This is a genomic window from Nonomuraea sp. CX421 (genome assembly GCF_059358955.1).
Genome location: NZ_JCADBK010000009.1, coordinates 112,602 through 168,658 on the forward strand (window position 1 = coordinate 112,602; position 56,057 = coordinate 168,658).

The 56,057-nt window shown below is 70.7% G+C and carries 52 protein-coding genes (2 of these 52 cut by a window edge); 27 read left to right on the forward strand and 25 right to left on the reverse strand.

Annotated features, from left to right (window positions below; all coding sequences use genetic code 11):
• The 5 genes from AC5L3X_RS18655 to AC5L3X_RS18675 all read left to right on the forward strand — a co-directional run.
• On the forward strand, positions 1 to 51 hold the end of the coding sequence (locus tag AC5L3X_RS18655; RefSeq protein WP_189126264.1) for a CPBP family intramembrane glutamic endopeptidase. 633 nt of this gene lie to the left of the window's left edge; 51 of the gene's 684 nt are visible here — the last part of the coding sequence; the start codon falls outside the window, past its left edge; its stop codon occupies positions 49 to 51.
• A 155-nt stretch (positions 52 to 206) separates the two neighbouring features.
• A complete protein-coding gene (gene tnpA, locus AC5L3X_RS18660) occupies positions 207 to 578 on the forward strand; it encodes an IS200/IS605 family transposase (RefSeq protein ID WP_494858352.1) in 372 nt (123 codons plus the stop codon).
• Positions 571 to 1,797, forward strand: coding sequence for an RNA-guided endonuclease InsQ/TnpB family protein (locus AC5L3X_RS18665; RefSeq protein ID WP_494858354.1), 1,227 nt, complete (start codon positions 571 to 573; stop codon positions 1,795 to 1,797). The genes tnpA and AC5L3X_RS18665 overlap by 8 nt, the downstream gene beginning before the upstream one ends.
• Positions 1,710 to 2,033 carry a type II toxin-antitoxin system VapB family antitoxin gene (locus AC5L3X_RS18670; protein WP_494858355.1) on the forward strand — a complete coding sequence of 108 codons (324 nt, stop codon included), beginning with the start codon at positions 1,710 to 1,712 and terminating at the stop codon, positions 2,031 to 2,033. The genes AC5L3X_RS18665 and AC5L3X_RS18670 overlap by 88 nt, the downstream gene beginning before the upstream one ends.
• A gap of 64 nt (positions 2,034 to 2,097) precedes the next feature.
• Positions 2,098 to 2,451 (forward strand): PIN domain-containing protein, encoded by a 354-nt coding sequence (locus tag AC5L3X_RS18675; RefSeq protein ID WP_494858357.1) that lies wholly within the window; start codon positions 2,098 to 2,100, stop codon positions 2,449 to 2,451.
• 62 nt (positions 2,452 to 2,513) lie between these two features.
• Here the strand turns inward: AC5L3X_RS18675 and AC5L3X_RS18680 are convergent, their stop codons facing one another.
• Entirely contained in the window at positions 2,514 to 3,233 is a 720-nt protein-coding gene (locus tag AC5L3X_RS18680; protein WP_494858359.1) for a PIG-L deacetylase family protein, read from the reverse strand.
• A 94-nt stretch (positions 3,234 to 3,327) separates the two neighbouring features.
• Between AC5L3X_RS18680 and pcrA the strand changes: the two genes are divergently transcribed.
• A complete protein-coding gene (pcrA, locus tag AC5L3X_RS18685; protein ID WP_494858361.1) occupies positions 3,328 to 5,577 on the forward strand; it encodes a DNA helicase PcrA in 2,250 nt (749 codons plus the stop codon).
• 96 nt (positions 5,578 to 5,673) lie between these two features.
• Here pcrA and AC5L3X_RS18690 read toward each other — a convergent pair whose 3' ends face one another.
• Positions 5,674 to 6,678 carry a L,D-transpeptidase gene (locus AC5L3X_RS18690; protein WP_494858363.1) on the reverse strand — a complete coding sequence of 335 codons (1,005 nt, stop codon included), beginning with the start codon at positions 6,676 to 6,678 and terminating at the stop codon, positions 5,674 to 5,676.
• A gap of 217 nt (positions 6,679 to 6,895) precedes the next feature.
• Between AC5L3X_RS18690 and AC5L3X_RS18695 the strand changes: the two genes are divergently transcribed.
• Entirely contained in the window at positions 6,896 to 7,060 is a 165-nt protein-coding gene (locus AC5L3X_RS18695) for a hypothetical protein (protein ID WP_494858364.1), read from the forward strand.
• A 169-nt stretch (positions 7,061 to 7,229) separates the two neighbouring features.
• On the opposite strand, the gene AC5L3X_RS18700 is transcribed toward AC5L3X_RS18695, so the two are convergent.
• From AC5L3X_RS18700 to AC5L3X_RS18710, 3 genes are all read right to left on the reverse strand, one after another.
• Positions 7,230 to 7,751 carry a pyridoxamine 5'-phosphate oxidase family protein gene (locus AC5L3X_RS18700; RefSeq protein WP_494858365.1) on the reverse strand — a complete coding sequence of 174 codons (522 nt, stop codon included), beginning with the start codon at positions 7,749 to 7,751 and terminating at the stop codon, positions 7,230 to 7,232.
• 12 nt (positions 7,752 to 7,763) lie between these two features.
• Positions 7,764 to 8,876, reverse strand: a complete 1,113-nt coding sequence (locus AC5L3X_RS18705) for a sigma-70 family RNA polymerase sigma factor (RefSeq protein ID WP_494858367.1) — start codon at positions 8,874 to 8,876, stop codon at positions 7,764 to 7,766.
• 206 nt (positions 8,877 to 9,082) lie between these two features.
• Positions 9,083 to 9,655, reverse strand: coding sequence for a dihydrofolate reductase family protein (locus AC5L3X_RS18710; RefSeq protein WP_494858369.1), 573 nt, complete (start codon positions 9,653 to 9,655; stop codon positions 9,083 to 9,085).
• Between the two features lie 108 nt (positions 9,656 to 9,763).
• On the opposite strand from AC5L3X_RS18710, the gene AC5L3X_RS18715 reads away from it, so the two are divergent.
• Positions 9,764 to 10,459: a TetR/AcrR family transcriptional regulator gene (locus tag AC5L3X_RS18715; RefSeq protein WP_494858371.1), complete on the forward strand. Its 696-nt coding sequence runs from the start codon at positions 9,764 to 9,766 to the stop codon at positions 10,457 to 10,459.
• A gap of 52 nt (positions 10,460 to 10,511) precedes the next feature.
• Here AC5L3X_RS18715 and AC5L3X_RS18720 read toward each other — a convergent pair whose 3' ends face one another.
• Complete coding sequence (locus AC5L3X_RS18720; protein WP_494858373.1) at positions 10,512 to 11,375, reverse strand: hypothetical protein; 864 nt, start codon at positions 11,373 to 11,375, stop codon at positions 10,512 to 10,514.
• A gap of 171 nt (positions 11,376 to 11,546) precedes the next feature.
• Positions 11,547 to 12,449 carry a hypothetical protein gene (locus tag AC5L3X_RS18725; RefSeq protein WP_494858375.1) on the reverse strand — a complete coding sequence of 301 codons (903 nt, stop codon included), beginning with the start codon at positions 12,447 to 12,449 and terminating at the stop codon, positions 11,547 to 11,549.
• 192 nt (positions 12,450 to 12,641) lie between these two features.
• On the opposite strand from AC5L3X_RS18725, the gene sucC reads away from it, so the two are divergent.
• The 3 genes from sucC (at position 12,642) to AC5L3X_RS18740 (ending at position 16,483) form a co-directional block, all read left to right on the forward strand.
• Complete coding sequence (sucC, locus tag AC5L3X_RS18730) at positions 12,642 to 13,823, forward strand: ADP-forming succinate--CoA ligase subunit beta (RefSeq protein WP_494858376.1); 1,182 nt, start codon at positions 12,642 to 12,644, stop codon at positions 13,821 to 13,823.
• A 3-nt stretch (positions 13,824 to 13,826) separates the two neighbouring features.
• Positions 13,827 to 14,702 (forward strand): succinate--CoA ligase subunit alpha, encoded by an 876-nt coding sequence (gene sucD, locus AC5L3X_RS18735; RefSeq protein WP_494858377.1) that lies wholly within the window; start codon positions 13,827 to 13,829, stop codon positions 14,700 to 14,702.
• 146 nt (positions 14,703 to 14,848) lie between these two features.
• A complete protein-coding gene (locus AC5L3X_RS18740) occupies positions 14,849 to 16,483 on the forward strand; it encodes a cell division protein PerM (RefSeq protein WP_494858378.1) in 1,635 nt (544 codons plus the stop codon).
• A 28-nt stretch (positions 16,484 to 16,511) separates the two neighbouring features.
• Here the strand turns inward: AC5L3X_RS18740 and AC5L3X_RS18745 are convergent, their stop codons facing one another.
• Positions 16,512 to 16,931 carry a hypothetical protein gene (locus tag AC5L3X_RS18745; protein WP_225263630.1) on the reverse strand — a complete coding sequence of 140 codons (420 nt, stop codon included), beginning with the start codon at positions 16,929 to 16,931 and terminating at the stop codon, positions 16,512 to 16,514.
• A 75-nt stretch (positions 16,932 to 17,006) separates the two neighbouring features.
• Here AC5L3X_RS18745 and purN point away from each other — a divergent pair, with 75 nt between their 5' ends.
• The 3 genes from purN to AC5L3X_RS18760 all read left to right on the forward strand — a co-directional run bounded on the left by purN (position 17,007) and on the right by AC5L3X_RS18760 (position 19,486).
• On the forward strand, positions 17,007 to 17,636 hold the full coding sequence (purN, locus tag AC5L3X_RS18750; RefSeq protein WP_494858380.1) for a phosphoribosylglycinamide formyltransferase: 630 nt from the start codon (positions 17,007 to 17,009) through the stop codon (positions 17,634 to 17,636).
• Positions 17,633 to 19,174, forward strand: coding sequence for a bifunctional phosphoribosylaminoimidazolecarboxamide formyltransferase/IMP cyclohydrolase (gene purH, locus AC5L3X_RS18755; protein ID WP_494858381.1), 1,542 nt, complete (start codon positions 17,633 to 17,635; stop codon positions 19,172 to 19,174). Before purN ends, purH begins: the two co-directional genes overlap by 4 nt.
• Before the next feature lie 129 nt (positions 19,175 to 19,303).
• The gene (locus tag AC5L3X_RS18760; protein WP_189126414.1) at positions 19,304 to 19,486 is read left to right on the forward strand and encodes a hypothetical protein; all 183 of its coding nucleotides are present in this window, start codon (positions 19,304 to 19,306) and stop codon (positions 19,484 to 19,486) included.
• Here AC5L3X_RS18760 and AC5L3X_RS18765 read toward each other — a convergent pair.
• The 3 genes from AC5L3X_RS18765 to AC5L3X_RS18775 are packed head-to-tail and all read right to left on the reverse strand — an operon-like array spanning position 19,465 to position 25,642.
• The gene (locus tag AC5L3X_RS18765) at positions 19,465 to 20,379 is read right to left on the reverse strand and encodes an ROK family protein (RefSeq protein ID WP_494858383.1); all 915 of its coding nucleotides are present in this window, start codon (positions 20,377 to 20,379) and stop codon (positions 19,465 to 19,467) included. The genes AC5L3X_RS18760 and AC5L3X_RS18765 overlap by 22 nt on opposite strands.
• Entirely contained in the window at positions 20,379 to 21,317 is a 939-nt protein-coding gene (locus tag AC5L3X_RS18770) for a peptidylprolyl isomerase (protein WP_494858385.1), read from the reverse strand. Before AC5L3X_RS18770 ends, AC5L3X_RS18765 begins: the two co-directional genes overlap by 1 nt.
• Entirely contained in the window at positions 21,314 to 25,642 is a 4,329-nt protein-coding gene (locus tag AC5L3X_RS18775) for a glycoside hydrolase family 38 N-terminal domain-containing protein (RefSeq protein WP_494858386.1), read from the reverse strand. The genes AC5L3X_RS18770 and AC5L3X_RS18775 overlap by 4 nt, the downstream gene beginning before the upstream one ends.
• Before the next feature lie 131 nt (positions 25,643 to 25,773).
• Here AC5L3X_RS18775 and AC5L3X_RS18780 point away from each other — a divergent pair, with 131 nt between their 5' ends.
• Entirely contained in the window at positions 25,774 to 26,619 is an 846-nt protein-coding gene (locus AC5L3X_RS18780; RefSeq protein WP_189126248.1) for a bifunctional methylenetetrahydrofolate dehydrogenase/methenyltetrahydrofolate cyclohydrolase, read from the forward strand.
• A gap of 124 nt (positions 26,620 to 26,743) precedes the next feature.
• On the opposite strand, the gene AC5L3X_RS18785 is transcribed toward AC5L3X_RS18780, so the two are convergent.
• The 6 genes from AC5L3X_RS18785 to AC5L3X_RS18810 all read right to left on the reverse strand — a co-directional run bounded on the left by AC5L3X_RS18785 (position 26,744) and on the right by AC5L3X_RS18810 (position 32,968).
• Positions 26,744 to 27,934, reverse strand: a complete 1,191-nt coding sequence (locus AC5L3X_RS18785) for a CynX/NimT family MFS transporter (protein ID WP_225263632.1) — start codon at positions 27,932 to 27,934, stop codon at positions 26,744 to 26,746.
• A 110-nt stretch (positions 27,935 to 28,044) separates the two neighbouring features.
• Positions 28,045 to 29,685, reverse strand: a complete 1,641-nt coding sequence (locus AC5L3X_RS18790; protein WP_494858388.1) for a thiamine pyrophosphate-dependent enzyme — start codon at positions 29,683 to 29,685, stop codon at positions 28,045 to 28,047.
• Positions 29,682 to 30,452 carry an ABC transporter ATP-binding protein gene (locus tag AC5L3X_RS18795; RefSeq protein ID WP_494858390.1) on the reverse strand — a complete coding sequence of 257 codons (771 nt, stop codon included), beginning with the start codon at positions 30,450 to 30,452 and terminating at the stop codon, positions 29,682 to 29,684. The genes AC5L3X_RS18790 and AC5L3X_RS18795 overlap by 4 nt, the downstream gene beginning before the upstream one ends.
• Positions 30,445 to 31,194 carry an ABC transporter permease gene (locus AC5L3X_RS18800; protein ID WP_494858391.1) on the reverse strand — a complete coding sequence of 250 codons (750 nt, stop codon included), beginning with the start codon at positions 31,192 to 31,194 and terminating at the stop codon, positions 30,445 to 30,447. Before AC5L3X_RS18800 ends, AC5L3X_RS18795 begins: the two co-directional genes overlap by 8 nt.
• Positions 31,191 to 31,958 (reverse strand): ABC transporter permease, encoded by a 768-nt coding sequence (locus AC5L3X_RS18805; RefSeq protein ID WP_494858392.1) that lies wholly within the window; start codon positions 31,956 to 31,958, stop codon positions 31,191 to 31,193. The genes AC5L3X_RS18800 and AC5L3X_RS18805 overlap by 4 nt, the downstream gene beginning before the upstream one ends.
• Before the next feature lie 71 nt (positions 31,959 to 32,029).
• Entirely contained in the window at positions 32,030 to 32,968 is a 939-nt protein-coding gene (locus tag AC5L3X_RS18810; protein WP_494858393.1) for an ABC transporter substrate-binding protein, read from the reverse strand.
• A gap of 101 nt (positions 32,969 to 33,069) precedes the next feature.
• On the opposite strand from AC5L3X_RS18810, the gene AC5L3X_RS18815 reads away from it, so the two are divergent.
• Complete coding sequence (locus AC5L3X_RS18815; RefSeq protein WP_494858394.1) at positions 33,070 to 33,846, forward strand: IclR family transcriptional regulator domain-containing protein; 777 nt, start codon at positions 33,070 to 33,072, stop codon at positions 33,844 to 33,846.
• A gap of 102 nt (positions 33,847 to 33,948) precedes the next feature.
• On the opposite strand, the gene AC5L3X_RS18820 is transcribed toward AC5L3X_RS18815, so the two are convergent.
• A complete protein-coding gene (locus AC5L3X_RS18820) occupies positions 33,949 to 34,818 on the reverse strand; it encodes a MurR/RpiR family transcriptional regulator (protein ID WP_189128904.1) in 870 nt (289 codons plus the stop codon).
• Positions 34,815 to 36,281 carry a glycoside hydrolase family 3 protein gene (locus AC5L3X_RS18825; protein ID WP_494858395.1) on the reverse strand — a complete coding sequence of 489 codons (1,467 nt, stop codon included), beginning with the start codon at positions 36,279 to 36,281 and terminating at the stop codon, positions 34,815 to 34,817. The genes AC5L3X_RS18820 and AC5L3X_RS18825 overlap by 4 nt, the downstream gene beginning before the upstream one ends.
• Before the next feature lie 156 nt (positions 36,282 to 36,437).
• Here AC5L3X_RS18825 and AC5L3X_RS18830 point away from each other — a divergent pair, with 156 nt between their 5' ends.
• Entirely contained in the window at positions 36,438 to 37,967 is a 1,530-nt protein-coding gene (locus AC5L3X_RS18830; RefSeq protein ID WP_494858396.1) for a glycoside hydrolase family 10-like protein, read from the forward strand.
• A gap of 75 nt (positions 37,968 to 38,042) precedes the next feature.
• Here AC5L3X_RS18830 and AC5L3X_RS18835 read toward each other — a convergent pair whose 3' ends face one another.
• Complete coding sequence (locus tag AC5L3X_RS18835; protein ID WP_189128866.1) at positions 38,043 to 38,693, reverse strand: FHA domain-containing protein; 651 nt, start codon at positions 38,691 to 38,693, stop codon at positions 38,043 to 38,045.
• A gap of 234 nt (positions 38,694 to 38,927) precedes the next feature.
• On the opposite strand from AC5L3X_RS18835, the gene AC5L3X_RS18840 reads away from it, so the two are divergent.
• The 4 genes from AC5L3X_RS18840 to AC5L3X_RS18855 all read left to right on the forward strand — a co-directional run bounded on the left by AC5L3X_RS18840 (position 38,928) and on the right by AC5L3X_RS18855 (position 42,808).
• Positions 38,928 to 40,049, forward strand: a complete 1,122-nt coding sequence (locus AC5L3X_RS18840; protein WP_494858397.1) for a citrate/2-methylcitrate synthase — start codon at positions 38,928 to 38,930, stop codon at positions 40,047 to 40,049.
• An 18-nt stretch (positions 40,050 to 40,067) separates the two neighbouring features.
• Entirely contained in the window at positions 40,068 to 40,361 is a 294-nt protein-coding gene (locus tag AC5L3X_RS18845) for a DUF3017 domain-containing protein (RefSeq protein ID WP_189128868.1), read from the forward strand.
• A gap of 53 nt (positions 40,362 to 40,414) precedes the next feature.
• The gene (locus AC5L3X_RS18850) at positions 40,415 to 41,629 is read left to right on the forward strand and encodes an NADP-dependent isocitrate dehydrogenase (protein ID WP_494858399.1); all 1,215 of its coding nucleotides are present in this window, start codon (positions 40,415 to 40,417) and stop codon (positions 41,627 to 41,629) included.
• Between the two features lie 141 nt (positions 41,630 to 41,770).
• Positions 41,771 to 42,808, forward strand: coding sequence for a polysaccharide deacetylase family protein (locus AC5L3X_RS18855; RefSeq protein WP_494858401.1), 1,038 nt, complete (start codon positions 41,771 to 41,773; stop codon positions 42,806 to 42,808).
• On the opposite strand, the gene AC5L3X_RS18860 is transcribed toward AC5L3X_RS18855, so the two are convergent.
• Both AC5L3X_RS18860 and AC5L3X_RS18865 read right to left on the reverse strand, forming a co-directional pair.
• A complete protein-coding gene (locus AC5L3X_RS18860; protein ID WP_494858403.1) occupies positions 42,805 to 43,854 on the reverse strand; it encodes a TolB-like translocation protein in 1,050 nt (349 codons plus the stop codon). The two genes, AC5L3X_RS18855 and AC5L3X_RS18860, sit on opposite strands and share 4 nt — an antisense overlap.
• Positions 43,851 to 45,227 carry a hypothetical protein gene (locus AC5L3X_RS18865; RefSeq protein ID WP_494858404.1) on the reverse strand — a complete coding sequence of 459 codons (1,377 nt, stop codon included), beginning with the start codon at positions 45,225 to 45,227 and terminating at the stop codon, positions 43,851 to 43,853. The genes AC5L3X_RS18860 and AC5L3X_RS18865 overlap by 4 nt, the downstream gene beginning before the upstream one ends.
• A 387-nt stretch (positions 45,228 to 45,614) precedes the next feature.
• Here AC5L3X_RS18865 and AC5L3X_RS18870 point away from each other — a divergent pair, with 387 nt between their 5' ends.
• Positions 45,615 to 46,190: a hypothetical protein gene (locus AC5L3X_RS18870; protein ID WP_494858405.1), complete on the forward strand. Its 576-nt coding sequence runs from the start codon at positions 45,615 to 45,617 to the stop codon at positions 46,188 to 46,190.
• Here the strand turns inward: AC5L3X_RS18870 and AC5L3X_RS18875 are convergent.
• On the reverse strand, positions 46,156 to 47,295 hold the full coding sequence (locus AC5L3X_RS18875) for a saccharopine dehydrogenase family protein (RefSeq protein ID WP_494858406.1): 1,140 nt from the start codon (positions 47,293 to 47,295) through the stop codon (positions 46,156 to 46,158). The two genes, AC5L3X_RS18870 and AC5L3X_RS18875, sit on opposite strands and share 35 nt — an antisense overlap.
• Before the next feature lie 172 nt (positions 47,296 to 47,467).
• On the opposite strand from AC5L3X_RS18875, the gene AC5L3X_RS18880 reads away from it, so the two are divergent.
• Together AC5L3X_RS18880 and AC5L3X_RS18885 are read left to right on the forward strand one after the other, a co-directional pair.
• The gene (locus AC5L3X_RS18880; RefSeq protein ID WP_494858408.1) at positions 47,468 to 49,537 is read left to right on the forward strand and encodes a serine/threonine-protein kinase; all 2,070 of its coding nucleotides are present in this window, start codon (positions 47,468 to 47,470) and stop codon (positions 49,535 to 49,537) included.
• Between the two features lie 53 nt (positions 49,538 to 49,590).
• Positions 49,591 to 50,565 carry a malate dehydrogenase gene (locus AC5L3X_RS18885; protein WP_494858409.1) on the forward strand — a complete coding sequence of 325 codons (975 nt, stop codon included), beginning with the start codon at positions 49,591 to 49,593 and terminating at the stop codon, positions 50,563 to 50,565.
• A gap of 245 nt (positions 50,566 to 50,810) precedes the next feature.
• On the opposite strand, the gene galE is transcribed toward AC5L3X_RS18885, so the two are convergent.
• Positions 50,811 to 51,758, reverse strand: a complete 948-nt coding sequence (galE, locus tag AC5L3X_RS18890) for a UDP-glucose 4-epimerase GalE (protein ID WP_494858411.1) — start codon at positions 51,756 to 51,758, stop codon at positions 50,811 to 50,813.
• An 86-nt stretch (positions 51,759 to 51,844) separates the two neighbouring features.
• Here galE and AC5L3X_RS18895 point away from each other — a divergent pair, with 86 nt between their 5' ends.
• From AC5L3X_RS18895 to AC5L3X_RS18905, 3 genes are read left to right on the forward strand one after another with little or no spacing between them, the layout of a single operon-like run.
• The gene (locus AC5L3X_RS18895) at positions 51,845 to 53,158 is read left to right on the forward strand and encodes a hemolysin family protein (protein WP_494858413.1); all 1,314 of its coding nucleotides are present in this window, start codon (positions 51,845 to 51,847) and stop codon (positions 53,156 to 53,158) included.
• Positions 53,159 to 53,172: 14 nt separating this feature from the next.
• On the forward strand, positions 53,173 to 54,174 hold the full coding sequence (gene trpS / locus AC5L3X_RS18900; RefSeq protein WP_494858415.1) for a tryptophan--tRNA ligase: 1,002 nt from the start codon (positions 53,173 to 53,175) through the stop codon (positions 54,172 to 54,174).
• Between the two features lie 18 nt (positions 54,175 to 54,192).
• Positions 54,193 to 55,182 (forward strand): YihY/virulence factor BrkB family protein, encoded by a 990-nt coding sequence (locus tag AC5L3X_RS18905; RefSeq protein WP_494858416.1) that lies wholly within the window; start codon positions 54,193 to 54,195, stop codon positions 55,180 to 55,182.
• Here AC5L3X_RS18905 and AC5L3X_RS18910 read toward each other — a convergent pair.
• A protein-coding gene (locus AC5L3X_RS18910; protein ID WP_494858418.1) for a D-alanyl-D-alanine carboxypeptidase family protein crosses the window boundary here: on the reverse strand, positions 55,171 to 56,057 show its 3' portion. The gene runs 211 nt beyond the window's last position; 887 of the gene's 1,098 nt are visible here — the last part of the coding sequence; its start codon lies off the right edge, out of view; the stop codon is at positions 55,171 to 55,173. The genes AC5L3X_RS18905 and AC5L3X_RS18910 overlap by 12 nt on opposite strands.

Below are 56,057 nucleotides of genomic sequence, written 5' to 3' on the forward strand. Positions count from 1 at the left end.
ACCAACTCGCTGGGCTACCTCTTCGCCCGCCTCGCCGCGAAGCGCGGATGAAGGACGTCTCCCGGGGGATGAAGATCCTCCACCGGAGCCGTGGGCTGCGCGAAAAGGCCTGAGGCGCCCGGCTCCGGTGCTCTAAGGTCTCCCTCACGCCTTTCCGTGATCGACCGGACGCGGTGAGTGCGTATATCAAGATCGCTATCAGTGATATGCGCCCGGAGGTACGGAGGTGGTGTCCCATCGAATCGAAGGCAGGGGACCGCTCTCTTCGGGGAGCGGGGGAATGCCGAGCGGGAAGGCACGGGTGGGAGATCATCGCCCTGGAGGTCATGCCGGACCACGTGCACCTGTTCGTCAAACCCCGGCCGAAGGACTCCCCGTCGTACGTGGCGAACCAGTTCAAGGGGTTCACCTCACATCACCTGCGCGCGGAGCTCGCGCATCTGCGGTCGCAGTTGCCAACGCTGTGGTCGCGGTCGTACTTCGTCGCGTCCGTGGGCGCGGTCAGCGCGGCGACGGTCCAGCAGTACATCGAGACCCAGTACGAGCGCGTTCCCATGAGCGGGGGCCGGGGTGCGTAGGTCGTTCAAGTTCCTGTTGCGCCCGACCCGGCATCAGCAGATCGCGTTGACGGCGATGCTGGGCGATCATCGGGCGTTGTACAACGCCGCGTTGGAGGAGCGCAGGGAAGCCTGGCGGCGCTCCGGCGTAAGTATCCGGTACGGGGACCAGTCCGCGCAGCTCAAAGAGATCCGCAATTGCGACCCCGGGGGGCAGGGCCGCTGGTCGTTCACCAGCCAGCAGCAGACCCTGCGCCGGTTGGACAAGGCGTTCCAGGCGTTCTTCCGCCGGGTCAAGAACGGCCAGACACCTGGCTACCCGCGGTTCAAAGGACGCGGCTGGTTCGACACCGTCACACTGGTCGAAGGTGACGGCGCGCGGTGGGACTCCCAGCCGCACCACCCGAGCGCGACCTACGTCCGCGTTCAGGGGGCCGGGCACGTGCGGGTGCACCAGCACCGGCCGATCGCCGGGCGGGTCAAACAGGTCGAGATCAAACGCGAGGGGTCGCGCTGGTATGTGATCTGCTCGTGTGACGACGTCCCCGCCGCTGCGCTGCCCGCGACCGGCCGCGAGGTCGGCGTGGACGTCGGGGTGGCGCACTTCGCCACGCTCAGCGAGCCGATCGACGCCGTCACCGACGCGGGTGGGCACATCCCCAACCCCCGGTATCGGCGCACGGCCGAAGAACGGCTGATCCGTGCGCAGCAGGCGTACACGCGGACCCGACGCGGATCGGCAGGCCGCCGCAAGGCGGCACGGCGGATCGGGTCCGTACACCGGAAGATCGCCCGCCAGCGGACCGATCACGCGCACAAGACCGCCCTCGCGCTGGTTCGCAGCGCCGACGTCATCGTGATCGAGGACCTGAAGGTCGCGAACATGGTCAAGGCCCCCGCGCCGAAACCGGACCCCAGCCACGCGGGCGCGTTCCTGCCGAACGGGGCGAGCGCGAAGGCCGGGCTGAACAAGAGCATTCTGGACGCGGGTTGGGGGTTGTTCCTCGCGATCCTCACACACAAGGCTGAAAGCGCCGGTCGAGACGTGATCGCGGTGAACCCCCGCAACACCTCCCGCACCTGCCCCGTACCTGAGTGCGGGCACGTGTCGGCGGAGAACCGCAAAACCCAAGCCGACTTCGTCTGTGTCGCATGCGGACACACTGCCAACGCGGACGTGGCCGGGGCGAGCAACATCAAGAGGGCCGGGCTGGTCCTCCGCGACGCCCGCGCGGCGTAGCGAGAAGCCGCCCCGTTTCACGGGGTGGAGGAGTCACGCGTACGGTCATCGACATCGACACGGAGCTCTTGGAAGCCGCCCAGGCGGAGCTTGGGACGAAGAACATGAAGGAGACGGTCCGCGCCGCCTTGGCGGAGGTGGCCGGCAGGGCGAAGAGACGGGAGGCGTTCGAGTACTGGACCACTCGGGACAACACCCAGCTCCTGGATCCGGAGATCCTCAAGCACGCGTGGTGACCGCGGGTGTGGTCTACCTGATCGACAGGAGCGCTCTGGCGCGCATGCCCAACCCCGTCGTCGGGTGGGTGCTGGAGCCGCTGCTGCTGGACAGGATGCCGTCTGCACGGTCACGCAGCTCGAGGTCCTCGTCAGCGCCCGTGACCTCGCCGGTTACGAGCGCGACGCCTGGCATCTCCGCGAGGATTTCCGCCACCTCGCCATCGATGCCGACGTGCAGGCGCGGGCGCTCGATGTGCAGGACCTGCTCGTCCGCAAGTCACGGCACGGGTGTGTGGGTCCCCGCGACCTGCTGATCGCGGCCTGTGCCGAGGTGCACGGGGCGACGCTTCTGCACTACGACCGTGACTTCGACCTCATCTCCAAGGTCACCGGGCAGGCGTCGCTCTGGGTGGTGCCACCCGGCTCCGTGCCGTAGGCGATAGGCGCGCGGCGGGAGGTGCCCCGCCGCGCGCCGGCTCGTGCTCCTGGACGCGAGGATCAGGCGGTCGGTACGACCTGGAAGCCCTCCGCGTAGCGGCCCTCGCCGAGACCGCCCTGTTCGGCCCAGGCGGCGGAGCGGGTCCTGACGAAGTCGGCGAAGCCCTCGATGTGCGACACCTGGCTGACGTGCGACCGCAGCGCCGCGATCTTGCGGTCGATGGACGTGGTGATGTCCACCCAGTGGTTGGGCGTCGAACCGCCCATGAGCCAGACCTCGCGCGCCTTCCACGCCTCCAGACCCTCGTCGCGGAGCAGTTCGGGGAAGGCGTAGGGGTTGCGGGCGTCCGGGTAGACCGCGTCGAGCGCGGAGCCGCCGACCGCTCGGTGGTCGGGATGGCTGGGGCCGATGAACTGGTAGTTGCGGTCGGGGTGGTGGGTGATCACCAGGTCGGGCCGAACCTGGCGGATGACCCGGGAGATGTCGCGGCGCAGCTCCAGTGAGGGCACCACGGTGCCGTCGGGGTAGCCGAGGAAGCGCAGGTCCGTGACCCCCACGACCTTGGCGGCGGCCGTCTGCTCGGTCCTGCGCAGCTGGGCCATGCCTGAGTTGTCCAGAGTGCGCTCGTTGCCGCCCGCGTCGCCGTCCGTGACCAGGAGGTAGGTCACCTCGACCCCTCTGTCGCCGAACAGCGCGATCGTCCCCGCCGCCCCGAAATCGACGTCATCGGGATGCGCGGCGACGACCAGTACGCGGTGGATCTCGCCTTCGGCCAGCATGCTCTCCCCTTCCAAGCTCCTGCCGGAGTCAACCCGGTTCCCGGGGTGGGCATTCCGGGCGCCGATTGTCGGTGGGGCGACTTAACCTAGGTGGGTGCCCACCCATGTCTCTGTAGACCACCCCTTGCTCGACGGCCTCAACCCACAGCAGCGCGAGGCCGTGATCCACCACGGCAGTCCGCTGCTGATCGTGGCGGGGGCAGGCTCGGGAAAGACGCGGGTGCTCACCCACCGCATCGCCTACCTGCTGGCCGAGCGCGAGGTGCACCCGGGCGAGATCCTCGCGATCACCTTCACCAACAAGGCCGCCCGGGAGATGAAGGAGCGCATCGACAAGCTGGTCGGCCCGCGCTCCAAGGTCATGTGGGTGATGACCTTCCACAGCGCCTGCATGCGCATCCTGCGCCGCGAGGCCAAGCGGCTCGGCTTCCCCTCCAGTTTCTCCATCTACGACCAGGCCGACTCGCAGCGGCTCATGGCGATGGTCTGCCGGGAGATGGACCTCGATCCCAAGCGCTATCCGCCGAGGTCGTTCTCCGCCCAGGTCAGCAACTTCAAGAACGAGCTGATCGACTACGAGACCGCGATGGACAGGGCGGGGTCCCATCTGGAGCGCACCCTGGCCGAGGCGTACAAGAGCTACCAGCTCAAGCTCACCGAGGCCGGCGCGATGGACTTCGACGACATCATCATGAACACGGTGACGTTGTTCCAGCTGTTCCCCGAGGTGGCCGAGCACTACCGGATGCGGTTCCGGCACGTCATGGTCGACGAGTACCAAGACACCAACCACGCCCAGTACATCCTGATCAGGGAGCTGGTGGGCCGTCCCGAGCTGCGCACCTCCGACGGCGAGCTGGTCCGGTCGGGCGCCGACCAGTCCGAGCTGTGCGTGGTCGGCGACGCCGACCAGTCGATCTACGCCTTCCGGGGCGCGACGATCCGCAACATCCTGGAGTTCGAGCGCGACTACCCCGACGCGCGCACGATCCTGCTGGAGCAGAATTACCGCTCCACCCAGAACATCCTGGCCGCCGCCAACGCGGTCATCTCCCGCAACGAGTCGCGCAAGCCGAAGAACCTCTGGTCCGACCAGGGCGACGGCCCCAAGATCGTCGGATACGTCGCCGACAACGAGCACGACGAGGCCATGTTCGTCGCGCAGGAGGTCGACCGGCTGAGCGACGAGGAGGGCGTCAAGGCGGGCGACGTGGCCGTCTTCTACCGCACCAACGCGGCCTCCCGGGTGTTCGAGGAGATCTTCATCCGCACTGGCCTGCCCTACAAGGTGGTCGGGGGCGTGCGCTTCTACGAGCGCAAGGAGGTCAAGGACCTGCTGGCCTACCTGCGGATGCTGGCCAACCCCCTCGACGTGGTGTCGCTCCGGCGCATCCTCAACGTGCCCAAGCGCGGCATCGGCGACCGGGCCGAGGCGATGGTCGAGGCGTTCGCGAGCCGCGAGCGCATCCCGTTCTGGGAGGCCCTGCGCAGGGCCGACGAGGCGCCGGGCATGGCGACCCGTTCGCTCAACGCGATCAGGGAGTTCGTCGCGCTGGTCGAGGAGCTGATCGCCAAGGGCTCGGGCATGCCCCCGTCGGCGCTGGCCGAGGAGGTGCTGGTCGCCACCGGCTACCGCGCCGAGCTGGAGGCGTCCGAGGACCCGCAGGACGAGTCGCGGCTGGAAAACCTCAACGAGCTCATCTCGGTGGCCTCGGAGTTCGAGGAGGCCAATCCCGAGGGCACGCTGGTCGAGTTCCTGGAGCAGGTGTCGCTGGTGGCCGACGCCGACCAGATCCCCGACGCCGACGGCGGCCAGGGAGTGGTCACGCTGATGACCCTGCACACCGCCAAGGGCCTGGAGTTCCCGGTCGTCTTCCTGACGGCCATGGAGGACGGCGTCTTCCCCCACGTCCGCTCGCTCGGTGAGCCCAAGGAGCTGGAGGAGGAGCGCCGGCTGGCCTACGTCGGCATCACCAGGGCCCAGAAGCGCCTCTACCTGACCAGGGCCGCGGTGCGGAGCTCGTGGGGTTCGCCGTCGTTCAATCCGGCCTCGCGGTTCGTGAGCGAGGTGCCGGGCAAGCTGATCGACTGGCGTACCGACCCGGAGAAGTCCGCGTGGAGCGCGGCCACCCGGCGCGAGCCCGCGCCCAGGGCGGCGGCCAAGAAGGGCTCGCGCGAGATCCCGGCGCTGTCGCCGGGCGACCGGGTCTCCCACGATGCGTTCGGCCTTGGGACCGTGGTGTCCGTCGACGGGATGGCCGAGAAGACCAAGGTCAAGATCGATTTCGGCACCGGCGGCGAGAAGACGTTGCTGCTCGCGTACGCCCCGCTGGAGAAGCTCTGACGCTCTGACGCTCTGACGCTCTGGCCCTCTGACGCTCTGGCCGGAGGCGGTCGGGCTCCCCGGCCGGAGCGTCGGAGCGTCAGCCCGTTCGGTCCGTCAGCGCGCGGTGGTCGCCAGCGCGCTGCCCTTCTTCCACTGGGTCCAGTTCAGCTGCCAGTAGCTCCAGCCGTTGCGCCAGTCGAGCTTGCGCTTGGTGCCGGTGATCTTGACCACGTCACCGCGCTGGGCGATCGTGTAGAACCACTTGGCCCCTTCGGGGGTGGCGCGCACGCAGCCGTGGCTCTGGTTGGAGCGGCCGAGGAAGTGGTAGTAGCCGGCGCTCTGGTGGACGTACTCGCCGCTGGCGGAGATGCGTACGGCCCACGGGATCTCCTCCTTGTAGTAGCGCGGGTCCTTGGGGTCGGTGACGCCCAGCCAGGAGGACGTCATGGTCTCCACGGCCTTCTTGCCCATCGTGAGGTGCACACCGCTGGTCGTCAGATAGACGTCGACCCCGTTGCGCATCATGCCGCCCTTGCCGGCGCTGATCGGGATCTTCTTGGCCAGCTTGCCGTCGCGGTAGACCTTCATCACGTGCCTGCGGGTGTCGACCAGCGAGATGTTGGCGGTGCCGACGGCGAACCTCCGGCTGACGTCCTTGGCGCGCTCGTTGCCCGGGAGCTCGCTCAGGCGGGCCGTGAAGAGCACCTTCTGGTGCGGCTTCCAGTAGGTCTTGGTCCGGTAGATGACCTGGCGCGGGGAGACCCAGCGCCAGGCCCCGTCGACCGGTTTGTCGGCCTCGACCTGCAGCACGGCCTCGACCGCCACCTTGTCCTTGACGGTTCTGAGGTCACGGTCGAACGTGACGATGATCGGGAAGCCGACGCCCACCTTCTCCGTCTTCTCGCCCATCGGGGTGATGTCGGCGATCCCAATTTTGATCTTCTTCTGGCTGGCCTTCTGGGCCGTTCCGGCGGCCTGGGCCTCCGCGGTCCTCGTCGCCGGGGTGCTCACGGCGCGAGCCGGTTCGGCTTGCGGGGCGGGCGCGGGCGTGCCTTCCGCCGTGCAGGCCGCCATCGAGAGCAGGGCGACCATGGCCAGCATGCGGGGGAGGGGTTTCACGGGTTGTACTCCAGAGCTATGTGCTTCGCAAGATGCGTCACATAGGTAGACAAACGAAACACCCGTTACGACGACCGGAATGAGTAACAATCGAATAACAGGTTCGCTTTTGGGCGTATCTCCGCCCCCGGCGGCTGTGAGAGTGCCGATCTCGGGTGGGCGGGATCCTCCGGGAGCGCGGTCGCGTCGGGACGTCTCGATGCCTCGGTGATCCTCGGTGATCCTCGGCGACCCGCTGACCGGGCGGCCTGAATTCGCGGGGCAGGCGGAGGTCCGCGACGGCGACATAAACTGCGGGATACTTGTGGACAAGACGTTCGCCGTACACCGCTATTTCGTGGCGGGCATTCATCGCGCGGCGCTGATCGTGGTCCCCGAATAGGGGGCGCTATTACCCGCGAACGTGGCCGAGAGTTTTAGGATGTGCCGGCACCTGCCGCGCGACGGATGCCGGCGGATGATTTTCAGCTTTTCGGCGTCGATTTACCGCGCGAGTAACCGTTCACACCAAGTCGGCGGGCACTGGAGATCGGCTCAGGTCACGCGCCGAGTCACGATCGGCCCCGGCGCTCGAAATCCTCCACGCCGGCGCCTCCGGGCAGGCGGGTCTGAAAGTCCAGCACTCCGACCCAGGTGGGGCGGACGGCGATGCGGGCCATCCTCATCCCCGGGTGGTCCACGGCCGCCACATTGGCCGCGCCCTGCTCCGCGCCGGCGTACCGGTGCTGGGCCAGGGCGTACTCCGGCACGATTCCCTCGACATCGGTGACCGACGCCCGCCCTCGGATGAGGAGCACCTCAGGCGGCGTCGAGGCGGCGTCGATGGTGATGGCGACGTCGGGCTTGGCCCGCAGAGCGGCGATCTTGCGCGCTCCCGCGAATGTGGACATGACGACGTCGTCGCCCGTCCAGTGGAACAACATCGGGAACACGCGCGGTGTGCCGTCCGCCGCCACGTACGCCAGCCGTGCCAGTTCGGTCGAGTCGAGCAGGCGCCGCGCCACATCGCTGTCCAGCAGCCGGACGTCGCCTTGCGGCAGCGTCATCACAGCTTCGCGATGGTCGATCGTCATCGTGTGCGCTCCTCAGTATGGTCGACCGCGCTCGTTCGTGGTCATCCCCCGTTGAGACGGGTGAGGCCGCTGAAAGGGGTCGCCGTCCGAGGGCAGCACCAGCGGCAGTCCGAACGCGGCCAGCAGGTGCGGCTCGAAGACGGTGATCTCGGTGATCCGCCCGTCCGTGATTTCCAGCACGTTGAGCACTTGGGCCCGGTAGCCGGAGTCTCCGGGCAGCCGGACGTATCCCGCCACCGCCGGCTGCCGGTTCGCCCGGGTGAGCACACTCCGCCAGCGCGCTCGGTGCAGCGGTGACCCGGGCCCGAAGGCATGTGCGGCGAAGGCCTCGACCGCGTCACGACCAGCGATCCGGTACGGAAGCGGAGGCATGGTCATGCGTACGTCGTCGCTCAGCAACTTCGCGAGGGCGGCGGCGTCGGTTCTCTCGTGGGCGTCCATGAAACGCCGCAGCAATGCGTGCTCTCGCGCGGTCGGAGTCGTTGACGGCGCCCAGTCGAGCCGCCGTTCCGGAAGGTGGGTCTTCAGCGTCGATCGCGCCCGTTGCAGAGCGCTCTTGACCGAGTCGACGCTGGCGTCGAGCTGCGCGGCGGTCTCCTTGGCGGACCAGCCGAGGACGTCTCGAATGATCAGCACGGCTCGCTGCCTGGGAGGCAGATGCTGGATGGCGGCGAGGAACGCCAGCTCGATGGTCTCCTTGCCCACCACGGCCGCGTCCGGCTCCGCGCCTTCGGGCGCGACCGGCTCCAGCCATCGGTCAGGGTACGGCTGCAGCCATCGGATCTCGGCGGGCGACGAGCCCGGGTGCGGCCCCTGCTCCTGTCCTGCCTCAGATGGGCGCGGACGGCGGGGATTGCGGTCGAGGAAGTCGAGGCACGCGTTCGTCGCGATCCGATAGAGCCAGGTGCGGAAGCTGGAACGGCCCTGGAAGGTCTGGCGTCCGCGCCACGCCCGCAGGAACGTCTCCTGCGCCAGATCTTCGGACTCCTCGAAGGAGCCGAGCATCCGGTAACAGTGCACCCGCACTTCCCGCCGGTGCCGCTCGACCAGCCCGGTGAACGCGCTCTCGTCGCCCGAAAGAGCTGCGGCGACCAGCGCGCTCTCTTCGGCTACCGCCTCAGCCATGGTCCGTCCCCGATCGCATCCGCCCCACGCTTGCTCCATAAGGGACGGATGCGGAGGGCGGAAAGTGTCACTCCGTTTCGGCGGGCGTCTGCCTGGCGCACCCGGGAGGGCAGGTGCGGCGGAGTTCGCGCTCCGGGCCACTCGTGCCGACTGGAGGATCGTGAGCCGGCCTTCAGGCGGGTCGTGCCTTGTCTCCGGCTTGGAGATCACCGGGTTGGCGTTTGGGGAGCTGTGAGGTCGTAGGTGAGGAGCAGTGCACCAGAGGCGAACCGGCGCGTGTCGGTGAGCCGGAGATCCGCCGTCGGATACGTACCGTCGAACAGTCGCGTCCCGCCGCCGAGCAGGACGGGATTGACCATGAGCCGTAGCTGGTCCAGAACGCCGAGACGGATGGCGGAGGTGGCGGCCTGACCGCCGGCGAAGAGCGCGAGGTCGCGTCCGCCCTGGCGCTTGAGGTCGCCGAGGGCGGCGGCCGGATCGTCGCCGAGCAGGTGGGAGTTGTGCCACTCCGCGTGTTGCGCGGTGCGGGACAGGACGTACTTCGGCAGTTCGTGCATCCGACGTCGCTGCGTGGCGGAGACTTCGTTCCCGGCCGTAGGCCAGTACGCGGCCAGTTGCTCGAAGGCCGTGCGGCCGAAGACCATCCCGTCAATGGACTCCAGCAGGGTGTTGATGTGGCGCTCGAACTCCTCGTCGGCGAATCGCCAGTCGATGTCACCAGCCGGGGTGGTGATGTAGCCGTCGAGCGACACGTTGATGTGCAGGAACAGGCGTCTCACAGGGATCTCCTCGAAGTGGCCGACGACTTTTTGGTCGGATGACCAAAAAGTCATGCCCCGGACAGTACACTTCTTGAACGAGATGTCAAAAAGTTGTACGATGCGGTCATGCCACGAACCGGCCGGCCGCGCTCCTTCGACGAAGACCAGGTCGTTCAGGGAGCGCTGGAGATCTTCTGGCGACGCGGCTTCGCGGCAACGTCGCTGCGCGACCTCAAGCACGAGCTCGGCGTGCTGCCGGGCAGCCTGTACGCCGCTTACGGCGACAAACATGCGCTCTTCCTGCGGGCGCTTGAGCGTTACGCAGACGCCGCCCGGGAGCAGGCGACCGAGATCGCCGCCGAGGGGCCCGTCCTGCCGCGTGTCCGCGAGCTGCTTCTGAGTGTCCTCGAGGCCGCGCAGGCCACACCCGGCCGTGGATGCATGCTCGGCAACACCGCGGCCGAGCTGCTACCGGAGGACCACGTGGCGGGCCGTCTGGTCCGCGGCGGCTTCGCCGCACTGGAAACCGGCCTGGAGTCGGCCCTCGACGCCGCGCAGCGGTCCGGCGAGGTCGGCCCTGACATCGACTGCGCGGCTCACGCGCGCTTGCTGCTCACCCTCATGCAGGGACTCCATGTCGTCGCCCGCGCCGAAGCGGATCCCCGTCGCCTGGCCGACGCCATCGATGCCGCCCTCGCTCCGCTGGCCGTCCAGCACGAGAGTGGACCCCGGCCTGTGGACCCGTCTCCTCCAACGACCACTGGCCTTCGAGACCGCCATCTGGCTGAACGGGATGATCGGCAGACCGTAGGCGATCGTTGATCGCCTACGACCGCTGACCATCCCGACCAGCGCAGAAAACCTGATCGACCGACTAGTGCGCGATGGAGCCCAGCGGGAGGGTCAGGCTGTCCGGGATCTTCTGGCCGTCCTCAAGGTTGGTCGTCACCTCGTCGGTGTTCGGCGCCTTGATCGAGACCTTGCTGCCCCAGCCGGTGAAGCGGGTGTCGACGCTGAGGATCAGGCCCTTGGGCGCGTCGGACGCCAGGGCGGTCCCCGGGAAGGTGGAGACCAGCCGCGTGGGCAGCCCCCTGGCGTCCAGGGTGATCCGCCAGGAGATGACGCTCTTCAGCGTCTTGGCCTTCGGCTTGTTGAGCCACTGCGCGGCGCGGAAGGACGTGGAGACCTCGCGCAGGTCACGCACGGTGATCTTGCCGGCGTAGCCGCCCGCCGCGGGCTTGGCCCCCTTGAGTAGGGTCTTGAGCGTGGCGAGCTCGGTGATGTTCAGCGGCTGGCCGTAGACGTCGGTCACGCCGCCGATCGTGGTGCCGGGCACCTTGAGCCACGTCGAGCCGTCGGGCACCAGGGTGCTCCACAGCCCGCCGGACAGGTAGGTCGACTTGCCCACCTTGATCGCGCGCTCGGGCGTGGTGAGTGCCTTGACGAAGTCCGAGTCGGCCTCGTCGCCGAAGTCGCTCGCCTTGAAGGCGAACTTGCCGGTGATGTCGGAGGACTTCACACCCGACTTGCCGAACTCGTACGTCCCCGTCCGGCGGGCGACGATGTCGCGGACGCCGCCACTGGAAATGGTGGCGCGGTCGACGAACTTCACTCCGTGGCCGGCCACGAACTGCTTCTTGACGGCGGCGACCGGATTCTTCGGAGCCGCCTGGGCGGGCGCGGCCGTGACGAGTGCCGCGGCCGACGCCAGGGCCAGGCCGGTGATGATTCGCTTCATATGGATCCCCTTCGATTCACAATTAGGCGCCGGGGAATTCTGTCAACTCAAGATCACGGCGATATCTCAAAGCGTGGAATATCGCGAAGGAATCGTGTGGATTTTTTGTGCAGAAGGGCCCGACGGTCACCGTCGGGCCCTGTGTCATGACGATAAGCGACCGGAATTGGATTACTCGGTGTTTCCGTCGTCGCCGGGCGGCACGCTGACGTAGTCGCGGTCGATCGGCGACGGAGGCGCGAACGATCTGTCGTTCACTTCCTTGATGTCGGCCACCTGGTCCGCCGGGGGAGCGGTGATGTTCACCGGAGTGCCCCAGTCGCTGTAGCGGGTCTCGGTCTCTCCCCTCATCGAGATCTTCTTGGTGACGGGCATCGTCCACGAGACCGCCACCCGCTTGACCAGCTTCCGCGCGTCGAGCGTGATCCGCCACGACACGACGGTCCTGGCCGCCGCGCCCTCGGGGGCCCGGCCGCCCTGCTCGCGGAACGAAGGGGAGATCTTGTACAGCTGCGCGAACGTCGTCGAGCCGCGGTACTGGTCGCCCCGCCGGCCGCCGGCCGTGGCCAGCAGGTGCCTGAGCGTCGCCGGCTCGAACACGTTGATCAGTTGGTCGCCGTACGCGGCGGAGTAGGGGTGGCCCGGCATGCCGATCCAGGACTTGCCGTCGGGCAGCAGGTCCGAGAGCAGCCCTCCGTTGAGGTAGAGCCGCTTGCCCTTGCTGATCAGGTAGAGCCGTTCGGTCAGGAGGTCGAGCGAGTCGGCCACGTCCTCGTTCTTCGCGGCGGACTCCTTCAACTCCTTGCGGAGCTTGGCGGTGAGCACCGGGGTGCGGGTGTTCTCCACGGCCGCCACGCCCTTGGCGCCGAACCCGATCACGCCCTGCCGGACGGACCCGATGTACTCGTCGCGCCCGATCCAGGTGCGGGTCTTCTCGGTGAGCCGCACACCCTGCCCGGCGACGAACTGCTTGCTCAGCGCTCCGGCCGGATCCGTCGGCTTGACCTGCGCGTACGCGGGGGCGCCCACGGTCAGGGCGGAAACGGCCAGCGCTCCGGCGATCCATCGCCTCATGAGGTGCCGCCTTTCTCCAGATGTAGCCCGCTATGGTGGCGAAGTAAGATCACCGTCACATCACGGGATAACCGAGACCCGATGACCTGGGCAGGTCAAGCTTGGGGCTAGGCTTCACTGGCGGAATCGCCCGGCACGCACGGGGTGCCCCGGGCCGTCGAACATCAGTCGGACAAGCAAGGACGGACCCTCGTGGACCTGTTCGAACATCAGGCGAAGGAGCTCTTCGCTGACTACGGCATCCCGGTGCCACGCGGCATCGTCGCCCACACTGTGGACGAAGCACGGGCGGCGGCCGAGCAACTGACCGGCCGCGTCGTCGTCAAGGCCCAGGTCAAGACCGGCGGCCGAGGCAAGGCCGGCGGCGTCAAAGTGGCCGACGACGCCCAGGACGCGGTCGAGAAGGCCAAGGCCATCCTCGGCATGGACATCAAGGGCCACACGGTCCACAAGGTGCTCGTGGAGGAGGCCAGCGCGATCGCGGAGGAGTATTACTTCTCCTTCCTGCTCGACCGCGCGAACCGTACCTTCCTCGCGATCTGTTCCGCCGCCGGCGGCATGGACATCGAGGAGGTCGCGCACAGCGCCCCCGAGAAGGTCGCCAAGGTGCCGGTCTCGGCGCTGACCGGCATCGACCGCGAGCGGGCGCGCGAGATCGCGGTGGCCGGCGGGCTGCCCGAGCAGGCGCTCGACGGCGCCGCCGAGCTGATCGAGAAGCTCTGGTGCTGCTTCGTCGACGAGGACGCCACGCTGGTCGAGGTCAACCCGATGATCCTGTCGGCCGACGGCCAGGTGAAGGCCCTCGACGGCAAGGTCACGCTCGACGACAACGCGGTCTTCCGCCAGCCCGACCACGAGTCCTACGCCGACAAGTCGGCCGAGGACCCTCTGGAGGCCGCGGCCAAGGCCAAGGACCTCAACTACGTCAAGCTCGACGGCGACGTGGGCATCATCGGCAACGGCGCGGGCCTGGTCATGTCCACGCTCGACGTGGTCGCCTACGCGGGCGAGGCCTTCCCCGGCAAGCCCGCGCCGGCCAACTTCCTCGACATCGGCGGCGGAGCGTCGGCCGAGGTCATGGCAGCCGGCCTGGAGATCATCCTGTCCGACCCGTCGGTCAAGTCGATCTTCGTGAACGTCTTCGGCGGCATCACCTCCTGCGACGCCGTGGCCAACGGCATCGTGGCGGCCTTCAAGCTCCTCGAGAGCCGCGGCGAGGCCGTGACCCACCCGCTGGTGGTGCGCCTCGACGGCAACAACGCCCAGCTCGGGCGACAGATCCTGGCCGACGCCGCACTCCCGCGGGTCGAGCTGGTAGACACGATGGACGACGCCGCCAAGCGGGTCGCCGAGCTCGCTTCGGTAGGTGCGTGACACATGGCTATCTGGCTGACCGAGAACAGCAAGATCATCGTTCAGGGCATGACCGGCGGCGAGGGCACCAAGCACACCCGCCGCATGCTCGCCTCCGGCGCCCGCGTCGTCGGCGGGGTCAACGCCCGCAAGGCGGGCACCACGCACGAGGGCCTGCCGGTGTTCGGCACGGTCAAGGAGGCCATGGAGCAGACCGGCGCCGACGTGTCGGTCGCCTTCGTGCCCCCGGCCTTCACCAAGGACGCCGTCAAGGAGGCCATCGACGCGGAGATCCCGCTCTGCGTGGTCATCACCGAGGGCGTCCCGGTCCACGACTCCACCGAGTTCTGGGCCTACGCGGTGGCCAAGGGCAACAAGACCCGCATCATCGGCCCCAACTGCCCCGGCATCGCCTCTCCCGGCGCGTCCAACGCGGGCATCATCCCGGCCGACATCACCACCGCGGGCCGCATCGGCCTCGTCTCCAAGTCGGGCACGCTGACCTACCAGCTCATGTACGAGCTGCGCGACTACGGCTTCTCGACCGCCGTGGGCATCGGCGGCGACCCGGTGATCGGCACCACCCACATCGACGCCCTGCAGGCGTTCCAGGACGACCCCGGCACCGACGCGATCGTGATGATCGGTGAGATCGGCGGCGACGCCGAGGAGCGGGCCGCCGCCTACATCGAGCAGCACGTCACCAAGCCGGTGGTCGCCTACGTGGCGGGCTTCACCGCGCCCGAGGGCAAGACGATGGGCCACGCCGGCGCCATCGTCTCGGGCTCGGCCGGCACGGCCCAGGCCAAGAAGGAGGCCCTGGAGAAGGTCGGCGTACGCGTCGGCAAGACCCCCTCCGAGACCGCCCGTCTGATGCGCGAGATCATGCAGGCCCGCTGACCTGCCTTCCCGAAGGCCCCGCACCGCTCAGGTCGCGGGGCCTTCGGCACTTTCCTGGACGCCACAGCGTCAGACGGACACAAACCCGGTCCGGTGCGGCGCGTCAACCAAGCGATGGTCGGAAAAGATTGAGAAAATCGCCTACTGTGACGGCGATTCTGGACCAGCTGCGGACGACCCCCCGTTCCGTCCTCGGCAGGCTCCCCGGGGTCTCGCCCGACGACGACGAGTCGCGGCGGCCGCTGCCCGTCTCCGGGATGCTCGCCGCGGCCTGCACGCTGGGCGTCGGGCTGGCCATCCTCACCACGCTCACGCTGGTGGGCTGGATCGCCGCGCCCAGCGGGGCGCTGGGCGCGGGGCTGCCCGGGGTGTTCCGCACCGCCGCGCAGCTGTGGCTGGCCGCGCACCACGCCGGATTCGCGATCCCCGGCGGCCGGATCGGGCTGCTGCCGCTCGGCCTGATGCTGCTGCCCGCGCTGCTGCTCTACCGCGCCGCGCGATGGATGGCGCGTGACGCCGACCTGCGTCTGCGGCTGCCCGCGCGGCTGCCCAAGAACAGCCCGCGCGAGCAGGCCAGTGCCCGCCGCCGGGCGCAGTTCGTGCTGGTGATCCAGGCGGGGGTCTCGCTGGCCGCCCCCTACGCGCTGCTGGCCGGTCTGATCGCGCTCGTCGCCCGCAACGAGATCACCCAGCCGTTCATCGGCGAGGCGCTGTTCAGCCACTTCGCGCTGGCCTTCCTGGCGGGCGTGCTGGCCACCGCGCGCACGATCGGGCCGTGGCGGGCGATGCTGCGGCTGCTGCCCGAGCGGGTGCGCGCGCTGACCGTCGGCACCGCCGTCGCCACCGCGGTGATGCTCGCCGCCGGGCTCGTCCTGGTGCTGGTCGCCGTGGCGCTCAACTTCGGGCAGGTGCGCGAGCTGTCCGGCGTGCTGTCGCCCGGGCTCGTCGGCGGGCTGCTGCTCCTGCTGCTCCAGCTGCTCTACCTGCTCAACGTCGTCATCTGGGCGTTCTCCTACATCGCCGGGCCCGGGTTCGCGATCGGCACGGGCACGCTGGTCGCGCCCACGGGGGTGCATCTGGGCGCCGTGCCGACCCTGCCGTTGCTGGGCGCGCTTCCCGACAGCGGCACCGTGCCCGGCTGGATGATGGCGGTCGTCGCGGTGCCGTTCGCGGCCGGGATGGTGGCCGGCATCGTGGTCGCCCGGATCTCGCCGTCGCCGTCGTACGAGGCGGCGCCGTTGTGGGGCTTCCTCACCGGAGTCTCCAGCGGGCTCGTGGCGGGCGGGCTCGCCGCGCTGTCCGGCGGCCCCATCGGCGGCGGCCGGATGTCGGCCGTCGGCCCATCGCCGTGGGAGGTGGCCCTGTCCATCACGCTGGAGGTGGGCGTCGCGGCGGGCATCTCGGCCGGTGTGACCAACCTGCTGCTGCTCAACCGGCGGGCCCGGGCCCCGCTCGACAAGGCCGCGGTGCCCGTGCGCAAGGCTGGAGCCGCGATCGCCAGGGTGGCGAGCAAGGTGGGGCTGGCCGAGGCCGACGCCCGCCCGCTGCCGGGCCACTGGATGGACGCCACCGAGGCCGACACCCAGCCCATCCCGGTCATCCGCGACGACTGGCAGGACGAGCACGCCTCCGCCGAGGCCGAGACGCTCTCACAGGCGCGCCCGCGTCCCGCGGCGGCCCGGCCGGTCGCCGGCCAGCCGCGCAAGGACATCGTGGACGAGTCAGACGACCGCGGCGGTCACGTCATCTACCTCGACCCCTACGCCTGGGACCGCGACTGACAGGGTGCATGGCAGGGGGCCTGGCAGGTCAGGGCTGCACGGAGCCCAGGACGTCGAGCACGTCGGGCGGCAGCTTCTTCTGGGCCGCGTCCCTGAACTGGGTGAAGCAGTCGCCCTGCGAGGAGACCGTGCCCGCGCTCTTCATGCACTCCTGGTAGGCCGAGTATTCGTCCATCAGGTAGAGCTGCGTCGCGGTGGCCAGCGCGGAGAGTGTGAGAGCGATCGAGGACACCACGATGCTGCCGACGGCGACGCCCGCCGGCTTGCCCGCGCCCTTCAGCAGCGGGACGGCCCGCGCGCCCGCGATGATCGCGAACAACGCCATCACCAGACCGGCGAGCGGCAACATGAACGTCATCGCCAGCGCGGCGATGGACAACCAGATCGCGCGGCGGCTCGCTGCATCCGCGGGCTGCTGACCCGCCGGTGCCTGCACCGGTGTCGACACCTGACCTCCTCTGCGTGACCGGGCGAGAAGCCGATACGCTTGCAGCCCCACCCCGGTTTTCCCTTGGAGTGTCGCGTGTCAAAGGCTGGGCGGCTCGTCGTCCTCGTCTCCGGCTCTGGAACCAACCTACAGGCCCTGCTGGACGCTTCCGCCGACCCGTCCTATGGTGCCCGCGTGGTCGCCGTGGGCGCCGACCGGGAGGGGATCGAAGGTCTCGCCAGGGCCGCGCGAGCGGGTGTGCCGACTTTCGTCGAGAAACTGGGCGATCATCCGACGCGTGCCGACTGGGATCGGGCCATCGCGGCCAGGATCGCGTCGTACGAGCCCGATCTGGTGGTGTCGGCGGGGTTCATGAAGATCCTCGGCGCGCCGACGCTCGACGCCTTCCCCGTGCTCAACACCCACCCGGCGTTGCTGCCGTCCTTTCCCGGGGCCCATGGCGTGCGTGACGCGCTCGCCCACGGGGTCAAGGTGACGGGGTGCACGGTGATGCTGGCCGACGCCGGCGTCGACAGCGGGCCGATCGTCGCCCAGGAGGTCGTGAGGGTGCTGGCCGACGACGACGAGGCGGTTCTGCACGAGCGCATCAAGACCGTCGAGCGGCGTCTGCTCGTCGAGATCGTCGGCCGGATGGCCCGCGAGGGCTGGACGGTCAGCGGACGCACCGTCCGCATCGGCAACCAACCAGGAGGGGGATCCACGTGACTCGCATCGCCATCAGGCGCGCGTTGATCGCGGTGTACGACAAGTCAGGTCTCGAAGAGCTGGCCAGGGCGCTCGACGAGGCCGACGTGGAGATCGTGTCGACGGGCGGCACCGCCGCCGCGATCGCGTCCTACGGTGTCCCGGTGACCAAGGTCGAGCAGCTGACCGGGTTCCCCGAGTGCCTCGACGGCCGGGTCAAGACGCTGCACCCGCGCGTGCACGCGGGCCTGCTGGCCGACCTGTCCAAGCCGAGTCACGTGACCCAGCTCGAGGAGCTGGAGATCGACCCGTTCCAGCTGGTGGTGGTCAACCTCTACCCGTTCCAGGAGACGGTGGCCTCGGGGGCGTCCGACGCGGAGTGCGTCGAGCAGATCGACATCGGCGGGCCCGCGATGATCCGCGGCGCGGCCAAGAACCACAACGCCTGCGCGGTCGTCGTCGATCCCGGCCACTATGGCGACGTGCTGGCCGCGCTGCGCGACGGCGGGTTCACCCTGGCCGAGCGCAAGCGGCTGGCGGGCCTCGCCTACGCCCAGACCGCCGCCTACGACGTGGCGGTCGCGTCCTGGTTCGGCGGCGTCTACGCGTCCGAGGGCGACTGGCCGGGGTTCATGGGGGCCACCTGGCAGCTTTCGTCCACGCTGCGCTACGGCGAGAACCCGCACCAGGGCGCCGCGCTCTACAGCGCCGGCACGGGCGGGCTGGCCAATGCCGAGCAGTTGCACGGCAAGGAGATGTCCTACAACAACTACCTCGACGCCGACGCGGCCTGGCGCGCGGCGTGGGACCTCACCGGGCCCTGCGTGGCGATCATCAAGCACCAGAACCCCTGCGGCATCGCGGTGGGCGCCGACGTGGCCGAGGCGCACCGCAAGGCCCACGCCTGCGACCCGGTGTCGGCCTACGGCGGCGTGATCGCGGTCAACGGCGCGGTGACGGCGGAGCTGGCCGGGCAGATCGCCGAGGTGTTCACCGAGGTCGTGGTGGCTCCGTCGTACGAACCTGAGGCGCTGGACGTGCTGACCCGCAAGAAGAACCTCCGGCTCCTCGTCTGCCCGCAGGGCCCCGCGAACCCGGCGGAGTTCCGCCGGATCGACGGCGGGCTGCTGGTGCAGCAGACCGACCGGGTCGACGCGCCGGGCGACGCGCCCGAGCGGTGGGAGCTCAAGGCGGGCCCGGCGGCCTCGCCCGAGACGCTGGCCGACCTGGCCTTCGCCTGGCGGGCCTGCCGCTCGGTCAAGTCCAACGCCATCCTGCTGGCGGCGGACGGGGCGACCGTGGGCGTCGGGATGGGGCAGGTCAACCGGGTCGACTCGTGCCGGCTGGCGGTCACCCGCGCCGGTGAGCGCGCCGAGGGCTCGGTGGCGGCGTCCGACGCGTTCTTCCCGTTCGCCGACGGCCCGCAGGTGCTGATCGAGGCCGGGGTCAAGGCCATCGTGGAGCCGGGAGGGTCCGTACGTGACCAGGAGGTCATCGACGCGGCGGAGAAAGCGGGCATCACGCTCTACTTCACCGGGACACGCCACTTCTTCCACTGACGCCCCCTCGTTCCGCTGAGCGCTTCTTTCCGGCGAAGGCGGGTTCTTCCACCAAGTCGGGAGCGAACAGACGGCGGGTGAGGTTAACCTGTGGGCCTCGCCGTCTGTTTCTTCCCCCGGAGTCCCCTTATGGCGCTGTTTGACGCGATTCTGTACGCCTTCGTGAGCCTGAACGAGCTGTCCGCCAGCCCTTTCGTGCTGCTGGCTCTCGCCTTCGTCGGCGCCTACCTAGGCGGCCGGGTCGTCGAGGTCATCCCGTTCACGCGCAGGATCATCGAGCGGCGCGAGGCTCAGCCGGCCGAGCGCGAGTAGTCCCAGGCCAGCTTGGCGGCGCCCGCCAGCGCCGCCCGGACACCCAGCGTCGACCGCCGCACCCGCACCGCCCTGACGAACGCGAGCCCCGCCACCTCGTCCAGCGCCCGTGCCAGCGGCTCGAACAGCACCGGCCCGGCCGCCGAGACCCCGCCGCCGATGACGACGCTGGTCACCTCCGTGGCCGCCGCGGTCGAGGCGATCATCCCGGCGAGGGCCCTGGCTCCCCGCTCGAACGCCGCCACCGCGACGGGCTCTCCCGCCGAGGCGTCGCGGGCCAGCGCCCGCGCGTCGGCGGGTGATCCGTCCGGCACCTTCCAGCCGTTGCTCAGCGCCCACCGCGCCAGGTTGGGGCCGCTGGAGTAGCGCTCGACGCAGCCGCGCCCGCCGCACTCGCATTCTTCGCCGTACGGGTCCACGGTCATGTGGCCGACATGTCCGGCATTGCCGGTGAGTCCCAGCAGCGGCACGCCGTCGATCACCAGCCCGCCACCGATGCCGGTGGACACCACCACCCCGAGCAGCGACGAGCTGCCGCGACCGGCGCCCAGCCAGTGCTCACCCAACGCGAAGCACTGCGCGTCGCCCGCCAGCACGGTCGGCAGCCCGGTCAGCCGCCGCACCTCCTCGCGCACCGGGAATCCGCGCCAGCTCGGCATGTTCACCGGGCTGACGGTCCCCTCCGCCAGGTCCAGCGGCCCGGCGCAGCCGATGCCGGCCGCCACCAGGGCCGGCTCCCCGCCGGTCACCTCGCCGATGAGGGTCGCGAGCGCGGACATGACGTCCGTACGCGGCGTCGGCCGGGTGGCGGAACGCGAGGCGGACCCCGCCTCGTCCACCAGCGCGGCGGCGAGCTTGGTCCCTCCGATGTCGACGGCGAGGACGCGGGACATCAGTGCTTGTGGTGGTTGTCGGGCTGGCGGGGGTCGCCAGGATGTTCGAGACCGGGCACGAGTCTGATCCTTTCGGCACGTTTCTGGTCGAGCCAGCGGGCGAACGCGCGTCGCCGCGCCGCCCCCTCCGGCGAGCCCCCGGCCCGCTCCCAGGGCGGGACGGGGGCGGGGATCGTTCTGCGGTCGCCGGACCGTTCCGGGGAGGGAACGGGCTCCGGCCGGGCCGTCGCGACGTGCCAGCCCAGGGGGTCCTCCACCGGCCCGGCACGTGTCCCCTCGGGGGCGGCGCGGAGGGCGTCGGCGATGGCGGTCGGCAGGGAGCCCAGGGTCACGACGCCCAGGGGTTCCAGGTCGCGGTCGGTGGCGGCCTCCGCCTGAGCGCGGTCGCCGAACAGCCCGTGCCACACGGCGAACCGCTCGGCCGCCTCCTCCAGCGGGGCCGTCGCCCGCGCCTCGTGGCTCGGTCGCGGCTCGCGGGCCGGTGCCTCCGCTGGTCGCGGTGGCCGGATGGCGTGCGGATCGGCGATCGGCCGGCCGGGAGGTGCGTCCGGTGGACGGCGGTGCCACTCGGGAGGTACGCCCACAGCCGCCGTGACGTCCTCGAAGACCGCGCGCACCCAAGGGCTGACGTTGAAGGCGGAGGCGTTGATGGAGCCCAGCTCCACGGCCGCCACCCGGTCGAGCGGGCCGCCCCCGACCGGCGCGAGGCCCCGGGCCGACGCCTCGTCCTCGCAGAGCGCCTCGGTCAGGATCACCTGGGCCAGCCACCTGGCCAACTGCCGGTCCTCGGAGCTTCCGGGCACCGGCAGCGCCCCGGCCAGCGGGCCGTCGCGCAACTCGGCGATCCGGCGATCCAGTAGCTCTCTCGGGATCGCCCGGTCACCGACCCAGCCGACCACCGGACCGAGCCCGGCCGGGGGCGCTCCCTGGCGGGTCATCGGGTCACCTCCAGGCGGATGGCCGGGGTGTACTGGCAGCGGCCGAACCACATGACCTTGGCCATGGCCCAGGCGTGGCCGGCGGGCGCGTCCTCGGGCACCTCGACGGGGAAGCCGACGGTCACCGACTCGCCCGGCGGCAGGCTGAAGCCTCTGATGACCTCGGGCAGCAGGTCCCAGGTGCCCCAGGGGGCCGCGAGCTGCGCCTCGCCCCTGATCTCGCCGGAGGTGCCGTTCGTGAGGCGTACCTCGATCGAGGAACACTCACCAGGGCGGAGGGAGAGCGACTCCTCGACCGGCGAGACCGAGAGGCCCGTGACGGCACCCTCGGTGGCCATGGTGCCGTGAATCGCCTGGCCGGGAGCGGGGAGCGGGCCGGGAACGGGCAGCGAGGGGGCGTCGCCGAGCGCGACGGTGACCACGTCCTCGACCTGCTGGCCACCCGCGGACGTACGGACCGAGACGAAGTACAGGCCCTGGCCGGGCCCAGGTGTGTTCGTAGTGCCCGGTTCGGCGGGTGCGCCGGGTGTGACGGTCACGGGGAAGCGCAGGTGGCCGCCCGGTTCGAGGCGGAACACCCGCCGGGCCGGCGTGGCGGCCCAGCCGTCGGGCACGAGGACGTCCACCACGCCCTCGTGCGCCGCGTCGACCAGGTGTGACGAGACCACCACCGACACCTCGAACGCCTCCGACGGCGTGACCAGGCCGGGAGTGACCGCGATCGACACCGGCAGGTAACCGAGCGGAGCGGGCCCCTTGTTGTGCAGCCAGTAGCGGCTGTAGACCGGCTGCGCGACCTCGGCGGTCGCCCCCAGCTCCGGCGGCGCCTGCCCGGCGCCGGTTTCGAGCGCGCGCCGCGCCGTCACTTCGGTGGTTACGGGCCGCGCCGTCATCTCGGTGGCCCCCAGGGCGCGTCGCGCCGCCTCCGCCGTGCCTCCCCGTTCGTACGGCTGCGGGGAGTGGACGAGGAAGGTGGCGACCTCGGCTCCGGAGAGGACGAGGTCGCGCACCGGCTCACCGGGCCGTTCGAGCAGGTCGGAGCGGGTCAGCCGGTCGAGTTGGAGGATCGGCGAGTGGAGCACGGCCGTCGAGCCGAGGCCGGTCGACTCGACCAGGCGGATCGTGACGCCCGAGGCGTCGTGCCGGGCCAGGCCGTGGGCGTGCGGGTTGCCGGTGGCCTTGAGGGTGCCGAGCAGCACGTCACGGGCGGGCTCCACGCTGAGGAGCGAGTGCACGGGAGGCGACTCGCCGCCGGGTCCGTCGACGACACGGGGGAGCAGCGGGGTGATGAAATTCTGGCCGGCCGCGGGCAGCGCGCGGGCCCGCCAGTCGCCCTCGCCGCCGGTCAGCGCGTACGAGAACTCGTGCGTCCAGTGCTGCAACTGGAAGGCCGAACCGTCCGGAGCCGTGCGGCGGGGCGGGTCGAGCCAGATCCCCGACGGCCAGCCCGTGCAGGAGCGCATCAGCGACAGGTGCAGCGCCCCGGACGGGTCGACCGCGAAGCCCGGCAGCCCGTACGTGAGCAGCGCGACGGTCCTGTCTTCGAGCCGTTCGCCGCCCAGCGGGCAGACGGCCTCGATCGTCGCGTCGGCCAGGTCCTGCACCAGCCACGACACCAGCGACGGCAGCGGTCCGGCGACGATCAGCGCGGGCAGGGCGCGTACGTCGCGCAGGTCGGCGCTCGGCTGCCAGACCTCGGCCAGCGGCCGTTCGGCGGGCACCCAGACGGCCCGCGCGCCCGCCTTGAGCGCGTCGCGGTAGGCGGGGTCGCTGCGGTCGAGCAGCTCGGCCGCCAGCGGGTTGTCGTCGGGCCCGCCCAGGATGAGGCGGACGTCCGGCAGGTTGGAGTCGACGTCCAGCCAGCCGTAGCGGGGGCCGGTCGCGGACGAGGTGGTGGCCGTCACGCCCGCGCGGGCCAGCGCCACCACGAGGTCGCGGGCCAGGGGAGCGTCCTCCTGGCGAGGCACGACGACCTCGGCGACGCCGAGCGCCCGCGCGCCCGCCTCGCCGAGGTCGACCCTGGCGGTGGCCGACAGGCCGAACCAGGTGTTCGCCGGGTTGTCCAGCGTCCACGGATGCCGGGCGGAGTCGACGTCGGGCAGCGCGAAGCCGCGCCCGACCACGGCGCCCGCGACGTCGGAGACCGGCAGCGCGCCTTCCACCTGGGCCGGGAAACGGACCCTGAGCAGGCGGTCGGCGCCGGTGTGGTCGAGCACGCGGGTGCCGAAGTCGATGCGGTCGGAGCCGGTCAGCAGGGTGATCACCTGCTCGTAGGCGAGATCGCCGACCCGGCCGGTGACGGTCAGCTGCTGACCGAGGGGACTCACCTCGGCCCGCACGACCGCCGCCTCAGACTCGTCAAAACCCGAGCCCGAGTCGGAGTCGGAGCTGGAACCTGAGCCGGTGATGACGCCGGTCGGCATGAGGTGCCAGGGGCCTTCTCCCATGTCGGGATGTTGCGGATATTCGTCGTACAGGCGCAGCTCGTTGCCCAGCCCGGTGAGCAGCTCACGCTCGCTCGACCGGTCGAGGATCGAGGTCAGGCCGCCGCCGCGTGCCGGATCGGCGGTGACGCGCCAGCGTTCGTTCTCGATGGTCGTGCCGTCCATCGGCTGCCAGGCGCCCGGGGCGCCCTCGGTGAGCGGGTAGGTGCGCCAGCCCATCGAGGGGACGTCGCGGGCCAGGAAGGTCAGCGTGCCGTCTTCGTACACGGCGGGGGCGTCGCCGGGGCGCAGACCGGGCGCGACCCGCACGCGTACGAGGCCGTCGCGGGCGAACGGCAGGGTGTTGGTCACCACGACGCTCGGCCCGTCCACGGCGATCCGGCCGGTCAGGGCGGCCAGCGCGCGGTCGCGGGCGTCGGCGGCGAGGTCGTGCGCCTCGCGCCAGCCGGTGAGCAGGTCGATGTAGACCTGGTCGGACTCGGAGCCGGTGATCGCGTCGTGGTGCGCGCCGTAGGCGAGCTGCCGCCACACCTTGTCCAGCGCGGTATGCGGGTAGCGCCCGAGCCCGAGCAGGGCGGCGAACGCCGACAGCCGCTCGGCGTCGAGAGCCGCCACCTCGGCGGCCCGCTGGGCCTGCTTGGTGTCGATGTAGGAGACGTCCTTGCCGGTGTAGACCGGGTTCATGTCCCGCGTCTGCGGGCTGAACGCCGATGTCTCCTCACGTACGGCCCGCAGGAAGTCCTGGGGCGTGCTGCACACGAACCGCGGCCAGACGTAACGCTCGGCCCAGGAGCGGTGGATGTCGGTCACCCACTTGTTGGGCGGCGTGTAGTCGGTGCCGACCGGCAGCAGGATGTGCCGGGTCGCGGCGACGGGCTTGAGCGACCGGTAGAGCCGGTAGGTGGCCTCGGCCGCCTCCTCCAGCGTCGGCGAGGAGTCCATCCACCAGCCGGCCGAGTAGTGCGCCGGCATGTAGTGGGTCAGCACGCCCAGCCCCGACGGCGAGATCCACTCGAACTCGCTGGGAAACTGCATCACGGCGGCGTCGTCCTTGGCCGGGCCGAAGTTCTTGGAGATCGGCCCCCACTGGTGGAACGGCCCGCGCGCCCACGCGCTGCCGGACAGGCCGGCCGCCGCGAGGTAGCCAGGGAACTGCGGGTCGTGTCCGAACACGTCGAGCTGCCACGCCGTGCGGGGATCGCCGCCGAGGATGTCGCGCTGGTAGCCGATGCCGTAGACGAGGTTGCGGATCGTCGTCTCGGCCCCGGTCAGGTTGGTGTTGGGCTCGTTGTAGGTGCCGCCGACCAACTCCACGCGCCCCTCGCGCAGCAGTGCCCGCAGGTCGGCCCGCCGCTCGGGGTGCACGTCGAAGAACGGCTTCAGGTAGTCGACCTCGGCCAGCACGAACCGGTAGTCGGGGTCGCGCAGGGCCAGCTCGATGTGCGCCTCGACCAGCGCGAACGCGTTGCGCTCCCAGAGCGGCCGGGTCGTCGAGTCACCGGCCAGCAGCTCCCAGGGGCTGGTGTAGGCGGCCTGGGTGTTCCACCAGACCGGGTCGTAGTGGAAGTGCGACACCATGTGCATCGTCCACCCGGGCCGCTCGGCCGTGACCTCGGCCTCCAGCGCCTCGTCACCGAGCGTGACCCGGCACGGGACCGTCGTGCCCGGCGGCGCGGACACTCTCAGCGGCACCTCCAGGGTGAGCGCGCCCACCCCCGGGGGCACGCTCACCGCCGTCGCGCACGAGACGCCCCGTCCCCGGACGTCCAGCGGCGTCTCGCGTCCGCCCTGCCTGACGGTGACCTTCAGCACCTGGTGCGGCTCGGCCTCCGACCCGACGAACAGGTCCGTCGACTCCGCTGAGAGTAGGCGTGCGGGCAAGGGAACTCCTCGGAGTACGCGGTGCTGGCGAGCGTCACCCTATGCGCTTCCAAGATCTATGACAACGATGTCAGTACGCCGGACGGGGCCCCGGCGGCACCCCCGCCGCCGGCGTGGAAGGATGACGTGACATGAGCGCAGTGAAACTCGACGGCAAGGCCACCGCCGCAAAGATCAAGGCAGACCTGGCGACCAGGGTGGCCGCGCTCCGAGCCCGAGGCATCACGCCCGGCCTCGGCACGGTTCTGGTCGGCGACGACCCCGGCAGCCAGATCTACGTGGCCGGCAAGCACCGCGACTGCGCCGAGGTGGGCATCGCCTCCATCCGCGTCGACCTTCCCGCCACCGCCACGCAGGCCGAGGTCGAGGCGGCCATCGACGAGCTCAACGCCTCACCCGAGTGCACCGGCTACATCGTCCAGCTGCCCCTGCCCAAGCATCTCGACACGATGGCCCTGCTGGAGCGGATGGACCCGGCCAAGGACGCCGACGGGCTGCACCCGGTCAACCTCGGGCGGCTGGTGCACATGGTCGACGCGCCGCTGCCCTGCACGCCCCACGGCATCGTGCTGCTCCTGCAGGAGTACGGCGTGCCGGTCAAGGGCGCCGAGGTGGCCGTGGTCGGCCGCGGCATCACGGTGGGCCGCTCGCTGGGGCTGCTGCTGACCCGGCGCAGCGAGAACGCCACGGTCACCCTGTGCCACACCGGCACCCAGGACCTGGCCGGCCATGTGCGCCGGGCCGACATCGTGGTGGCCGCGGCCGGCGTGCCCGGCCTCATCACCCGCGACATGGTCAAGCCCGGCGCGGCGGTGCTCGACGTGGGTGTCTCGCGGGTCGACGGCAAGATCGCCGGTGACGTGGCCTCTGACGTGGCCGAGGTGGCGGGCTTCCTGACGCCCAACCCCGGCGGCGTCGGCCCGATGACCCGCGCCCTGCTGCTCTCCAACGTGGTCGAGGCCGCCGAGCGGCTGTAGCCCCAGCGGCCCGGCCGAGCCGCCGCGATCCAGGCGTGGGTCATGTCGGCCCGATCGAGCCGCCGCGATCCAGGCGTGGGTCATGTCGGCCCGATCGAGCCGCCGCGATCCAGGCGTGGCCGGGCTAGTCCGGTCGTGGCCGGCCCGCGAAGACGCCGGCCACGAGCTGCACCAGGCAGGCGGCCAGCCCGGCCAGCAGGGGCACCGTCCAGCCGCCCGACGCCGAGCGGAGCACGCCGATCAGCACCGGCCCCACCGCGGCCAGCACGTAGCCGAACGACTGGGCCACCGCCGACAGGGCCGTCACCGACGCGGCGTCGGGCGCCCGCATCGTGATGATGAGCAGCGCCAGCGCGATCGACGCGCCCTGCCCGAGACCCAGCACGATCACCCACAGCCACGGCGCCGTCGTGGGCGCGACCAGCACGCCGGTGTAGCCCGCGACGGTCAGCAGGGCCGCCACGGTCACGTGCGGCACCTGTGACCGCCTGCGCCCGGCGTGTACGGGCACCGCCAGCGTGGACACCACCTGGGTCAGGTTGGTCAGGCCGAGCAGGTAGCCCGCCTGGTGGGCCGGCACCCCGGCCTCCTGGAAGATGGTCGGCAGCCAGGCCAGCACGACGTAGAAGGTCAGCGACTGCAGGCCCATGAAGGCGGTCACGTACCAGGTGACCCTGTTGCGCATCAGGGCGGCGAAGGGGCGCGTGCCGCCGCCGGAGCCCTCCGGCCTCCTGAGCGCCTGCGGCAGCCAGAGCAGGGCGGCGGCCACGGCGGGGATCGCCATCATGGCCGTCACGCCGCGCCAGCCGGCGCCGGTGGCCTGTTCGAGCGGGATCACGAACGCGGAGGCCGCGGCCGCGCCCGCCACCAGGCCCGAGACGTAGATCGAGGTGTAGAGCCCGACGCGGTCGGGGAAGTGCTGCTTGACCACGCCGGGCATGGCCACGTTCAGGACCGCGATGGCGGTGCCGGCGAGGGCGGAGCCCAGGTAGAGGCAGAAGACTCCGTCCACGGTGCGCAGCACGATCCCGAAGGCCAGCAGGAGCAGGCCGGCGAACAGGGTCCGGTCGAGCCCGATCCGCCTGGCCAGCCCCGGGGTGACCATGCCGAACACACCGAGGCAGACCACCATGACGGTGGTGATCGCGCCGCCGCCCGCCGGGGTCAGCCCCATGTCGGCCATGATCTCGTCGAGCAGCGGTGACACCCCGGCGAGCGCGGGGCGCATGTTGAGGGAGGCCAGGATGAGGCCGGCGAGCAGGAGGACGGATCTTCGCGACATCAGCGGCGTCCAGCCGGTCGCCTCGTCGTCCACAGTCTGAACATCGGGGTGAACGATACCCGTCGGCACCGGGGCCGGCCGGTGCGAGCCCCCGCGGCACGTCCCTGCCGTGGTCGGGGACCGCGCGGGGCCGGGCCCGCGCCTCAGGGCTGGAAGTCCGGGTCCACGGCCACGGCGACGTCGAGCAGCAGGGGCTCCTGGCGGGCCGCGAGCGCCGGCAGCACTTCGTCGAGCGCCGCCGCGAGCTCCTCACGGGTGACCACCCGCCTGGCCGCGCAACCCAGCGACCGGGCCAGGCCACTCAGGCTGACCTCCTCGAAGGCCGGCCACGGCGCCTTGGCCCCGTGCTGGTCCGCCAGCCGGTCCATGACCGCGTACCTGCTGTTGGCGAGCACCACGAACAGCGCCCCCACCCGGTAGTGGGCCGCGCTCCACAACGCGTGCACCCCGTAGAGCGCCGACCCGTCGCCCACGACCGCGACCACCGGCCGGTCGGGCAGCGCCATGCGCAGGCCGACCGCGGCGGGCAGGGCGAACCCCAGGCCGCCCATGGCCGCCGAAACGAACCCGAGCGGGGTGCGGGCGGGCACCAGCCGGTGCAGGTCGGGGCGCGAGGACGGCGTCTCCTCGATCAGGACCACGTCGGCCGGCAGCCGCCGGGCCAGCTCACGCAGGACGTACGCGGCCCGCGGCGGGCCGCCCTCCCGTGGCGGCGCGAGCGCGGCCCGCAGCGGGTCTGCATCCGAGGACGGCGACGGCGGCGCGGACCAAGGCGGTGCGGGGCGGGCGGGCACCAGCTCGGCCAGCCGCGCGCAGACGGTCGCGGGTTCGGCCAGGTAGGCCAGGTCGGCCGGGCTCCGGTGCGCCTCGGCCGGGTCGGCGGTCACCAGCGCGACCGTGGTGCCCGGCTCGACCAGCGGGCCGGGCGCGAACGGGTACTGGCGGAAGACCGGCGCGCCCACCGCCAGCACCACGTCGTGTCCGGAGAGCGCCTGGCGCAGGCGGGGCCGGTCGGCGGGCAGCACGCCCGCGTACCGCGGGTGGTCCTGCGGGAACCCGGCCCGCCCTCCGAAGGACTCCTGCCAGACGGGGCACCCCAGCCGCTCGGCCAGCGCGACCAGCGAGCCCCAGCCCGGCGCCCCGTCCGCACCGCGCGCCGGCACGCCCGCGCCGGCGACGACGGCCGGCGAGCGGGCGCCCGCCAGCAGCTCGACCAGCGGCGCGAGGTCGGCGTCCGCGACCGCCGCCGGGCGCAGCAGCCGCGCCGGCGCCGCCAGAACCTCGCCCTCGTACGGCGCCGCCCAGTCGTCCATCGGCACCACGACCAGCGCCGGCCCCCGGAAGGTGGCGGCCTCGTGCCAGGCACGGGCCACGGCCCCGGGCACGTCCTGGGCCCGGGCCGGCTGCTCGACGCGCACCGGGTAGTCACCGGCCAGCCCGGTCAGCCGCCCGGCCAGGAACGGCTCCAATGCCAGGTGCCTGCGGTCCTGCTGGCCGACCAGGATCACCAGCGGCACCCGGTTGACCCGCGCGGTGGCGATCGCGCCCACGGCGTTGCCCAGCCCGGCCGTGGTGTGCAGCACGGCCAGCGCGGGCGCGTCGTGCCCCATCGCCCAGCCGGTGGCCATGCCGATCACCGAGCCCTCGTGCAGGGCCAGCACGAACCTGAGGTCGTCGGGCAGCCCGGTCAGCAGGGTGATCTCGGTGGAGCCGGGATTGCCGAAGACGGTGGTCAGGCCGGTGCGCCTGAGCACGTCGAACGTAGCGTCCCTGACCGTGGTCATCGTGACCCCCTGGCCCGCTGGATCTGGGCGTAGATGTGCCCGCGTAACTCGCCGAACCGGGGCAGGGAGCGGGTGGTGAGCTGGTCGCGTTCGGGCGGCAGATCGATCTTCAGGTCCTCCATGACCACCGTCGGCGACGAGGACAGCACGATCACCCGCTGGCCGAGGTAGACCGCCTCGTCGATGTCGTGGGTGACGAACAGCGTGGTCACGCCCAGGTCGCGCCACAGCGCCAGGATCAGGTCCTCCAGGTCGGCCCTGGTCTGCGCGTCCACGGCGGCGAACGGCTCGTCCATGAGCAGCACCTGCGGCTCGTACGCCACGGCTCTGGCGATGGCGACCCGCTGCTGCATGCCGCCGGACAACTGCCACGGGTGCGCCTCGGCCACGTCGCCGAGCCCGACCGCGTGCAGCGACCGGGCGATCAGCTCCAGGCGTCGCGGCGCCGGGACACGCTTCTCCTTGAGCGGCAGTTCGACGTTCTGGCGCACGGTCATCCAGGGGAACAGGCTGCGGCCGTACTCCTGGAAGACCACGGCCATCCGCGGCGGCGGGCCGGTGACCGGCACGCCCGCGACCCGCACCTCGCCGCCGGTCACCGGCAGCAGCCCGGCGATGGAGCGCAGCAGGGTGGTCTTGCCGCAGCCGGACGGCCCGACCACGCACACCAGCTCGCCCGCGCCGACGGTGAAGGTGAGCGAGCGGATCGCCTCCACGCTGCGGCCGGGGCTCTCGTAGACCTTGCGCAACTCCGAGATGTCAAGCACGGGCCGCTCCACTGCCGTAGTACCAGGCCAGGACCCGCCGCTCCACGCGGCGGAAGAGCAGCGAGAGCGCCAGGCCGAGCAGCCCGAGCAGGAGGATCCCGCTCCACATCTCGGCGATCTGGAACTGCCGCTGGAACAGCACGATCGTGAAGCCGAGCCCGCTGGAACTGGCGAACATCTCGCTGATGACCATGAGGATGATCCCGATGGACAGCGCCTGCCGCAGGCCGGTCATGATCTGCGGGCTGGCGCCGCGCAGCACGAAGCGGCGCAGCCGGGAGGTTCCCCGCACGCCGTACATCCGGCAGGTGTCGGAGAGCACCTCGTCCAGCGCGCGGACGCCCTCGACGGTGTTGAGCAGGATCGGCCAGACGCAGCCCGAGACGATGACCAGCACCTTCATCGGGGTGTCGATGCCCGCCAGCAGCATCAGCAGCGGCACCAGCACGGGCGGCGGGATGGCCCGGAAGAACTCCAGCACCGGCTCCAGGATCGCGCGCAGCCTGGGGGAGAGCCCGATCGGCACCCCGAGCCCCACGCCCAGCAGCGCGGCGAGGGCGAAGCCCGCGAGCAGCCGGCCCACGCTGGGCAGCACGTCCTCGACCAGCCGCGCCGAGAACCAGGTGTCGGCGAACGCGGCGGCCACCCGGTCGGGGCCGGGCAGGTAGAACGAGCTGCCGCTGACCGCCCACCAGGCCAGCACGAGCAGCGCCGGCAGGCCGAGCAGTCTGATCGCCCTCATGTGACGACCTCCGCCCTGACGGCCGGATGCCAGGCCAGGACCCGCCGCTCCAGCAGCCGGACGGCGGTGTTGACGCCGATGCCGACGAGTCCGGCGACCACGATGAGCGCGTACACGGTGGCGACCGCGCCGCTGCTCTGCGCGAGCTGGATCTCCAGCCCGAGCCCCGGGCTGCCGATCACCAGCTCCGCGGTGACCGCCAGGATGAACGCCACCGCCGCCGCCAGCCGCAACCCGGTCATGACGTACGGCAGCGCGGTCGGCCACACCAGGTGCCTGACCCGCGACCAGGCGGACAGCCCGTAGGACCGGGCGGTGTCGTCGGCCACCGAGTCGACGGCCGCCACGCCGTACAGGACCTGGATGAGCACCTGCCAGAACGACGCGTAGACGACCAGCATGAGCGTCGACCCGAGCGACGGGCCGAACAGCAGCGTGGCCAGCGGCACCAGCGCGACCGAGGGTATCGGCCGGAGGAACTCGACGGTGGAGCTCGTCGCGGCCCGCAGCCCGGGGACGATGCCGATGACCACCCCGGCCACGACCGCGAGGACGAAGGCGATGGCCAGGCCGGCCGCCCAGCCGCGCAGGGTCTCGCCGAGCGCGATCCACAGCCCGGCCGTGGCCAGCTCGGTCCCGAGCGTGCCGAGGATCTCCGAGGCGGGCGGCAGGAACCGTTCGTCGACCAGGCCGAGCCGCGGCGCCGCCTCCAGCAGCGCCAGCAGCCCGGCCAGCCCGGCCAGCCCGTAGAGCAGCCGCCTCACGGCATCAGGCCTCACGGCATCAGGCCTCACGGCATCAGGCCTCACGGCATCAGGCCTCACGGCATCAGGCCTCACGGCATCAGGGAGGAGACGTCGACCTTGTCCTTCAGCACGCCGTCGGCCAGGGCGAGGTCGGCGATGGTCTGCACGGACTCGCGGTTTACCTGGGCGGGCCACTTCGGCAGGTAGATCTTCGCGATCACCTCGGGCGAAATCTTCGTGTACGTCTTGAGCACGTCCCTGACCTCGTCCGGGTGGCCGTTGGCCCACTCCAGCGACTTGCTCATGGCCGCGGTGAACCTCTTGGTCAGCTCCGGGTCGGTCCTGCCGGTGGTGAAGTACATCGCCACGGTCAGATCGGGCGCCGCGTCGGCGAAGTTCCACGCGACGGGCCGCGCTCCCTGGCTGATCGCCTGGCTGACGAACGGCTCGACCACCCAGATGGCGTCCACCCTGCCGTTCTCGAGCGCGGCGGGCGCGTCGGGGAACGGCAGCTCGACGAACTCGATGCCGGTCGGGTCGCCGCCCGCCTTGCGCACGGAGGCGCGTACGGTGGTGTCGCCGATGTTCTTCAGCTGGTTGACCGAGATCTTCTTGCCCGCCAGGTCCTTCGCCGTCCTGATCGGGCTGTCGGGTTTCACCAGCACCGCGCTGAAGTCCTTGCCCTGCTCGCCGGTGGAGGAGACGCCGTTGGCGACCACCTTCACGTCGAGCCCCTGCTGCTTGGCGGTCAGCAGCGAGGTGGTGTTGGCGAAGGCGAACTGGAACTGCCCGCTGACCGCGCCCGAGATGCTCGCGGCGCCGCCCTGCACGGGTGTGATCGTCAGGTCGATGTTCTGCTCGTCGAAGAAGCCTTTGGCCTTGCCCAGATGGATCGGCGCCGTGTCGACGATCGCGATCACACCGGCGTTGACCTTGGTCTTCCCGCCCGGCGGCGCCGACTGGCCGGCCGGGCCGCCACACGCGGCGATGAGGAGCAGCAGGGCTGGAAGAACGAGAGTGCGACGCACATCTTCTCCAGGTGTTCGCGATGCGCACATGTATTCTCTGACCGAACGCCCCCGATGTCGTGGAAACTACACTCTCGTCGGCCCTTGTCAAGGATGCTCAATTGGTTGATCATGTGCAGTCGCTGGCCCGGGGCCTCGCCGTCATCCGCGCGTTCAGCGCCACCTCGCCCGAGCTGACCCTCAGCGACGTGGCCCGCGCCACCGGCCTCACCAGGGCCGCGGCCAGGCGCTTTTTGATCACGCTCGCCGACCTCGGCTACGTGCGCAGCGACGGCCGGCTCTTCGCGCTCACGCCCCGGGTGCTGGAGCTCGGCTACGCCTACCTGTCCAGCCTCTCGTTGCCCGAGGTGGCCGCCCCCCATCTCGAACGCCTGGCCGCCGAGGTGCACGAGTCGGCCTCGGTCGCCGTGCTCGACGGTGAGGACGTGACCTACGTCGCCCGCGTCGCCACGGCCCGGATCATGCGCGTGACCATCAGCATCGGCACCCGCTTCCCGGCCCACTGCACCTCCATGGGCCGCGTGCTGCTGGCCGCGCTCCCCGCCGAGCGGCTGGACGAGTTCCTCGACGGGGCCGAGCTGCGCCGGCTGACGTCGCGGACCGTCACCCGGCCCGCCGCGCTGCGCGCGGAGCTCGACCGGGTCCGCGCCCGCGGCTGGGCGATGGTCGACCAGGAGCTCGAAGAGGGACTGCGGTCGATCGCCGCGCCCATCCGCGACCGCACGGGCCGGACCGTCGCCGCGGTGAACGTCTCGACCCACGCCAGCCGGACGACGTTGCAGCGGGCCAGGCGCGAGCTGCTGCCGCCGCTGCTGGCCACGGCCGGCCGGATCGAGGCCGACCTCGCCACGCAGACCGTGACCCGGGCCGAGAGGTAGACGGCGCCGGTAGCGACCCGCCGCCTGTGGCGACCGTCAGCGGGCCCGGTCGCGACCCGCGGCCTTCCCGGTGGTGACCGTCAGCGGTGCCGGTCGCGACCCTCAGCGGCGCCGGTAGCGGTCCGTCGCCTCCCGGGTGACGCGGATGGCGGCGTCGGCCTTGTCGTAGGTGCGCTGGGCCAGACCGACGAACAGGCAGTCGACGATCAGCAGCTGGCTGATCCGGCTGGCCAGCGCCCCCGGCCGGAACGCGGTCTCGCGGCCCGCCGACACCAGCGTGTGGTGGGCCAGGTCCGCCAGCGAGGAGCGCGGATTGTTGGTGATCGCCACCACCAGGGCGCCGCCCTCGGCCGCGGTGCGGGCCGGGACCAGCACGTCGGGCGTCTCGCCGCCGCAGCTGATGGCCACCGCCACGTCGCCGTCGTGCAGCAGGGCGGCGCTGGTCAGCGCCAGGTGGGCGTCGCTGAACGGGTGGCTGGACAGGCCGATCCGCAGCAGCTTCTGCGACATGTCGGCGGCCACGAGCCCCGAGGCCGCGACGCCGTACACGTCCACCCGCCGGGCCGCGGCGATGGCGCTCACCACCTCGCCCAGCTTGTCGGGGTCGAGCTGGGCGGCCGTGTCGGCGAGCGCCTCCGACTCGGCCCGCGCCACCTTGGCGATCACGTCCGTGAGCGGGTCGTCGGGCCCGAGGTCGCCGGGCACCAGGCGTTCGGGCTCCTTGGCCACGGCCGCCGCCAGCGCGAAGCGCAGCTGCGAGTAACCGGTGAAGCCGAGCGCGCGGGCCGTGCGGACGATCGTCGCCTCGCTGGTGCCCGACACCGCGCTGAACTCGGTGATCGTGCTCCGCACGACCACCCTCGGGTCGGCCAGGATGATGTGCGCGATGGCCTGCGCCGCCGGGGTGAGCGACGGCAGCACCGCCCGCACCGCCGCGACCGGGTTGGCGGGTTCGCCGGCCTGGTCGGTCATCGGGTCAGCCATTCGGCGGCCGCTCGCGCCGAGACCCGGGAGACCCCGTGCGTGGCGAGGTGGGCGGCGCCCGAGGGGACGCCGGGAATGCCGGTGTCGACCACGATCGTGTCCGGCCGCGACCGTACGGCCTGCGCCACCCTGTCGCGCACCCAGGCGTGCCGGGCGGCGTCGTGCACCACGAGCACCACCGGCCGCCCGCCGGGTGAGGGCGCCGCGTTGCCCGGAGCCGGCTCGTCCAGCGGGGGCAGCTCGCCGCCCGGCTCCAGCCGCACCCGCTCGGTGCCGGGCAGCAGCCGGGCGAGCTCCGCCGCCAGGCCGGTCGGCATCGACGGGTCCACGGCCTGGCTGAAGCGCGTGTTGACCTCGATGACCAGCGGCGGCCGGGTCAGCCGGGCGGTGCCCGTCACGGTCAGCGCGGCGTGGGCGGCGTCGAGGCCCACGCCGGGATCCACGTCGGCCACGGCCTGCTCGCGCCGGGCGGCCTGGCGGGCGTACCAGCCGGAGAGCGCGCGCACCCGCGCGGCCGCCTCGGCCAGGCGCTCCTCGGGCAGGACGCCGTCGCGTACCGCCGCCACGATGGCGCCGGTGATCTCGCTCAGGCCCTCCTCGGTCGTCAGGCCCACACAGATGGCGTCGGCGCCCGCGCCGAGCGCCCGCACCGCGATCTCGCCGGGCGGGTACATCGCCGCCACGGCCTCCATCTCGATCGCGTCCGTGACCAGCAGGCCCTCGAAGCCGAGCTCGTCCCGCAGGAGCTCGGTGAGGATGGCCCGGCTGAACGTCGAGGGCGTGCCGGGGTCGAGCGCGGGGACCAGCAGATGCCCGCACATGATCGACTGGACCCCGGCCTCGATGGCGGCGCGGAACGGCGGCAGATCGCGCTCGGCCAGCGACTCCCTGGAGGCGTGCACGGTCGGCAGGGCCAGATGCGAGTCGGTGGTCGTGTCACCGTGGCCGGGGAAGTGCTTGGCGCAGGCGGCGACCCCGGCGCCCTGGAGACCGGCGACGTAGGCGACGGTGTGGCGGGCGACGAGGTCGGGCGCCGGTCCGAACGAGCGGACACCGATCACCGGGTTGGCCGGATTGGAGTTGACGTCCGCCGAGGGCGCGTAGTCGAGCGTGATGTCGGCCTCGGCGAGCAGCCGGCCGATCTGCCGGCCGACCCGCTCGGTCAGGCTCACGTCGTCGACCACGCCCAGCGCGCGGTTGCCGGGGAAGGAGCTCCCTGTCTCGACCTCCAGCCTGGTGACCGTCCCGCCCTCCTCGTCGATCGCGACGATCACCTCGGGGTTGGCCGCCCGCAGCTCCCGGACGTGCGCCGCGTCCGGGCGGTTGCGGGCGAACAGCACCGCGCCCCCGAGCCCCTCGCCCAGGGCCCTGCGCAGCCAGTCGGGCGGCGTGGTGCCCTGGTAGCCGGGCTGGAGCACCGTCAGCGCGAGTCGGCGCAGGTCAGCCGTCATGAGCTCTCCTTGGTCGGCCTCGTGACCAAGAGGCGGTGTCCGGTGACGCCCTCACCCCGATCGGTCGGTCGGCATTTTCTTTCACCATTATTGATCTGAAGGTAATTTTCTGCCATCGTCGCCCTGGACACAACCACAGTTCGAGAGGCACCCCCCATGCCCAGCAGAAGGACCGTCCTCAAGGGCCTCGCTCTGGCCGTCGCCGCATCGGCCGTGCCGCTGCCCGCCTTCGCCGCCGCCGATCAGGCACCTCCGCTGCGCCAGATGCGCGGCATGTGGATCGCCTCGGTCGTCAACATCAACTGGCCCTCGAAGCAGGGGCTCACCGCCGACGAGCAGAAGGCCGAATACCTCGCCTGGCTGGACCTCGCCGAGCAGCGCAAGCTCAACTCGGTGTTCGTGCAGATCAGGCCGACCGCCGACGCGTTCTGGCCGTCCACGTACGAGCCGTGGTCGCACTGGCTGACCGGCACCCAGGGACAGGACCCGGGCTACGACCCGCTCGCGTTCGCCGTGGAGGAGACGCACAAGCGTGGCCTGGCCTTCCACGCCTGGTTCAACCCCTACCGGGTCTCCATGCAGGCCGACCCGGCGCAACTGCACCCCGACCACCCCGGCCGCCGAAACCCCGACTGGATCCTGCCGTTCGGCGGCAAGCTCTACTACAACCCGGGCATGCCCGAGGTCCGTAAGTTCTGCCAGGACGCCATGCTCGACGCGCTCATCCGCTACGACATCGACGGCCTGCACTTCGACGACTACTTCTACCCGACCAACACCACGGCCTTCGACGACAGCGCCGCGTTCGCCGAGCACGGCGGCGGCTTCCCCGATCTGGCCACCTGGCGCCGGCACAACGTCGACCTGATGGTCTCGGAGATGCAGCAGCGGGTCCGCGAGGTGAAGCCGGAGACCGCCTGGGGCATCAGCCCGTCGGGCATCTGGCGCAACAAGGGCACCGACCCGCTCGGCTCCGAGACCAACGGCGGCCAGTCCTACGACAACCTGCACGCCGACACCCGCGGCTGGGTGAAGAAGGGCTGGCTCGACTACATCGCGCCGCAGCTCTACTGGTACATCGGGCAGCCGCCGGCCGACTACTCCAAGCTCGTCCCGTGGTGGTCGGACGTCGCCGACGGCACCGGCACGCTGCTGTGGATCGGGCAGGCGGCGTACAAGGCGGGCGACCCGGCGCAGGCGGCGGAGTGGCAGAACCCGGCCGAGCTGTCCAGGCACCTCACGCTCAACCAGAGCCACCCGCAGATCTCGGGCGACATCTGGTACAACGCCAACGACCTGCGCGTCGACCGGATCGCGTCCATCAGCACCGCCGTCAACGACCACTACACGCGCCCCGCGCTCGCGCCGGTGCTGCCCCGCCTGGCCGGGGGCGAGCCACCGAAGCGGCCCGTGATCGCGTACGCGCTGCGCCGCTCCGGCGGGGTCGAGGTGCGGGCCGTGGCGACCGGCAGGAACGAGCCCTTCCAGTTCGCCATCTTCCGCTTCACCGGCCGGGCCGCCGCGGACGCGTTCGGCGACGCCCGCAACCTGGTCGCGGTCGTCCCCGGTGACCGGCAGGTGCGCTGGCTGGACCCGGAAGGCAAGCGGGGCGACCACTACTACGCCGTGGCCGTCGACCGGGCCAACCGCACCAGCGCGCCGAGCAACGGTTTCCGCGTCCTCTAGTAGGCCGCTGCTCGTACGAGCGTGACGGGAACCCGGGTGTCACCGTGCCCGGGTTCCCGGGCACGGCGCCCCTCGCTAGGAGGCCCTGCGGCCGGCCGCCGACGCCTGCTGCTCGGCCGGAGGCGTGCCCGTCCGCTGCGGTGGCACCACAGGGGTCGGACGCACCAGGCCCAGCGCGACGACCTCGTTGGCCAGTCGCGTGCGCCGGTTGGTGCCCTCCGGGATGCGGAACTTCTGGTAGAGCCGCAGCAGATGCTGCTTCACCGCGGCTTCGGTCACGACCAGGTCGTCGGCGATCTCGCGTGCGGTCGCCGGCGCCACGAACGCCTCGTCGGACAGTGCCGGCCGGCAGAGCGAGGTCAGCACGTCGACCTCGCGTCTGGTCAGCTCGGGCGCCGCCGCCCTGCGGAGCTCGACTTCGGGCGTGAAGTCCTCGCGAGGAATCCCGCCGACCCGACCGCGCGCCGCTCCGAAGGAGACGACGTCGCCGTCGTCAAGGACCCTCCGGGCGATCGGCCTGCCATTCACCCGTGTGCCGTTGCGGGACAGGCCCAGATCAACGACGTACAGGTAGGGTCCTCGCCTGACGAACTCGGCATGGAGTCGAGACACACTCGGATCGGTCAGCCGGATGTCGACACCGCGGCCCCTCCCCACCGTTGTGATCTCGGGGCGCAACGGGACCACCTCGCCAGTGTCCTCGATGCGTATGAACGGCCCCTCCACGGCAGTTCCTCCCCAGGTAGCCCGCCGTAACTATTACTACAGCTCCGGCTTACCCAACCGAGGGGATGCGGAATCTCCTTTGCCATAAGCAGAATCCCGCATGAAATTGGTCTGGACCTTTGCGGACGGTTTTGCCTGCTCACAGGTAGACTTCCAGCGGAGAAAAGCGGAGGAAACACCATGAAACAGCATTCCTCGGGCGAGGGGGCCTCGGGAGGCGGAGCGCCCCCGACAGTGGCTGACAAGCCCACGAAAGGCCTGGCCGACGTCGTAGCAGCGTCCACAGCGCTCAGCGACATCGATGGGAAGGCCGGCCGGCTCTTCTACCGTGGATACGACATCCACGACCTGGCCGGCCGAGCGACGTTCGAAGAGACCGCCTACCTGCTGCAGCGGGGCAAGCTGCCGGACCGTGAGGGACTGGAGGCCTACGGCGCCGAGCTGGTGCGCGGACGTGAGCTCGGCGCGCTCGTCGCCGCCAACATCGGCGAGATCGCCGAGAAGCAGAAGCCGATGGAGGCGCTGCGCTCGCTGGTCTCCCTGTCCGGCGCCGACGACCCCGACAAGGATTCCATCGCGCCCGAGGCCAACCTGGGCAAGGCCGCGCGACTGACCGCGCAGCAGCCCCTGCTGGTCGCCCGCTACCACGCGGCCCGCACGGGCGGCAGCGTTCCCGCCCCCGACCCCTCCCTCAGCATCGCGGCGAACTTCCTCCTGCAGGTCACCGGGCGCACCCCCGCGCAGCGCGAGGTCGACATCTTCGACGCCTGCCTGGTGCTGCACGCGGACCACACCATGAACGCCTCCACCTTCGCCGCGAGGGTGTGCGCGGCGACCCTGTCCGACATGCACTCCGCCATCGTGGCCGCCATCGGAACCCTCAAGGGCCCGCTGCACGGCGGCGCGAACGAGCAGGTCATGAAGACGTTGGAGTCGATCTCGCCCACGGGCGTGGCCCAGGCCGTCCGCGACAAGCTGGCCGCCGGCGAGAAGATCATGGGCTTCGGGCACCGCGTCTACAAGACCGAGGACCCCCGGGCCACGCACCTGCGACGGATGTCACAGGAACTGGCCGAGTCGACCGGCGACGACACCTACTTCCGGATGTCCAAGGAGATGGAGGAGGTCGTCTTCGAGACGAAGGGCCTCTACCCGAACGTCGACTTCTACGCCGCGTCCGTCTATCACTACCTGGGCATACCGACAGACCTGTTCACGCCGGTATTCTCGATCAGCCGCATGTCCGGATGGACGGCCCACGTGATCGAGCAGCATGCCGACAACCGCCTGATTCGCCCTGACAGCGAATACATCGGAGAGCGTGACCAGAAGTGGAAGCCCATCGAGGAGCGATGAGCGTGAGTGAGCAGGGCTTTGAGCCGTAGCTCCGAGAGCTGGGGGCCGTACCCGCTGATCCTGGCGGGTGCGGTCGTCGCCGTTGCCGTGACCTTGCTGGTGGACCCGCGGTGGGGTGGGTTCGCCCTCGGCGGCGTCGTGATGATCGGCGCCGCGCTCCGTTTCTCCGGCTTCGGCGGGCAGCTCGCCGTACGCAGCCGGCGGACCGACTCCGTCACGCTCGGCGTCTTCGGCTTCGTACTCGTGCTGACCGCACTGCTGTTGGAGAACAACGCGCTCAAGGGGCTACTGATGTCCCTTTTCGCCCGTTGATGAGGCGGTCCGATAGCCTCAAAGCATCGATTCATTGAAGGGGAACCATTCGCATGCCCAAGATCAAGGTGGAGGGTCCGGTCGTCGAGCTTGACGGCGACGAGATGACCCGGATCATCTGGCAGTTCATCAAGGACCAGCTGATCCTTCCCTACCTCGACGTCGACCTGAAGTACTACGACCTCGGCATCGAGCACCGCGACGCCACGGACGACCAGGTCACGATCGACGCCGCCAATGCCATCAAGAAGTACGGTGTGGGCGTCAAGTGCGCCACGATCACCCCTGACGAGGCCCGGGTCGAGGAGTTCGGCCTGAAGAAGATGTGGAAGTCCCCCAACGGGACCATCCGCAACATCCTGGGCGGCGTCATCTTCCGCGAGCCGATCATCATGTCCAACGTGCCGAGGCTCGTCCCCGGCTGGACCAAGCCGATCGTCGTCGGCCGTCACGCCTTCGGCGACCAGTACCGCGCCACCGACCTGAAGATCCCCGGCGAGGGCAAGCTCACGTTGACGTTCACCCCCAAGGACGGCACGGAGCCGATCGAGCTCGACGTGTACGACTTCCCGGGCAGCGGCGTCGCGATGGCGATGTACAACCTGGACGAGTCGATCCGCGACTTCGCCCGCGCCTCGATGCGTTACGGCCTCGCCCGCGACTACCCGGTCTACCTCTCGACCAAGAACACGATCCTCAAGGCCTACGACGGCCGGTTCAAGGACATCTTCGCCGAGGTCTACGAGACCGAGTTCAAGGCCGACTTCGAGAAGGCCGGCATCACCTACGAGCACCGCCTCATCGACGACATGGTCGCCGCGGCGCTCAAGTGGGAGGGCGGCTACGTCTGGGCGTGCAAGAACTACGACGGCGACGTCCAGTCCGACACCGTCGCGCAGGGCTTCGGCTCGCTCGGCCTGATGACCTCCGTGCTGATGACGCCCGACGGCCGCACCGTCGAGGCCGAGGCCGCTCACGGCACCGTGACCCGTCACTACCGCGAGCACCAGAAGGGCAACCCCACTTCCACCAACCCGATCGCGTCGATCTTCGCGTGGACGCGGGGCCTCGCCCACCGGGGCAAGCTCGACAACACCCCCGCGGTGACCGAGTTCGCCGACACCCTGGAGCGGGTCTGCGTCGAGACCGTCGAGAACGGCCAGATGACCAAGGATCTCGCGCTGCTGGTCGGCGGCGACGCCAAGTGGCTGACCACCCAGGACTTCCTCGCCGCGCTGGACGAGAACCTCAAGAAGAAGATGGCTTGATCGTCCGCTGTGGGAAGGGCCGCCCGAGGGCGGCCCTTTTCGTTGTCCGGGACATCTCTTGGGAGGTCACGGGCGTGGCGTAGTTGATCAACTGGGTAGGAGCCTTCCCGTAACAGTCGTGCGCGTCTCGGGGGGGTTCGGATGCGACTGCGTTTGATGAGTGGGGTCGGGTTGATCGCGGCCGCCGCGATGCTGAGCGGCTGCGCGGAGGAGCCGGTCATCCAGGCCAAGAGCACCAAGGCCGACACAGCGGCCAAGGCCCAGAAGGCGCAGGCGGCCAAACTCGCCGCCGCGGCCAAGGTCAAGGCCAACGAGCTCGGACAGGTGCCCGTGCTGATGTTCCACCGGGTCATCGAGAAGCCGGCGACGACCGACGACCGCACTCCCAGCCAGTTCCGCTCGGACCTCGAACGGCTGGTCCGCGACGGGTACGTGCCGGTCACCGCGGCCGAATTCGTCACCGGGAAGATCAACATCCCGGCGGGCAAGCACCCCGTCGTGCTCACCTTCGACGACTCCTCGCCCTCGCAGCTCACGCTGGACGAGATGGGCCAGGTCAAGCCCGACACGGCGATCGCGATCCTGCAGGACGTCGCGGCCAAGAATCCCGGCTTCCGGCCGGTGGCGACGTTCTACGTGACCCGCGACATGTTCGGCAAGGTCGGCAGGGAGGAGCAGGCGCAGACCCTGCAGTGGCTGAAGGCCAACGGCTTCGACATCGGCAACCACACCCGCGACCACCTCAACCTGCGTGGACGCCCGCGCGAGCAGGTCATGGAGCAGATCGGCAGCATCGCCCAGGAGGTCGGCTCCCTCGCGGGCGTCAAACCGGTCACCATCGCCCTGCCGTACGGCAACCAGCCGAACACCAAGGAGTGGGCCGCGCGCGGCAAGTTCCACGACACGACCTACAAGCACAGCGGCGTCTTCCTGGCCGGCTACACGCCGTCGCCGTCGCCGTTCAGCAAGTCGTTCGAGCCGCTCGGCATCCCGCGCATCCGGGCCATGGACAAGAAGGGTGACTGCGCTCAGTTCTGCTCCACCGCCTGGCTCGACTGGCTGAAGAGCAACCCCGACATGCGCTACACCTCCGACGGCGACGTCAGCACGGTGGCCTATCCCAAGTTCAAGGATCCGTTCCTGCGCACCTCGTACAAGACCTGGTCGCTGGCGTACTAACGGACGCTGCCCAGCACGGGCGCGGTTTCCCGCAGGTCGTCACCGTCCGGGACGCTGATCTCGATCGGGCGCGTGGTTCCGTCCCGCAGATCGAGGAGGTTGTAGGAGCCGGTGTTGCCGGCGTCGGCCGTTCTGACGACGAGCGTGTTCTCGTCCTCCCAGCGGAGGATCTCCGCGATCCGCCGGCCGGCCGGCTGTCGCGGCGTGACCGTGCGCGTGGGGTGTCCCTTCGACGTGCCGACGAGGACCACACCCGTGGTGACCAGGTCGTCGGGGGTGACCTCCCTGGCCAGCGAGGCCAGGGTGCGCCCCGAGGGGGAGAACCAGGCCCGCGACTGGTTGCCCGGCACGACCGTCCGGCGGACGGCCTTGCCTCCGGGTGAGCGGATGACGAACGACGCCGTGGAGACATGCCCGGGCAGGGAGTCCGTGCTCCGCTCGCGCACCAGGGCGAGCCCGGCCGCCGTCCAGCCGATGACCGTCTCGCCGCCGGGCAGCCGGGTCACGGTGCCCCGTTCGATGTCCACGATCACTGGTCTCTCCAGCACCACCTCGTCGTTCTTGTCCAGGTGGTCGTTCTGGACGAGCAGATGACGGCCGTCCGGAGACAGCAGCGGGGGCCGAACTCCGATGAACTCACCGATGGAGGCTTCCGGCTTCACCGTGAGGGATCTGGTCGTTCCCGTCTTCAGGTCGCGGACGACGAACCCCCCTGCCGTGTCGCTGCGATAGGCCACGCGCAGGCCGTCGGCGCTGAGCGCCAGGGACACCTCGTCTCCGGCGCCGGGCAGCCACCAGCGCTCGCCTCGGGCCGACACCAGGATCCAGTGACGGCACGCGTCGCCGTCCTGGCAGGAGGGCGCGTACGCGTACCGGATGGGGACCGGCACCGGTCCGGTGAGCTCGCGCACGGCGGGGGCGGGCGCGGGCTGCTCCGCCGAGGGGCGGACGAACCGGGGCGGCGGCTCGGCCCGCAGGGGAGCGACGACCCAGGCGACGGCCAGGATCGCCAGCGCGACGACGGCGTAGAGCCACGGGCTCCTCATGAGTCCTCGCCGGACGGAACCTTGCCGAACACCGGGTTCCACAGGTTGTTGGGGATGTCCCTGAGCGGCCGGCTCTTGCCCGTGACCGGGTCGACGAGGTGATAGGCGCCTTTGTCCTGTCCATAACGGTCGATCCGCACCAGCACGTGGCTCTCCTCGTCCCAGCCCAGCGGCTCAGGGGCGTCGGGGTGCGTGGGCAGGCGCAGGTGGGCGCGTCCGCGCACCTCGCCCGTGCCGGGATCCATGGTCACGATCTCGTTCCGGGTGACGACGGCCAGCGTGCGGCCGTCGGGGGAGAGCCGCACGCGCAGCGTGGGATCGAAGGGGACACGGGTTCGCACCTTGCCCGAGTGGTCGAACGTGACGAGCTCGGTGTCGGGCGCGCCCGGCAGGGCGGCGAGCCCCGTCGTGGCCACGCCGCCGTCCGGGCCGAGGCCGAGGACGCGCCGGACGCCCGGGAGGGGAGTTCGGGCGCCGGTGGTGGTGTCGATCAGCTCCACGCCGGCGGCCGTGGTGAGGCTCACGTGCCGGCCGTCATGGGAAAGGGCGGGCTCAGGTACGGCCTCGTCGGCGAGGGGGCCGGTGAGGTGCCGCTCCCGCCTGCTCAGCAGGTGGGCCAGAACGAGGCGGCGCGAGGCACGGTCCAGGTAGACGACGTGCCGGCCGTCGCCGCTGAGGGCCAGGGGCGCCGGTCTGGCGGCGGTCCCGTCACCCGAGAGGTAGGCCCTGGCCTGTCCGACCTGGATCCCGCCCTCCGGGCCCCACAGCCGCCAGGCGCCCGTGCGCTGGTCCAGGTCGGCGAACCGGGCGTGGGGGAGGGCGTACCAGTCGTCCAGCCGGGGTTCACCCGCTTCCCGCGGTGCCCAGACGAGTGACGTCGCCGTGAGCGCCGCGGCGAGCAGGGTCGCGGCCAGCGCGGGCCAGGCCGGGCGTCCGCTCAAGGCGTACGTGACCTGCCAGGTGTCCGTGACGGTGCCCAGGACGAGGAGCGGCAGGCCGAGCGCGATCAGCACAACGGCCGGTTGCCCCAGATCGGGAAGGTCGGGCAGGCTGCCCGACGCGGTCCACAGGGCGATGGTCGTGCCGGTCGCGAGCAGCGAGCGGGCGGATCCGGAGCGGATCGCGAGCTCGGCCCCCACCAGGTCCGCCGGGCCCGCCACCAGTGCCCGGCGGTGCAGGTCCCTGACGATCAGGTGCACGGTGAGCACCACGCCGAGGGTGAGCACCGCGTAGAGCCGCTCCCTGACCCCCACCTCCATCCCGTACGAACGCGCGACGGCGCTGAGCGCGACGGCAACGGAGATCGAGGCGCCCAGCCGCCACAGGGAAGTGAGTCTCGGTGGAGCGAGCCGGACGTCGAGACGGCGACGCACCCGAGGCCTGGACCGGGCGAATCCGATTTCGGCCACGATCGACCCGAGCAGCCAACCGGCCAGGGGGAGATAGGCGCTGATGACAATCGCGCCCTGCGTGAAAGTGGCGACGCAGCACACCAGTCCCGTTGCCGCGCCCAGCCACCGGTATCGACGCCTGACCTGCAGATAAAGCAGAATCCGGTCGCCATTGAAAATGGTGAAATCCACCCGTTGGCGGCGGGCGAACCGTTCTGCGGCCGTGCGGTCCATTGGCGAGTCAACACTCGTCAATGCGAGTCGAAGCGCCAGCACCAAACCGGCCAGGAATACGATTAGTAACAAGTATCCGCTTTCGTCACGCCGGAAAAAGTAGCAGAATTCGGAAACGCCTGACAGGGGGAATGCGTGATCCGGGATGACGTGTGGGAGCGGCTCGACAAGAGGGCGGGCCTGGCCTCCAGGCGCGAGAGCAGGCGCTTGATCGAGGTGGTGTGCGCGCTCGCGCTGGTCGCCCTCCTCGTGGTGAGCGCCTGGCAGGTTGGCGGGATCGTGCCCCGCCTGTCACACGCCGGGGGAAGCGGCAGCGACCTGCTCTGGGGCAAGGACGACCTCGGCCGGCCGCGACATCCGAGGGCCGAGGCGCGACTGCGCTTCGTCAACGACGGCTGGCTGCCCGTCACGGTCACCGGGGTCGGCGTCCGCGCCGACAGCCTCAGGCTCGCCTCGGTGACCGTCGACGGCTTCACGCCCGCCTCGATGGGCGGCGGCCGGTTCCCCCACACGATCCGGGCCGGCGGGCAGCTCCAGCTGACGCTCAGCCTGGACGTCATCGACTGTGAGCTCTTCGACTCGGAGATCGTCCCGGTCGTGTTCGAAGTCGGTCACTGGTGGGGGACCACTGCCGTTACCGCGGCGCAGGGCGAGGTGGAGGGCCCCTGGCAGGAGGTCATGTTCCGGTCGGCGTGCGAGTCCGGAAGGTGATGCCCGCCCGGTCGAGGCGGTCAATGAGATGCGTGCCCATGGCGCTCGCCGTCGTGAGCTGGCCCGCCCGCTCGGGGACGTCGTCGAAGGCCAGGCAGAGAGCCGACTCGGCGAGCATCTTGGCGGTCTCGTCATAGCCCGGGTCGCCGCCCGCGACCTCGGTGACGACGCGTTCGCCGCCGCCCTCGCCGAGGAAGGTGACGTTGAACCAGCTCTTCGCCCGCTGCTCCGGAGAGGGCCCGTCACCCGGTCGCAGGCGGCTCATCAGCCAGTCACGGGCCGGGGGGAGCTGGGCCATCGCGACCAGCGCGCCGGCCCCCGCCACAGCCGTCAGCGCGGCCGGGAGACGCCTGACCGCGTAGTACTGGCGATACGCGAAATCGGGGCCGTACCTGTCGAGGAGGCGGGCCGAGTAGCCGACGATCCGCGGGTCGAGGGTGGGCATCGGCAGCGCCCAGCCGCCCACGTAACGCAGGCCACCCGCGCGGGAGCTGATCCGGCGCCCCCAGGGCCTGGCCTCGGCCGACCGGCGCCGGGCGTCCGCCGCGATCATCTGGAGCGGGCGGGAGAAGACCGTCAGGCCCGAGTGCAGGGTGCCGCCGGACATCCGGAGGTCGGCCCGCATGAAGCCGCTGACCCTGAGCGGGACTCCCTCGGGCAACCGGTTGACCGTGTAGAGCACGCCGAGGTCGTACGGGATGGAGTCGAAGCCGCACGCGTGGACGAGCTTCGCCCCGGTCCGCTGGGCCGTGGCGTGGTGGTCGACGTACACGCGGTCCACGAACTCGGGCTCGCCCGTCAGGTCGAGGTAGTGGGTGCCCGCTTCCGCGCAGGCCGCCACCAACCGCTCGCCGTACGTGAGGTAGGGGCCGACGGTCGTGACCACGACCCGGGCCTGGCGCGCGACCTCGGCCAGCGAGGCGGGGTCGGTGGCGTCGGCGACCAGGATCGGCGCGTCGACGCCGAGCGCGCGCAGTTTGGCGGGGTTGCGGCCGGCGAGCGCCCACCGCACCTCGGGTCCGGCGTTTTTCGCCAGGTAGGCGGCGGTAAGTGCGCCGGTGAACCCGCTCGCTCCGAACAACACGATGTCATATGCGCGGTCCATTTTCGGGGGCTCCTCGCGATGCGTGATTCTGGCGAATGAGGACGGGTGCGTCATCATTCTTGACAGAGAGTCGGCAAAACCTGACGTCACGAACGGTTAACAGTTCACTGATGAGTTCGTGGGCGTCGTAAAGTTTGCCTCGTCGGGCAATGTGCACATGTGGGGAAGACGAATGCCGCAGATCTCGCCGCTGGTTGCCGGCGACCCTGGCGAGCTGGGGTCGTTCAGGCTGTCCGGACGGATCGGAGAGGGCGGCCAGGGCATCGTCTACCTGGGCGTCAACGAACAGGACGAACAGGCCGCCATCAAGCTGCTGCACATCAAGTTCAGCGGCGACACGATCGCCAGGTCGCGCTTCGCCCGTGAGCTGAAGGCGGCGCAGCGGGTGGCGTCGTTCTGCACCGCCCGGGTCATCGAGGCCGACCTCGACGGCGACACGCCGTACATCGCCAGCGAGTACATCGACGGGCGCGCGCTGCGCGACATCGTCGACGACGACGGGCCGCTGCGGGGCACGGCGCTCGACCGGCTGGCCATCGGCACCGCCACCGCCCTCACCGCGATCCACCACGCCTCGATCGTGCACCGTGACTTCAAGCCCGACAACGTGCTGATCGCCGCCGACGGGCCGCGGGTGGTCGACTTCGGGATCGCCCGGATCATCGACTCCACCGGGACGATCACCAGCCGGGCCATCGGCACCCCCGCCTACATGGCGCCCGAGCAGATCGCCGGTGACGACGTCGGGCCCTTCACGGACGTGTTCGCCTGGGGGGCGACCATCGCGTTCGCGGCGACCGGGCAGGCCGTCTTCGAGGGCAACTCGATCGCCGTGGTGCTCAACCGGATCCTCAACCACGAGGTCGACGTCAGCATGATGCCCGAGCCGCTGCGCGGAGTCGTGCGGTCGGCGCTGGCCAAGGCGCCCGCCGAGCGGCCCTCGGCCGACCAGATCCTGCTGCGGCTGCTCGGCCAGCCCGAGTCGGTGAGCGCGTCCACCGCCCTGCTCACCCGGGGCGTCCAGGTGGCGAGCGACGACACCACGCCGTTCAAGCGGGTCTCCGCGACCCGGATCGAGCCCCGGGCCGGCCTGACCGGCTCCAGGTCGGGTGAGTCCCCCGCGGACGTCACCCCACGCCAGGGGGCGTCCGCGCGCACCGCCGGGACGTCCTCCACCGGTTCGGGGACGTCCTCACAAGGTTCTGGGACGTCTTCGGAGTCTCCGGAGACGTCCGTGCGGAACCCCGTGCCGCCCGAGCCATGGGAGGGGACGTCCGCGCAGGCCGGGGGCGCGCCGGTGCCCTGGACGTCGGAAGGTCCGGCCGCGCCCGGCACCCGGCCGGGGTCTCCGGCACGCCGGGGGCGGCGCCGGATGTGGTGGGCCGCGCTGGCCGTCACGCTGCTCCTGATCGCCGGCGCCGTGCTCGTGGCCGTGGCGAACGGCTGGCCACAGCGGGCGTTCGGCGGCCAGCGGCAGGCCGGGATCACGGGCAGCCCGACCTCGCCGGGGCCGTTCACCAGCGTGGTCGACAAGGTGGCGACGACCGGCAAGCTGGTGATCGGCGTGAAGGGCGACCTGCCGGGCATCGGCCTGGAGCGCAACGGCGGGTTCGAGGGCTTCGACGTCGAGCTGGGCAGGCGGATCGCGACCGAGCTGGGGGCACGACAGACGGCGTTCGTCAGGGTCTCGCGCGGCGACAGGGCCGACACGCTGGCCGACGGCACGGTGGACCTGGTGCTGGCCACCTACTCCATCGACAGGAGCGAGATCGGATTCGCCGGCCCCTACTACCTGGCCCACCAGGACCTCCTGGTCCGCGACGGCGCCGGCATCGACTCCCTGGCCGACCTCAAGGGCCGCAAGATCTGCGCCCCCGACAGCCCGTCGGTCGGCAGGGTGCAGGCCAAGGTGCGGGTGGAGCCGGTGCCGGCCGGCGACTACGCCCAGTGCATGGACCTGCTGAGGAGCGGCCAGGTCGACGCGGTGCCCGGCGACGACCTCATCCTGGCGGGGTTCGCCGGCCGCGAGAACCTCCGCTACAAGATCCTCGGCGCCAAGCTCACCGACGAGCGCTACGCCGTCGGCATCAAGCGGGGTGACGTCAAGACCTGCAAGGCGGTCAAGGCCGTGATCGCCGACCTCTACGTCTCTGGCACCATGAAACAGCTCCTCACCAGGCACTTCGGCAAGGTCGACTTCGCTCCGGAGCTGAAGGTGCCCGCGATGGAGCCCTGCGGATGACGAGCGGGTAACATCCGAAAGTCAACCAACATCCCGTGAGTTAGGGGAAGGCCATGGCCACGCCCGTCAAGGTGACCGTCACCGGAGCCGCCGGTCAGATCGGCTACGCGCTGCTGTTCCGCATCGCGTCGGGCCAGCTGCTGGGCGCGAACGTGCCGGTCAAGCTGAGCCTGCTGGAGATCCCCCAGGCGGTGAAGGCGGCCGAGGGCACCGCCATGGAGCTCGACGACTGCGCCTTCCCGCTGCTGTCGGGCATCGAGATCACCGACAGTCCCGACGTGGCCTTCGCCGGCGCCAACGTGGCGCTGCTGGTGGGCGCCATGCCGCGTAAGGCCGGCATGGAGCGCGGCGACCTGCTCGGCGCCAACGGCGGCATCTTCGGCCCGCAGGGCAAGGCGATCAACGACCACGCGGCCGACGACATCAGGGTCCTGGTCGTCGGCAACCCGGCCAACACCAACGCGCTCATCGCCCAGCAGAACGCCCCCGACGTGCCCGCCGAGCGCTTCACCGCGATGACCCGCCTCGACCACAACCGCGCGCTGTCGCAGCTCGCGGCGAAGCTCCAGGTGCCGGTGACCGAGATCAGGCACATGACGATCTGGGGCAACCACTCCGCCACGCAGTACCCCGACCTCTACCGCGCCGAGGTGGGCGGCAAGATCGCGGCCGAGCAGGTCGACGGCGAGTGGCTGCGCGACACGTTCATCCCGACCGTCGCCAAGCGCGGCGCGGCCATCATCGAGGCGCGCGGCGCCTCGTCGGCGGCCTCGGCGGCCAACGCGGCGATCGACCACGTCCACGACTGGGTCAACGGCACCGACTGGACCTCCGCCGCGGTGGTCTCCGACGGCTCCTACGGGGTGCCGGAGGGTCTCATCTCGTCGTTCCCGGTGCGCGCGGTGGACGGCAGGTTCGAGATCATCCAGGGGCTTGAGATCGACGCCTTCTCCCGCGAGCGCATCGACGCCAGCGTCGGCGAGCTCATCGAGGAGCGCGACGCGGTCAGGTCCCTCGGCCTCATCTAGACTCCCGCCCCGCAGTACGACCCCGGCCCCGGCCGACCGTTGACCCGGTCAGTCGGGGCTTTCCGTCACGGTGCAGGGAGCGCTCGGTTCCGACGCCGGAGCCGGGATCGGCGTGACGAAGACCACGGCCGCTCCGGCGCTCAGGCTGCCCAGGATGACGAGGACGGCGAAGAGCAGCTTCGTGACCCTTGGTGAAAAGCCCCTCACATTTCGGTATCAGAGCATATATCTGGCGGCTGTATACCTCATTTGCCGGAAAGCGCTGCCCAGGCATCGGAGACGATGTCGCGCAGCGCCGGCCGCTCGGCCTTCCAGCCCAGCTCACGCTGGATTTTCGCCGAGGAGGCGACCAACTCGGCGGGGTCGCCGTCGCGGCGCGGCCCGAGGACGGCGGGGATCTCGTGACCGGTGACCTCGCGGCAGACGGAGATCACCTCCTGGACGGAGAAGCCGGCGCCGCTGCCGAGGTTGTAGATCGTGTGCGCTCCCTCGGTGACCGCCTCCAGTGCCAGCAGGTGGGCGCGGGCGAGGTCGGCCACATGGATGTAGTCGCGAACGCACGTTCCGTCGGAAGTGGGGTAGTCGGTGCCGAAGACGCTCACCGACTCGCGCTCGCCGGTGGCGACTTTGAGCACGTTGGGGATGAGATGGGTCTCGATCGCGTGCCGCTCGCGGTAGCGGCCGTAGGCGCCGGCCACGTTGAAGTAACGCAGGCTGACGGCCCCGAGCCCGCGCAGCCCCGCGTACGCGGTGAGCGCGGTGTCGACGGCCAGCTTGGAGGCGCCGTAGGGGTTGGTGGGCCGGGTCGGGTCGGTCTCCAGGATGGGGGAGCGCTCCGGCTCGCCGTAGGTGGCCGCCGTGGAGGAGAACACGATCCGGCGCACGCCCCGCTCGTGCATCGCCTCCAGCAGTGCCAGCGTGCCGCCGAGGTTGTGCGACCAGTAGAGACCGGGATCGGCCACCGACTCGCCGACCAGCGACTTGGCCGCGAAGTGCAGCACCGCGTCGACGCCCGCCAGAGTGTCGCCGGGCTCGCTGATCGACCCCTGGACGAACCGGGCCCCCTCCGGCACCGCGTCGGCGTGCCCGGTCGACAGGTCGTCGAGCACGGTCACCTCGTGGCCCGCCTCGACGAGTTGCGCCGCGACGACACTGCCGACATATCCGGCACCCCCGGTCACCAGCAGTCTCATGTCCACCCCTGTTGGAATATGTTTGATTTTGTACGGCTCGCCGTTCAGCATACGTGGGAAAGGCGTTGAGTACGCTGCCAACCACCATGTTTGACACCGTCGTCGCCAATATCGTCCTGGTCCTGCTCTTCATTCTGGTCGGCGGTTTCTTCGCGGCCGCCGAGATGGCGATGGTCACCCTGCGCGAGAGCCAGGTGCGCAAGCTCGCCCAGCACGGCCGCCGGGGAGAGCGGGTGGCCAAACTGGCCCGTGACCCCAACCGGTTCCTGTCGGCCGTGCAGATCGGGGTGACGGTCGCCACCATGCTGTCGGCCGCGTTCGGCGCCGACCGGCTCGGCATGCAGCTCGCGCCCGTCCTGGAGCGGTGGGGGGCGCCGGCCGCGCTCGCCGACGTGCTCGCGCTCGTCCTGGTCACGCTGGCCATCTCGTACGTGTCGCTGGTGCTCGGCGAGCTGGCGCCCAAGCGGCTGGCCAGGCAGCGGGCCGAGGGCTTCGCGCTGTTCGTGGCGCCCTTCCTCGACCGGATCGCCGCCCTGTCGCGGCCGATCATCTGGGCGCTGTCGAAGTCGACCGACGGCGTGGTCAGGCTGCTGGGCGGCAACCCGCAGGCCGACACCGAGGAGGTGACCACCGAGGAGCTGCGCGACATGGTGGTCGGCCACACCGACCTCACGGCCGACGAGCGCCACCTGATCGCCGAGGTGTTCGCCGCCGGCAAGCGTCAGTGTCGCGAGGTGATGCTGCCGCGGACGGAGGTCGAGTTCATGGAGGCCGACACCCCGCTCGCCGAGGCGGCGGTGCTGGTGGCGGCGCTGCCCCACTCGCGCTTCCCGGTCTACCGCGAGTCCTACGACGAGGTCATCGGGTTCGTGCACGTGCGCGACCTGCTCGACCCGGTGCTCACCGGCCGCATCGAGCCGATCAGCGAGCTGGTGCCGATCAGGCCGGTCAAGTTCGTGCCCGCCTCCAAGCGGGTGCTCACCACCCTGTCGGAGATGCGCGACGAGGGACACCACCTGGCCATCGTGGTCGACGAGTACGGCGGCACGGCCGGCATCGTCACCCTTGAGGACCTGGTCGAGGAGCTGATCGGCGACATCAGGGACGAGTACGACGTCGAGGGCGACACTGTCGTCCTCCCGGCCGGCGAGATCGAGATCGACGGGCTGACCAACCTCAACGACTTCGCCGCCGAGACCGGCATCAAGCTGCCCAGCGGGCCGTACGAGACGCTGGGAGGGTTCGTGATGGCCGTGCTCGGGCACGTCCCCACCGTGGGTGAGAAAGTGGAGGTGCCGGGCTTCGAGCTGACCGTCACCGAGCTCGACGGCCGCCGCATCGCCCGCGTGAGAGTGAAACGCCGACCTGTCATCGAGTCGGCGACCGACCAGGATTCCTGACACAATTACCTGCTATGGCCAGACCTCGTGTTCTTTCCGGCATCCAGCCCACCGCGGACTCCTTCCACCTGGGCAACTACCTGGGTGCGGTCCGTCAATGGGTTCCGCTGCAGGAGACCCACGACGCCTTCTACTGTGTGGTCGATCTGCACGCGATCACCGTGCCGACCGACCCGGCCGACCTGCGCCGCCGCACCCGTGTGGCCGCCGCGCAGCTGTTCGCCGCCGGGCTCGACCCCGAGCGGTCGACCCTGTTCGTGCAGTCGCACGTGCGCCAGCACACGGAGCTGGCCTGGATCCTGAACTGCCTGACCGGCATGGGCGAGGCCGGCCGGATGACGCAGTTCAAGGACAAGGCGGCCAGGTTCGGGGAGAGCGCCGCCAGCGTCGGCCTCTTCACCTACCCGATTCTGATGGCCGCCGACGTCCTCATCTACCAGGCCGACAGCGTGCCCGTCGGCGCCGACCAGAAGCAGCACCTCGAGCTGACCCGTGACCTGGCCCAGCGCTTCAACCACCGCTTCGGTGACACGTTCACGATGCCCGAGCCGTACATCCTCAAGGAGGTCGAGAAGATCACCGACCTCCAGGACCCGACGGCCAAGATGTCCAAGTCGTCGTCCAGCCCGGCGGGCATCCTCGACGTGCTGGAGCAGCCCGGTCCGCTGCGCAAGAAGGTGATGCGCGCGGTCACCGACACCGGCTCCGAGGTGTTCTTCGACGAGGAGAATAAACCCGGTGTGTCCAACCTGCTGCGCATCCAGTCGGCGCTGACCGGCACGCCGATCCCCGAGCTGGTCACCCGCTACCAGGGCCAGGGCTACGGCGCCTTCAAGAAGGACGTGGCCGAGGCGGTGGCCGACACCTTCACGCCGATCCGCGAGCGTACGGAGAAGCTGCTGTCGGACGAGACCGAGCTCGACCGGCTGCTGGCGATCGGCGCCGAGCGCGCCCGCCAGGTCGCCGAGCAGACCATGATCGAGGTCCGCGACCGCATCGGCTTCCTGCCCACCTGACGGCCGGCGACGAGCACGATGTCAGGCCTGACCGAGCGGATCGCGGCGGCGAAGGCCAAGGGGCGCCGCCTGGTCGAAGACTGGAGGGTCCGGCGCCCCTGGCTCGACCATCTGATCAGGACCGTCCAGCGCTATGAGCTCCAGAGCGGCAACCGGCTGGCGGGCGCGGTCACCTACTTCGCGTTCCTGTCGTTCTTCCCGCTGATCGCGCTGGCCTTCGCGGTGCTCGGCTACGTCCTGAGCAACGACCAGAACGCCATCGACGCGTTGACCCAGGTCATCGACGACCAGTTTCCCGGCTTCGCCGAGCAGCTCGACATCAACGGCATCGCGCAGGCGAAGGGGACCGCCGGGATCATCGGCCTGCTCGGCCTGCTCTACGCCGGGCTGGGCGCCGTCGACGCGCTGCGCGGAGCGCTGCGCGAGATCTCGATGACGACCACGCCGCCGCTCAACTTCTTCCTCGGCAAGCTGCGCGACCTGCTCTCGCTCATCCTGCTCGGGCTGACCATCCTGGCCTCGGTGGCGGTCTCCGGGTTCGCCACGCAGGCGACGACGACGGTGGTGAGCTTCCTCAACCTCGACGCCACGGGGTTCAACACCGGAGGGTTGTTCCTCGCCGGGCTCGCGGCCGGGCTGGCCGCCGACTGGCTGATCTTCGTGATCGTGCTGGGCTGGGTCGCCCCGCCGCTCGGGTCCTTCCGTTACGTCGCCCGTGGCGCGTTGCTCGGCGCGATCGGGTTCGGGCTGCTCAAGCAACTGGCTGGGCTGCTGCTGAGCCACACGCTCGGCAACCCGCTGTACGGCACGTTCGCGGTCATCGTGGGCCTGCTGCTCTGGATCAACTTCTCGGCCCGGCTCGCGCTCTACGTCGCCGCCTGGACGGCGACGGCGGGGCTCAGCCCCCCTCCCGCGCCCTCGCCGATCCCGTCGAGCGGGTCGCCGGAGGACGAACCCTCGAAGAACGGGGCGCCGCCTGGGCAGACGGGCGGCTCCTCAGCGGCGTGAGCGCTTGCGGCGGATGCCGTACCAGAGCCACGTCACCCCGAGCAGCAGCCCGCCGCCGACCACGGCCGAGCCCACCAGGCGGCTGGTATCGGTCCGCTGGGACGCGTCGAGCATCGGCGGCGGCTTGACGGGCGACGAGGCGGCCGGCGACGCGGTGACCTGACGCTGCACCGGCGGCTTGACGGGGAGCGGGTCGACCAACTGGCCGACCGGTGTGACCTTGCCCCTGGCGGCGAAGCCCCAGTCGAGGAGGTCGGCCACCTCGTCCCAGAAGTAGCCCTCGTGCCGCATGATCGTGACGATGATCGTGTGGCCGTCGCGCGTGGCCGCGCCGATGAAGCTGCCCTGCGCCTTCGACGTCCAGCCGTTCTTGACGCCGATCATGCCCTTGTAGCGCCAGAGCAGCTTGTTGTGGTTGCTGATCTCGTAGTAGTTCTTGGGCGCCGGGAACTTGGCGGTCTTGGTGCTGATGTATCGCCGGAAGTCAGGGTTGGCGAGGCCGGCCCGCGCGATCAGCGCCAGGTCGTAGGCCGAGCTGCTCTGCCCCGGCTTGTCCAGGCCGCTGGGCGTCTTGGCCACGGTGTCGTTCGCCTGCAGGCGCTTGGCCAAGGTGTTCATGTCACGCAGCGTCTTCTCCAGGCCGCCGTTCGTCTCGGCCAGCGCCATGGCGGCGTCGTTGCCGGACGACATCATCAGCGCCTTGAACAGGTCGTCCACCTTGTAGATGGGCTTGGTGGTCAGCCCGACCGCGCTGCCCTCCTGGTTGGCCGCGTTGCGGCTCGGCCTGACCGTGAGCTTCTTGTCGAGCAGGGGGATGAGCGTGAGCGCGGTCAGCGCCTTGAGCGTGCTGGCCGGGAGGAGACGGCCGTGTGGGT

What these genes read in the sequence shown, in the direction of transcription:
- AC5L3X_RS18765 (WP_494858383.1), bottom strand. Translation starts at nt 20,379, where the DNA reads ATGTCCCGCGTCCTCGCCGTCGACATCGGAGGGACCAAGCTCGCCGCC.
- AC5L3X_RS18715 (WP_494858371.1), top strand. Translation starts at nt 9,764, where the DNA reads ATGCCACGAACCGGCCGGCCGCGCTCCTTCGACGAAGACCAGGTCGTT.
- tnpA (WP_494858352.1), top strand. Translation starts at nt 207, where the DNA reads ATGCGCCCGGAGGTACGGAGGTGGTGTCCCATCGAATCGAAGGCAGGG.
- AC5L3X_RS18700 (WP_494858365.1), bottom strand. Translation starts at nt 7,751, where the DNA reads ATGACGATCGACCATCGCGAAGCTGTGATGACGCTGCCGCAAGGCGAC.
- AC5L3X_RS18680 (WP_494858359.1), bottom strand. Translation starts at nt 3,233, where the DNA reads ATGCTGGCCGAAGGCGAGATCCACCGCGTACTGGTCGTCGCCGCGCAT.
- AC5L3X_RS18670 (WP_494858355.1), top strand. Translation starts at nt 1,710, where the DNA reads ATGCGGACACACTGCCAACGCGGACGTGGCCGGGGCGAGCAACATCAA.
- AC5L3X_RS18705 (WP_494858367.1), bottom strand. Translation starts at nt 8,876, where the DNA reads ATGGCTGAGGCGGTAGCCGAAGAGAGCGCGCTGGTCGCCGCAGCTCTT.
- AC5L3X_RS18790 (WP_494858388.1), bottom strand. Translation starts at nt 29,685, where the DNA reads ATGACCACGGTCAGGGACGCTACGTTCGACGTGCTCAGGCGCACCGGC.
- AC5L3X_RS18860 (WP_494858403.1), bottom strand. Translation starts at nt 43,854, where the DNA reads ATGAGGAGCCCGTGGCTCTACGCCGTCGTCGCGCTGGCGATCCTGGCC.
- AC5L3X_RS18875 (WP_494858406.1), bottom strand. Translation starts at nt 47,295, where the DNA reads ATGGACCGCGCATATGACATCGTGTTGTTCGGAGCGAGCGGGTTCACC.
- AC5L3X_RS18760 (WP_189126414.1), top strand. Translation starts at nt 19,304, where the DNA reads ATGGCGCTGTTTGACGCGATTCTGTACGCCTTCGTGAGCCTGAACGAG.
- AC5L3X_RS18830 (WP_494858396.1), top strand. Translation starts at nt 36,438, where the DNA reads ATGCCCAGCAGAAGGACCGTCCTCAAGGGCCTCGCTCTGGCCGTCGCC.
- galE (WP_494858411.1), bottom strand. Translation starts at nt 51,758, where the DNA reads ATGAGACTGCTGGTGACCGGGGGTGCCGGATATGTCGGCAGTGTCGTC.
- AC5L3X_RS18880 (WP_494858408.1), top strand. Translation starts at nt 47,468, where the DNA reads ATGCCGCAGATCTCGCCGCTGGTTGCCGGCGACCCTGGCGAGCTGGGG.
- AC5L3X_RS18720 (WP_494858373.1), bottom strand. Translation starts at nt 11,375, where the DNA reads ATGAAGCGAATCATCACCGGCCTGGCCCTGGCGTCGGCCGCGGCACTC.
- AC5L3X_RS18820 (WP_189128904.1), bottom strand. Translation starts at nt 34,818, where the DNA reads ATGACCGACCAGGCCGGCGAACCCGCCAACCCGGTCGCGGCGGTGCGG.
- AC5L3X_RS18725 (WP_494858375.1), bottom strand. Translation starts at nt 12,449, where the DNA reads ATGAGGCGATGGATCGCCGGAGCGCTGGCCGTTTCCGCCCTGACCGTG.
- sucD (WP_494858377.1), top strand. Translation starts at nt 13,827, where the DNA reads ATGGCTATCTGGCTGACCGAGAACAGCAAGATCATCGTTCAGGGCATG.
- AC5L3X_RS18885 (WP_494858409.1), top strand. Translation starts at nt 49,591, where the DNA reads ATGGCCACGCCCGTCAAGGTGACCGTCACCGGAGCCGCCGGTCAGATC.
- AC5L3X_RS18855 (WP_494858401.1), top strand. Translation starts at nt 41,771, where the DNA reads ATGCGACTGCGTTTGATGAGTGGGGTCGGGTTGATCGCGGCCGCCGCG.
- AC5L3X_RS18780 (WP_189126248.1), top strand. Translation starts at nt 25,774, where the DNA reads ATGAGCGCAGTGAAACTCGACGGCAAGGCCACCGCCGCAAAGATCAAG.
- AC5L3X_RS18850 (WP_494858399.1), top strand. Translation starts at nt 40,415, where the DNA reads ATGCCCAAGATCAAGGTGGAGGGTCCGGTCGTCGAGCTTGACGGCGAC.
- trpS (WP_494858415.1), top strand. Translation starts at nt 53,173, where the DNA reads ATGGCCAGACCTCGTGTTCTTTCCGGCATCCAGCCCACCGCGGACTCC.
- AC5L3X_RS18825 (WP_494858395.1), bottom strand. Translation starts at nt 36,281, where the DNA reads ATGACGGCTGACCTGCGCCGACTCGCGCTGACGGTGCTCCAGCCCGGC.
- AC5L3X_RS18800 (WP_494858391.1), bottom strand. Translation starts at nt 31,194, where the DNA reads ATGAGGGCGATCAGACTGCTCGGCCTGCCGGCGCTGCTCGTGCTGGCC.
- AC5L3X_RS18905 (WP_494858416.1), top strand. Translation starts at nt 54,193, where the DNA reads ATGTCAGGCCTGACCGAGCGGATCGCGGCGGCGAAGGCCAAGGGGCGC.
- AC5L3X_RS18895 (WP_494858413.1), top strand. Translation starts at nt 51,845, where the DNA reads ATGTTTGACACCGTCGTCGCCAATATCGTCCTGGTCCTGCTCTTCATT.
- AC5L3X_RS18770 (WP_494858385.1), bottom strand. Translation starts at nt 21,317, where the DNA reads ATGACCCGCCAGGGAGCGCCCCCGGCCGGGCTCGGTCCGGTGGTCGGC.